Origin of the sequence: Flavobacterium facile (assembly GCF_036321945.1) — a bacterium.
Classification (GTDB): Bacteria; Bacteroidota; Bacteroidia; order Flavobacteriales; family Flavobacteriaceae; genus Flavobacterium; species Flavobacterium facile.
Map to the genome: position 1 here is coordinate 115,343 of NZ_JAZAYT010000031.1, position 57,671 is coordinate 173,013.

Below are 57,671 nucleotides of genomic sequence, written 5' to 3' on the forward strand. Positions count from 1 at the left end.
AAAATAAAAACACAATTAATATACTAATACTAGTTTACTTTCTAAACTTAGTACTTTATAGCATTTGTTCCTTTTTAAAGTTCACAAGTGCGGAATCAGTTTTTTGGTTTTCAAGAATACCCTTGCTTTTATTTCTATACTTATTTACTGGCAAAAAAAACATCATCTACATAATATCCTTATTACTATATCAATTAGCTTCCTACCTATTTGCTTCTGGAAATCAAGACTTATTTATTTACGGTAGTTTTTCTTCAATTGGCTACAAATTCTTCTTATTGTTAATCTTATTACCCTTGATTACAAAAGAAAATCGTTTAGCTATTGCCTTGGCCTGTTTACCGTTTTTTATATTGTATCTTTTTATTATTGAATTGGTTCTACATTCACTAGGTGATTCGCTAATTGTTTGGATTTTAAACGCCTTAATAACATCTATTATTGGCGGAATTGCCATTATTCACTACAACAATAATTATGACATAAAAGGATATTGGCTTCTGCTAAGTTCTATTCTTTTTATTATTCAAATTGGCGCTTTTTTCATCAACAAGTTTTACCTTAAAAGTGAAGCTATCTACCAAATGGTAATCTTCTTTTATGGTTTATCCCACTTTACATTTTATAAGTTTATGATTTTAAAAGAACACGAAAAACCTAATATTATAATCTAAACCAAAAGAGCCCGACATAACATCGGGCTCTTTCTCATTTTTTTGTTATATTAATTATACTTTTATTTTTTATTTGCTCTTGCAATTAAAGTGTTTTTTAATAACATCGCAATTGTCATTGGTCCAACTCCACCAGGAACTGGCGTAATAAAAGAAGCTTTTTTAGAGACATTTTCAAAATCTACATCACCTACAATTTTATACCCTTTTTCAGTTGTATCATCAGCAACACGCGTAATACCCACATCAATAATTACTGCATCGTCTTTAATCATTTCTGCTTTTAAGTAATTTGGAACACCTAATGCTGAAATAATTATATCCGCTTGAGAAGTTATCTGAGTAATGTTTTTAGTATGTGTATGCGTAACCGTTACTGTTGAATTTCCTGGAAAACCTTTTCTTCCCATTAAAATACTCATCGGACGACCCACAATATGACTTCTTCCAATTACAACCGTATGTTTTCCTTGAGTTTGAACGTTATATCTTTCTAACAATTCTAAAATTCCGAATGGTGTTGCAGGAATAAATGTACTCATATCTAAAGCCATTTTTCCGAAATTTTCAGGATGAAATCCGTCTACATCTTTAGAAGGATGAATAGCCATAATAACTTCTTGAGTATCAATTTGTGGAGGTAAAGGCAATTGTACTATAAATCCATCAATATTTGAATCCGCATTTAATTCTTTAATTTTTTCAAGTAATTCCGTTTCAGAAGTTGTACTTGGCATCTTGATTAAAGTAGATTCAAAACCTACTCTTTCACAAGCTTTCACTTTACTGCCAACATAGGTTAAACTCGCTCCATCATTACCTACAATAATTGCAGCTAAATGCGGCACTTTTTCCCCTTTGGCTTTCATTTTTGCTACTTCTGCAGCAATTTCATTTTTAATTTCTTCTGATACTTTTTTTCCGTCGAGTAGTTGCATGTATATTAATTTGTGTGTTGTTGTAGTTCTATAAAAAAAGACGCGATAAATCGCGTCTTTACATTATTTCATTCCAGGCATAGATGGCATTCCTTTGCCGCCCATCATTTGCATTAATTTTTTTCCGCCACCGCCTTGCATCATCTTCATCATTTTGCTCATTTGGTCAAACTGTTTCATCAATTGATTTACTTCTTCAATTTTTCTACCAGCACCTTTTGCGATACGAGCTTTTCTTTTTACATCTATAATAGCCGGTTTACTTCTTTCTTTTGGCGTCATTGATTGGATTATTGCTTCAACATGTTTGAAGGCATCATCTTCAATTTCTACATCTTTTAAAGCTTTTCCAGCACCAGGAATCATTCCGACTAGGTCTTTCATGCTTCCCATTTTTTTAATTTGCTGAATTTGCGCTAAGAAATCATCGAAACCAAATTCGTTTTTCGCAATTTTTTTCTGAATTTTTCTAGCTTCTTCTTCGTCATATTGTTCTTGTGCTCTTTCTACTAAAGACACCACATCACCCATTCCTAAAATTCTTTCTGCCATACGAGAAGGATAGAACACATCAATGGCGTCCATTTTTTCTCCAGTACCGATGAATTTAATAGGTTTATTTACAACAGATTTAATAGAAATTGCGGCTCCACCACGAGTATCACCATCTAATTTAGTTAAGATAACTCCGTCAAAGTTTAATCTATCATTGAAGGCTTTAGCCGTATTTACAGCATCTTGACCAGTCATAGCATCAACAACGAACAATGTTTCGTGAGGTTGAATGGCTTTGTGAACGTTTGCAATTTCGTTCATCATTTCTTCATCCACTGCTAAACGACCAGCCGTATCTATAATTACAACATTGAAACCGTTTGCTTTTGCGTGTTTGATAGCATTTTCTGCAATTGAAACTGCATTTTTATTTTCTGGTTCAGAATAAACTTCCACACCAATTTGATCTCCAACAACGTGCAACTGATTAATTGCCGCTGGACGATAAATATCACAAGCTACCAATAAAGGTTTTTTGTTTTTCTTAGTCTTTAGGAAATTAGCTAATTTACCAGAAAAGGTAGTTTTACCAGATCCTTGTAAACCTGACATTAAAATTACAGTAGGATTTCCTGACAAATTCACACCGGCAACATCACCACCCATTAATTCAGTCAATTCATCCTTAACTAATTTCACCAATAATTGTCCTGGTTGTAAAGTAGTTAATACATTTTCTCCAATGGCTTTTTCTTTTACACGAGTGGTAAAATCTTTAGCAATTTTAAAGTTAACATCGGCATCTAACAATGCACGACGCACTTCTTTTAAAGTATCGGCAACATTTACATCGGTAATTTTTCCGTGACCTTTTAGTATATGGAATGCTTTATCTAACTTATCGGTAAGATTATCAAACATAATAATTGAGCTTTTTAATGAAGTGCAAATTTAGTAATTTGATTTTTAAGATATCAAATTATTGAAATAAAAAAAACCGCTTATTTTCATAAACGGTTAATTTTTTTAATAAAAACTTATTATTTTTTTGAACAACAAGATTTTTTAGCTGAAGTTGAACAAGATTTTGCATCTTTTTTATCAGTACAAGCTTTTTCAGTTTTAGCTGATTTTTTCTTTTCTTTTTCTTTTTCTTTGAAGTCAACTACTGTTGCTGAAGAAACCATAAATGCCATTAAAGCAACGATTGATAATACTTTTTTCATGTTATTTATTTTTAAATTAATCTTTATTATTTAAATTGAAATTCAAATATATAAAATTTTATATATCAAAATGATAAAATTTTCTTAATTTTTTTCAAAGGTAATATAATCGGTTCCACCACCTCCACCACTCACGTGAATTAATTGAATTCTGGTTGCAGTATAGGAAATAATATTCCAATCATCTGTTAAATCTGCGAAATTTGCTGGAGCAGAAAAAGCAATATTAAAATCTAAATCGTTGCTTGGACTATCATCAAGGCTATTGTCTGAAGTTACTGACCAAGTTCCTGAGTAGGTATTTATTCCATTGGTAGCAGATAAAATATTTCCTGCACCAAAAGAAAAATTATATCCTGAAAAATTTGAAGTTTCATCAACACTTGAATCTTCATAAAAAGTAACTCTCCATGTTCCATTATTTACAATGTTAATTACAGGAGTTGGATCTACGCTATTGTTTACAGCTACATCATCTTCATCACTACATGACGAAAAAATAGCAACTATAAATAAAAACAGGATAGCTGAAATTAATTTTATTTTTTTCATAATTATTTGATTTTAAAATACACTATAAAGATAACGAAAAAATACCATAATTAGTATGATCCAATTATTTGTCAGTGAATCAATTAATAAAAAACTAAATACTTTTATTCGATATTTTTATTAGGTTTCTTTTCGAAAATATTAAATAACAATCCGCCCATCACAGCGCCATATAAAGTACTATTCAAAGGTTTTGAAGTAATATTGCAAGTTCCAGAAGCACATCCAACATAGTAATAATACAAATAGCCAAAAATGGCACCAACTAGAATTCCTAAAATAGTAAGTCGATACTTTTTAACCATTAGTCTTTTGTTTCACAATACTTACGATTTCATTTTTAGAAACTACACCCGATTGTCTCCATAACATTTTACCATTTTGAAACAACATCATTGTTGGCACACCTTTTACTTGAAAATGAGCCGCAATTTCTTGGTTCTTATCCACATCAATTTTAATGATACTAACGGCATCTCCTAAATCTTCTTTTGCATCAACTAAAATTGGAGCTAAAGCTTGACAGGGTCCGCACCAAGTGGCAAAAAAGTCAATTAAAACAGGTTTATTTCCGTTAATTAATTCTTGAAACTTACTCATTGTTATTTTTTTTAGTTGGTACATTACAACCGTTTGCTCCACATCCTAAATTAAAAATCGCTTGAAATAAAAAGAATAATCCAAAAGCAATAAAAATCCATTGATTTTGCACATATGCTGTATAAGCGCAAAATAAGGCAATTGCAATTCTGAAATATCGCATAAAATGCCAATTAGAAAACAATATTTTTTTCATAGTTTTAAATATTTCTGTAAAGATATAACAACTCTAAACAACTATATGTAACAAAGATTACAGTCTAAAATTGGAAATATATAAAAGGTTGTGGTCCTGCAGCTGCTGTAGCAAAAACCAACCAAAAAACTAATCCCAAAACAATAGCTCTAGTAATAAGAGGCATTGCTTTGAATACATTTTGAATAGCCACAGTAACTTTTTCTGGAATATAATGCCAAAAATAACCTAAAAACATTAAGATAAATACATTTTGATACCCTTGAATAATGGTTAACCACTGATTGAAATCGAAAGTTACTTTTCCAATATTTTGAATGATTTGCAAAGCAGTTGTGAAATCTTTTGCTCGGAAGAAAATCCAACAAAAAGCCACAAAATGAAACGTAACAACGATTGCAAAAAACTTTAAAAACGGAGTTAAAAAGAATATTTTACGTTTAGATGGCGGATAATATTCTAAAAATATTTTATGAACGGCCAAAGCCATTCCGTGTAAAGCTCCCCAAATTATGAATCGCAAACTTGCTCCGTGCCATAATCCACCTAATAACATTGTAGTCATTAAGTTGACATTCGTGTACATTGTTTTTTCCTTTTCTTTTGAGAATAAGAAAGTAAAACCAAATATTACAGTTGAAGCAATAGCAATGATCAAAGGAATATTACTAGTTTGAGAATAGGAAATTCCCCAAATGATTAATCCGAAGAAAAACAAACCTGGAAATAAAAATCCTGCAAAAGTTCCATAACGGTTTCCTCCTACTGAAATGTATAAGAAATCTTTTAGCCAAGTGGATAAGGAAATGTGCCAACGACGCCAGAAATCTGTAATTGAAGTCGATTTATATGGTGAACGAAAGTTAGTTGGTAATTTGAAACCTAGCAACAACGCCACACCAATTGCCATGTCAGAATATCCTGAAAAATCACAATAAATTTGTATGGTATATCCGTAAGAAGCCATTAAATTTTCGAAAGGCGTGTAACTATTTGGCAAATCGAAAACACGATCTACGAAGTTTAAAGAAATATAATCTGAAATAACCGTTTTCTTAATTAATCCTCCAATAATTAAAAGAAATGCGCGATTGATATCGTCTTGTGTTACATTTAATTTCTGATATATTTGTGGTAAGAAATCTTTCGCTCTAACGATTGGTCCGGCAACTAATTGTGGGAAAAACGACACAAAAAATAAATAATCTACAAAGCGTTTTGTAGGTTCAATTTCTTTTCGGTAGACTTCAATAATATAACTGATGGATTGAAAAGTATAAAATGAAATTCCGACAGGTAAAATCACGTCGAAAAAGGCTAATTTTCCACCCGTTAAATTGTTTGTAATATCAACTAAGAAATTACTGTATTTGAAATAGCCTAAAAACCCTAAGTTTAGAATAATACTAAAAGTCAGGCATAATTTTTTATTGATTATACTCGTAGTTCGATGAACTAAATTCCCTAAATTATAATCGACAACCGCTGAACCTAAAAGCAATAAAAAGTAAATTCCACTCGATTTATAATAGAAAAACAGCGAGAATAGAATTACGTAAACCATTCGCATTGTATCTGCTTTTCTTAGTAAAATATACCAAAAATAAAAGACTAAAAACAAACCTAAAAATAAGCCCGTATTAAAAAGCAACGGTTCTTTTTCGTTATAAACGAACCATTTTTCAACTACTTCAGGAGTAATTTTACCTATATTTTTATAAAACCATTCTTGTAACACGCTTCTTTATTTTTCAGATTTAAATAATTCGTAAGATTGTATAAAGGCATCGAAAAACAATTCTCCTTGTTTTTCATAACCTGCATTGGAATAATGGACTTTATCACGAGCCATTAAACCCATTCTCGAATTGATATTTATATTTTTATTTCCACCAAAAACATCTAATAAATTCCAAACGGCATACTTTTCAGTTGGTGCAATTTCTATGATTTTTTCAGCATATTTTTCGATGTAAATATTTTTATATTTTCTATGTAAAACTGATGGTGGCGAAGTCGTTACTAAAATAGAGGCTTCTGGACATTTTTGTTTAATTCCGTCAATCATCGTTTTTAAATTTCCGAAATATGTGGCAATATCTTGTTTATCGAAACTTTCATTAGTTCCTAAAGAAATGACATATAAATCGGCTTCTAAAGCTGGTAATTGTTCGAAAAATAATGGGAATTTATTATAATCGTTACTTTTCGCACCATTCACACCAATAGAAGAATAAGTCACACCTGGATTTTCGTTTTCTAAAATCAAACCGTTTAAAGCAAAATCAGAAACATTCTCATTTCCAATAATTGTAATTTTGTCGATTGGTGTAGTAGAAATATAATTGTTTGAAATTGGTGTGTTTTCTAATGCAATTGGTTCGTAAACATATTTTACCGTAGAAACCGTTTTGTAAGTGGTAACCGATTTTCCTCCAGGAATTTTTAAAACTTTTCCATCACGAATATTGTCCGATGTCAATCCGTTAGCTGCTTTTAATTGTTTTAACGAAATGTTGTATTTATCGGCAATTCCACCTAAAACTTCACCAGGTTTTATTTTGTGAGAACTCGTTGCTGGCGTTTTAACCGCGACTTTATCCTGAGTCGTATAACTCTTTTTAGCAAAAGCGACATTAAACATGTTTTCGTTTTTTGGAGAAATGACTTTCAATTTTGTAAAATCGAATTGTGCATCTTTTACCAACATATCAATATGAAAACTCTTTTGTTTGGGTTCGAAAGAAATTCCACTTACACCAACGGGTTTTGAAGCATCTGCATAGAGATTTCTTGCAGCCGAAAACCCACCAGAACCTGTAAAACGTATTGGTGAACTGTTATTTGTTCCAGCTAAACTGTATGGAAAAGTAAATCCGAAACCTGCATTTCCAAAAACTTGTTGCATTCTTCTACGAATTTTAGCCGTAAACAAATCGGCTTGGATGTGCGAATCGCCAATATGAACAATTCGAACTTTTCTATCTTGATTTTCTTCTAATAAATATAATTTTTCAAAAACATTAGCTAAGGCTTTTTCATTTAAAATCACATTTCCAAATGCTTCAAAATTTGCTGTATCAATCGCAACAGTTATACTATCTGTTTCTACTTTTAACGAATCGGTTTGCGAGAAACCAAGGGTTGTAAAAAGTAATATGTATAAAAACTTATTCATTTAAAGTATCGTTAATTACAGGAAGCGTATCGTTTACAACTGCTTTTGGCTTGGCTTTTTTCTTTGCCAAAGCTCTCAATTTCTTGTATTCTTGATATCCTGTATCTATTTGTTTATAAATCAGTTGCGCAATTTCTTTCGCACCTCTATGATTAAAATGTGTGTAATCTTTATTGGCTCTTGCTGGCACATTTTCTACCCATTTTACCATCGAACCATCGCCACCCATTAACGTATATAAATTGACTAAACCAGCTTCTGATTTTACAGCATATCGTTTTTGCGCCATCACTAAAGGCGAAACAGCCGAATCAGATTTCATTTGCATGTCGTATTTAGTAGCTTTATCTGCCGTTGTGATAATTAAAATAGCTGCACCAGGAAAACATTCTTTTACGTGATTGACCACTGAAGTCATTTTTCTTTCGTACCAAGAATAATTTAACGAACCATAATTTAAAACGTTTGTTCCGAATTGCAAAATGATTAAATCGTACCCTAATTTCTGTTGGAATGCGTTCATCAAATCTACATTCAAAGAACCTAGAGGCAAACCAGAATTTCCACGAGATGAAAAATTATCTACGTGAATTCCTTTTCCATTATCGAAATTAAAGCCATAAAAGGGAATAGAATCAGCATTAATGAAATTTACTTTTACATTTTTAACATCACCAGCAACTTGAGTTGTATTCAACATTGAATTGGTGTTTAACTTTTTGTAAACCGTATCTTTTCCGAAAATTTGACGTAAACTTCCTTTTTTATTTTTTGAACTTCCATAAAATAAAGTTGGCGTATTTAAGGATGTTGAAAAACGATTTCTTCCTGCTTTATATTTTACCCAAGTGGAATTGAGTGTGTCTTTTACAAAAAACACCGAACCATTTACACCAAACGAACGCAAGGGACTTTTGGTTTTTAAGTACGATTGTGCTTTCCAGTTTTGAGAAAATTCGTGAATAATTGAACCTCTTGAACCTGCAGATTCAGATGTAATATTTACAAAACCAACACCTTCTCCACCAAAAATACTTTGAAATTGTGTACGAACATCTTGTACAATCATATCACCATCTGTCATAGAATCTCCGAAGTATGCTATTCTGGCTTTTCCTTTTTTGTTGGCTTCTAATTGGTATAATTTTTCGAAAAACGGAATCAAATATTGATACCCTTTATATTGTTCGAATTTTTCACTAGAAAATTTAATTCCAAGTGGATTCGAAACAAAAGATATGGTTTTGTTTGTCAAAGTATCTTCTTCAGAAAGATTTCCGCTTTCAGCAACCGCTTCTAACATCAAACTATCTACCACAACATTTTTACTATTGGCAGTAGAATCTGGGAAAAGTTTTTTAGGTAAAAACGACTTAAATCCAATAAAAGATGCAATTGCAATTACTACAATTAGCCACGATTGAAAGAAATATGATTTGTTTTGATTCACTTTTATTATGTTCTTAACCGCAAAGTTCGCAAGGGTTTCGCAAAGTTCGCAAGGGTTTATTTTTTTATGAAATTCCTTAAATTTTGGCTTCGAGAACCTCAGCCAACTCAACATCTGAAGCCACGGTAACTGAGGCTCTCGAAGTTACATACGTTCAGGAACGCTAATTCCCAACAATCCGAAAGCGTTTTTAATTACGCTGCTTACTGAATTTGATAATTGTACTCTGAATACTTTTTTATCTAAATTGTCTTCTCCTAAAATTGATACGTTTTGATAGAAAGAATTAAATTCTTTTACTAAATCGTAGGTGTAATTCGCAACTAAAGCTGGACTATGATTTTCCGCCGCACTTTGAATTACTTCAGGAAATAATTGTACTTGTTTAATTAATTCTTTTTCTTTTTCGTGTAAATCAGCAAGTGTTACTTCATTACTATAATCGAAAGTTGCTTTTCTTAAAATCGATTGAATACGAGCGTAAGTATATTGAATAAATGGTCCTGTATTTCCATTAAAATCAACTGATTCTTCAGGATTGAACATCATTTGTTTTTTCGGATCCACTTTTAACATGTAATACTTCAACGCGCCTAAACCGATTGTATTGTATAAACTTGCTTTTTCTTCTTCAGAATAACCTTCTAATTTTCCTAAATCTTCCGAAATTTGTTGCGCTGTAGCTGTCATTTCTTCCATTAAATCATCTGCATCTACAACTGTTCCTTCACGAGATTTCATTTTTCCCGTTGGTAATTCGACCATTCCGTATGATAAATGGAATAAATGTTGTGACCAATCGTAGCCTAATTTTTTCAGAATTAAGAACAACACTTTAAAATGGTAATCTTGCTCATTTCCAACCGTATACACCATTCCACCAATATCAGAAAAATCTCTAACACGTTGAATAGCGGTTCCGATATCTTGCGTCATATACACCGAAGTTCCATCTGAACGCAATACAATTTTTTCGTCTAAACCATCCGCAGTTAAGTCAATCCAAACCGAACCATCTTCTTTTCTAAAGAAAACACCATTGTTTAAACCATCTTCTACTACATCTTTTCCTAATAAATACGTGTTACTTTCGTAATAATAACTATCAAAATCTACACCTAAATTTTTATATGTTACCGCAAAACCATCATACACCCATTGGTTCATGGTTTTCCAAAGCTCAATAACTTCTGGTTTTCCATTTTCCCAATCTAAAAGCATTTGTTGTGCTTCTAAAATAAGTGGTGCTTGTTTTTTGGCTTCTTCTTCTGTTTTTCCTTGCGCCATTAAAGCAGCAATTTCAACTTTGTAGGCTTTATCAAATTCTACATAAAAATTACCAACCAATTTATCTCCTTTTAAACCTGTTGAAGCTGGAGTTTGTCCGTTTCCGAATTTCTGCCAAGCCAACATCGATTTACAAATATGAATTCCTCTGTCGTTGATAATTTGTGTTTTATATACTTTTTTTCCAGATGCTTTGATGATTTCTGCAACTGAATAACCTAATAGATTATTTCTTACGTGTCCTAAATGCAACGGTTTATTTGTATTAGGTGAAGAATATTCCACCATAATCGCTTTTTCGCCTTCTTTTGGAGTTACGAAACCGAATTTTTCAGTATTTTTTATACTATTGAAATATTCTAGGTAATATTTATCTGAAATTACAAGATTCAAAAACCCAGCAACAACGTTGAATTTAGCTACCTCAGCAACATTTTCAACTAAATATTTACCAATTTTTGTTCCTATTTCTACAGGATTTCCTTTTATCTGTTTGACTAATGGAAAAACCACCATAGTAATATCACCTTCAAAATCTTTTTTAGTCGATTGAAATTCAACGCGTTCCATAGAAATTTGAAACAGTTGTTCAACGGCATTTTGAATGGGTGCGGAAAGTAGTTCTTGTAAAGACATAATCGTTTTTTTAATAGCGTGCAAAGATAGAATTTTTAACGAATTGAAAAGTCGATTTGTAACAAAAATGTACAAATTTTGTCTAACTGTAAAATTGCAAAAATTATTAGGAAACAATTAACAAAAAATAAACAATTGTTAAATAGTTTTGCACCGTTTTTAAAAATCATCAATCAACTTTAATAATCAAAAAAAAATCTAATGAAATTAATTAAAATTTTTAGCATTGTATTGCTATTTGTCGCCACAAATTTGATGGCACAAGAAACCAAACCAGGCGTTGTTTCTGGAAAAATCATTGACAAAACCACAAATGAGCCAGTTGGATTTTCAACGGTTAGTGTTTTGGATGGAACGAAACCAGTAGCTGGAGTTTCAACTAAAGAAGACGGAAGTTTTGAAATCAAAAATTTAGAATTAAAAAACTTAACCTTAAAAGTAAATTTCATTGGATATAAAGATGCATCAAGAGCAATCAATTTATCTGAAGAAAACAAAGAAATAAACTTCGGAAATATTACATTAGAAGTAGAATCCAACACCATTGAAACGGTTTCTATCGTGAAAGAACGTTCTACTATTGAGCAAAAAGCAGATAGAAAAGTAGTAACAATTGGAAAAGACTTAATTGCTTCTGGAACAACAGCTTCTGAAATTTTCAACAATATTCCAACCGTAAGTATTGATCCACAAACTAAAGAATTAAGCTTACGCGGAAACAGTAACGTTAGAGTTTTAATAGACGGAAAACCAACTAATATTGATGCTGGACAATTGTTACAACAAATTCCGTCTGCTTCAATTAAGCAAGTTGAATTAATTACTAATCCATCTGCAAAGTACAATCCAGAAGGAAATAGTGGAATTATCAATATTATTTTGAATAAAAACAGTCAAACTGGTTTTAATGGAAGCATTACTTCTGGTGTAACTTTTGGTGTAACGCCAAAAACGAATCAATCCTTAAACTTAAATTACAAAGTTGGCAAAGTAAATTTCTATACCAATTATGGTTTCAATCATGGAAAAAATAGAAATTTTGGTTTTGTAAACAGTGAAAGAGTAGGTTACGAAAACGATCAAGATTTCAGATTTTCAAATGTTAACACCTCACATTTGGTAAAACTTGGTGCGGATTACTACATTAACGACAACAACACTTTATCATTTTTTACGAATTTAAATTTCTTTGACGGAAAAGGAAAATCGAGAACAGTTTCTGATTATTTAACTTTACCGGACGCTCTTCAGGAAAACTGGAACAATAGTGGAAATACAACAAAAACATATGATTTAGCCTTCAAACATAATTTCAAGAAAAAAGGCGAAACTATTGATTTTCAAGCAAATCATTCTATAACAAATAATGAAGATGTATCAAATTTCGTAAACAACGGAAACTACAGTTTAAATGATATAAATGGAAAATCTACTTATTCTCAATTTAACATTGACTATGTGAATCCGCTATCTGAAAAAGCAAAATTAGAAATAGGGTACGAAAGTAGAATTCAAGCGGGACAAAATAAATTTTACGATATTCAAACTACTGAAAACACAACAAATAGTTTTGATTACAACAGAAATATCCATGCAGTTTACACGAATTACAGCAAAACTTTTGGAAAATTTAGCGCACAAGTTGGAGCAAGAGCCGAATTATATAACTTATATGCTCATCCAGTAAAAGTTTCAACTGATCCAGCTGAAAACTCAAATATTGTAATTAAAGATGAGATTTTTACGGTTTACCCATCAACTTATTTATCGTATAAAATGAATGATAATAATACGTTCAATGTAAATTACACCAGACGTGTGGACAGACCAAGTAACGGGCAAATTAATCCGATTAGAGAATGGAGAACTGTAAATATGGAATCTAGAGGAAATCCTGCTTTAGAACCGCAATTCACCAACTCATTTGAGTTAAATTATACAAGAACTATGAAAATAGGTTCTATAACTTCTGCTGTATTTTACAGATTAATTAATGCAGAAATTACTAGAGTTATTTACACAGACCCTAACGACACTAACTTTAACATTATGTCTTTTGATAATTTCAAAGACAACAATCAAATTGGAGCAGAAGTTAATGCGAATTTAAAATTAACAAAATGGTGGTCAACAAATACAAGTGCTGATGTTTATTTTAAAACAGTTAGAGGAACAGTTTCTAACTTAGATACTGGAGTTATGGAAAATGGCGAAGTAGATGTAGCGACTTTCAACGCCAGAATGAACAATACTTTTACGGCGACTAAAAACCTAAAATTCAATTTATTTGGAATGTATAGAGGAAGAGATTTAAGTCTTCAATTTGAAAGAAAAGCCATGTATAAAATGGATTTAGGAGCAAATTACTCTATTTTAAAAGGAAAAGGAACACTTTCAGCACGTTTAAATGATGTTTTCAATACGATGCATTTCGGATTTGAAGGAAGTATTCCATACAAAAGTGTAGGTGAATTCCATTGGGAAAGTAGAACGTTCTATTTAGGTTTAAACTACAACTTTGGTGGTGGAAAAAATAAAGAATTACAAAGAAAACAAAGAGACAAACAAGAAACACAAGGTGGTGGTGGAATGTTTTAATCATTTACGATGTGTGATTTTAGATTTACGAAGTATGATTTAAAATCATCTTTATTAAAAAAAAGCGTTCAGAAATTCTGAACGCTTTTGCTTTTTTTATGTAAAATCTAAATTATTCTATTGGCTTTCCAATACTATAACCATTAAATACTAATTTAGCTACAATTGCTTCTTTTAATTTATTTTCATCTGGTTTTCCGAACATAGAATGATTTTCGGGAGACGCTTGATTTTCTGGATGAATCTCAGCTAAATTAAACGATTTTTTATCAATTGTTATTATTTGTTCTTTTATTCTTTTACCTGTAACCGGGTTGTCATAAGCGTCATTTTTTTTAAACCAATTAGCAATAGGTTTAACAATTTCTTGATTTTTACCTCTACTGTCCGGAATTATTTCTGAACTATTTACAGCAAAAGAAGCAATTGGCGGAAAACCTTGTATAACAACTTGTTCTTTTTTCTCTATGTAACCAACAACTACATCTTTCCACACTTTATTACCTTGTTGGTCTATTACATTTTGCTTTTGTAGTATAGTAGAATTTTCAATTCTTATTTTTAATTTCTCCAAGTTCTTTTTTTCTGTTAAAAGTTCCGAAATTATTTTAATATCTTGGTCTTCAAAATCTTTTAATACAGAAGATTTAGCACCATTAATAAATTCGGTAACTAATTTTTCATCAATACCATTGGTAGTAATAAATTTAACATCACCATGTACAACACTAGAAATAATTCCTTTTTCAAAACTCAGATTATAAGATTGACTTTTATCTAAAATTTCATTCGTTTTATTAGTCTGCAAATCTGTTAACAAACACCAATATACTGATGATCCGTCAAGTAAATTTCTAGAATTTAATTGTACAGAAAATTTCGGCACCTTACTTAAGGTACTAAAAGTATAAATTAATTTCTTCTTTTCCATCATTGCTACTTCGATATTATCTAAACTAACAATTCCTTTTTTTATTTTAACTTCTTGAGCAAAGTTATAATTTGCAATTAATAACAAAATCACTTTTGTTAAGTTACTTTTCAATAATTTCATTTTTTTTTATGATTTAAAATAAGGCTCAAAGTAAATAATAAAAAACATCTCAACCTAATTTTAACAGTATTTTTACTAAAAAAAGCCTTCGGTTTGTTTTAAACTGAAGGCTTTTGCATTTACTTTTTATTACTTACTATTCGTTTTATTTACCATCTAATTATCACACTTCCCCAAGTAAAACCTGAACCAAAAGCAGCTAAAACCACTAAATCGCCACTTTTTATTTTACCGTTTTCCCAAGCTTCCGTTAAAGCAATTGGAATAGAGGCTGCCGTAGTGTTTCCATATTTCATTATGTTATTATACACTTGGTCATCTGACAATTTAAATTTTTGTTGAATAAACTGTGAAATTCTCAAATTCGCTTGATGTGGCACCAACATATTAATATCTGAAACTTGTAAATTATTTGCTTGTAAGCCTTCATTAATCACTTCACTAAAACGAACGACTGCATTTTTAAACACAAATTGTCCGTTCATATAAGGATAATAACTTTCATCATTTGGATCATTATCAGCAATAATATCAGTTACCCATCGTTTTCCCATTCCTGGTGCAACTAATGCTAATTCTTCTGCGTGTTGCCCTTCTGAATGTAAATGTGTAGATAAAATCCCTTTCGTTACATCTTCTTCTCTTGACAAAACTGCTGCTCCTGCTCCATCTCCGAAAATCACAGATACACCACGACCTCTATCTGTCATGTCTAATCCTGTTGAATGTACTTCGGAACCAATCACTAAAATGTTTTTATACATCCCAGTTTTAATATATTGATCCGCAATGGAAATCGCATATATAAATCCGGAACATTGATTTCTTACATCTAAAGCGCCAACTGTTCTTAAACCTAAATCGCGTTGTACTAAAACGCCAGGTCCTGGAAAATAATAATCTGGTGAAAGTGTAGCAAAAATCACAAAATCGATATCTTCTTTGGCAACATTGGCACGTTGAATAGCAATTTCTGCTGCTTTTACTCCCATTGAAGTTGTTGTGTCTTCTCCTCTAATTACATGACGACGTTCTTTAATTCCGGTTCTTTCCTGAATCCATTCGTCATTGGTGTCCATTATTTTTGATAAATCATCGTTGGTAACAACATTTTCTGGCACATAATAACCTAAGCCTGATATTTTTGAATGATACATAATTATAGTTTAAAGTGCAAATTTAAGAATTTTATAATTAAATCATATTTAAGCACATGATAATTACAAATATGTTAAAATATAGTAAAAAAATTTGGCTTCTTTACATTTAACCTTAATTTAGTGGCTCAAATACTAACTTCAAATTATAATGAAAAAACTGTTTACATTCTTGTTTTTAGGTATGGGTTTTTCGGCTGCTACAGCTCAAGAAAACGTCACATATCAAAAGCCTTCTAAAGAAATTTTAGAACTTGCAGATTACCAACGAGCGCCTTCTGTAAATATGGATTCCAAAAAAGAATACATGTTGTTGAGCTACAGAAACACCTATAAAACACTTGACGATTTAAACCAAGAAGAAATGCGTTTAGGTGGTTTACGAATAAATCCTACTACAAACATTTCGAGTACAGTTACTTATATCAATAATTTGAAATTAAGAAAAGTAAAAGACAAAAACGAAATTCAAGTTAAAGGTTTACCTGAAAATGCTAGATTTACCAATGTAAGTTGGTCGCCAAACGAAAAGAAAATTGCGTTTACAAATACAACAAATTCTGGAGTGGAATTATGGATTATTGATGTGTTTTCGGCAACAGCAACTAAAATTACTTCTGATAATTTGAATGCGAATTTAGGAAGTCCGTTCAATTGGATGACTGACAACGAAACGTTATTGGTGAAAGTATTACCAAAAAACAGAAAACCATTAATCGACGAAAAAAAGAATTTACCAAAAGGACCAACTGTTTCTACTGCTGATGGTTCAAAATCACAAAACAGAACTTTTCAAGATTTATTGAAAAACAAAACAGATGAAGCGAATTTCGAATCGTTAGTGACTTCAGAATTATATAAAATTTCAATCTCTGGAAAAGCGGAATTATTCAAAGCTGCTGATATTTATGCTGGGGAAAGTTTTTCTCCTGATGGAAAATATTTAATGTTAACTACTATTCAAAAACCCTTTTCATACATTGTTCCATTAAGCAGATTTCCTCAAAAATCCATTGTTTATGATGCTTCTGGAAAAGAAATTAAAACCGTAAACGAAGTGGCGTTAAATGAAATAATGCCAAAAGGTTTTTCTTCGGTAAGAAAAGGAAAAAGAAGTATGAGTTGGCGTTCAGACAAACCTGCGTCTTTATCTTATGTAGAAGCTTTAGACGAAGGTGATCAAGCAAAAGAAGTGCCTTATAGAGATGAAATTTTTGTTTGGGAAGCTCCTTTTACAAACGCAGCCACTTCTTTCTTTAAAACAAAACAACGTTATGGCGGAATTATGTGGGGAAATGACAATTACGCTATTGTTTACGACAGTTGGTACGACACTAGAAATGCGAAAACGTATTTAGTAAATCCATCTAATGTTTCTGCAGAAGCAAAAATTATTTCAGATAGAAATTCACAAGATATTTATTCAGATCCAGGAGATTTTGAAACGAAAAAAAATGAATTCAACAAATATGTTTTAGCTATTGAAAATGACAATGCCTATTTAATTGGAAATGGTTTTACTAAAAACGGACAATTTCCATTTATTGATGAATTCAATTTAAAAACACAAAAAACAAAGCGCTTATACACTTCTACATATACAGATAAAAAAGAAGATTTATTATCTGTTGAAGATTTCAAAAAAGGAGAAGTTTTAGTGATGATTCAATCGAAAAACGAATATCCAAACTATTTCATGAGAAACATCAAATCGAAAAATAGTTTAACACAAATTACGGCTTTCGCGAATCCGTTTACAAGTATTAAAAATGTATATAAAGAAGTGATTAAGTACAAAAGAAAAGATGGTGTAGAACTTTCTGGAACTTTATATTTACCTGCGAATTATGACAGAGCTGCGAAAAAAGAAAAATTACCTTTATTAATTTGGGCGTATCCAGCAGAATTTAAAGATAAAAACTCGGCAGGTCAAAATGATAAAAATCCAAATGAATTTACCTTTCCAAACTATGGTTCATTTGTATATTGGGTAACAAAAGGGTATGCGGTTTTAGACGACGCTTCTTTCCCAATTATTGGAGAAGACAAAACAGAACCAAACGATACTTTCATTCCACAATTAGTTTCTAATGCAGAAGCGGCGATTGATGCGGTGGATAAATTAGGTTTCATCAATAGAAAAAAAGTGGCCGTTGGCGGACACAGTTATGGTGCATTTATGACCGCGAATTTATTAACACATTCTAATTTATTTGCGTGTGGAATTGCTAGAAGTGGCGCGTACAACAGAACCTTAACACCATTTGGATTCCAAAGTGAGCAACGTAATTTTTGGGATGTTCCTGAAATTTATGCAGGAATGTCGCCATTTAATTCAGCAGATAAAATGAAAACACCATTATTATTAGTTCATGGTGATGCGGATAACAACCCTGGAACTTTCACATTACAATCTGAGCGTTATTTCCAAGCTTTGAAAGGCTTAGGAGCGCCAGTTAGATTGGTTTTATTGCCAAAAGAAGCACATGGTTATGTTGCAAAAGATAATATTTTGCACTTATTATGGGAACAAGATCAGTTCTTAGAAAAGTATTTGAAAAACTAAAAGTAACAGAAAAAATAGACTTGTGAAAAATTACAAGTCTATTTTTTTTAAACAAACATTTGTTCCTTTTAACATATCTATAGTATTTTCAAAAAAGAGAATTTGATTTTCTAACTTAGCTTCAATTAAAAAATACTTCCCTTTAAAATAAGAAGTTACAACCTCAACTTGCAAATTTGATTGTTCTACAATTTGTAATTGATGTGGATAAACTAACTGAACTTTTCCATCTATTTCAATTTCATTTACCTCACCAAACAAAGCAGCTGTATATTTATGTTTCGGATGAAAGTATAAATCTTTGGGTGTTGCTTTTTCTAAAATTGTTTTGTCTTTTAAAACAATTACTTCATCTGAAAAAGACAACACATCATTTATATCATGACTGGCAACAATTGTTGTAATTTGTTTTTCTTTTAGATACGTAAATATTTTTCGTCTTAAATCGTTTTTTCTAAAATTATCTATATGTGAAAAAGGCTCATCTAAAAGTAACACTTCTGGTTCTTGAGCTAAAACTCTTGCTAAAGCTACACGTTGCATTTGTCCGCCACTTAAAAATTTTGCTTTTACGTGTTTAAATTCGGTCATTTCAACTAAATCTAACAATTCATCAATACGATTTTGTTTTTCTATAGGATAAAAATTAGATAAAAACTTACCGACATTTTCTCCTACAGTTATAAACGGCATCAAATCAAAATCTTGGGCCAAATATTTCATGAAAGACATACCTGGAACCAAATGAAATTTAGGTCCTAATATTTGAATATCGTTCCAAAAAAACGTTCCATTATCGCAATCTAAAAGACCATAAATAATTTTTAATAGCGTACTTTTCCCGCATCCACTTTCGCCAATTAAGGATAATTGCGCACCCTTTTCTAGCTCAAAGTCAATGTTTTCAAGAACTAACGAATTTAAGTAAGTAAAATTATTTAAGTTTATTTTAAGCATTGTTTGTTTGATTTTTTTTTTATCTTGCAGCACCCAAAATTATTAAAAAAATAGGTTATGATTAAAAAAATATTTACCCTCCTACTAGTTTCTTGCTCATTTGTATCTAGTGCACAATTTGGAATTGAAGCTAACTATGGTTCAAATGGTTCTTACGACCCAAGTTATAACGGTTTTACGCACTTTGGCGGTGGAATAAGCTATGATTTTGACGAAACATTAGGTGCCAAATTAGATTTTGGAATGGATGAGTTTTCTATTCAAAACGATGTTAGAGGAATGAAAACTGGAGTTTCTAATTTAAGAGTTACCGCTCAAGGAGTTGTAAACTTAACAAATCTAGCAGATTCTAGAGCTTTTTACAATAAATTTAATATTTTAGCTCATGGTGGTGCTGGTATTTCTATTTTGAATTCTGATATCCCTGAATATAAAAATACAGATCATTCATTAAATATAGTTATTGGTATTACTCCAAGATACGAAATAGGTGAAAAATTATATTTAACTGCAGATTTTTCTGCAATCGCAAATGTATCACAACACTATTTCTTTAATGGTGAATTATCATATGGTGATGCTGCTAATTCATTTACTGGTTTAATGTATAATGCTACTATTGGTATCGCTTATAAATTTGGACAATAAAAGATTTAATGATTATACAAATAAAAAAAGAGGAACAAATGTTCCTCTTTTTTTATGCTTGAAATTTTAATATTAATTTCCAGATTCATTTTTAGCATCTTCAATCATTTTGTCATTTGCTAAAATCGCAAACTCAACTCTTCTATTACCTGCTCTTCCAGCTTCAGTTTCATTATTGTCAATTGGATCAGCTTCTCCCATTCCTAATATTGCAAAACGAGAATTAACTATACCTTTACTTGCTAAATATGATTTCACAGCATTGGCACGTTGTTCAGATAAATTTAAATTATATTCATCTGCACCTTTGCTATCTGTATATCCATAAATCTTAATATTTGTATCTGGATAATTTTTAAATACCGGAACCAATTTGTCTAAATTAGCTTTTGCTGCTGTAGTTAATGTAGATTTATTAAAATCAAAACGCACTGCATTTTCACCTAAAACTAATTTAATTCCTTCTCCTACTCTTTCTACTTGTGCACCTGGTAATTGCTCTTGGATTTCACGAGCTTGTTTATCCATTTTTCTTCCAATTAATCCTCCTGCAACTCCACCAACAACTCCACCAATAACAGCACCTAAAGCACCATTACCACCTTTACCTAAATTATTTCCTAGTACTGCTCCTAATACAGCACCACCTGCTGTACCTATAACAGCACCTCTTTGTGTTTTATTTGAGTTTTGTACTGCCTTACAACTCGTAAGCGCAGAAGAACTTAAGATCAATACACTTAGTCCAATTGCTAATTTCTTTTTCATAATTATATTATTTATTTATTTTATCAAATTGATATACAATTTCAGCACTATTACTTCCAACTGAAGCTCTATCAATTAATTGAAAAGAAGTTTCAGATTGATTGGCCACTCTTAAAACATAACCTCCAGCAGTATGCTTCGCTTTTACACCTTCTGTTAAAAATTTCATCACAAAATTTCCATCTTTGTTTATAAACCAAGTGATTCTGCTACCATAAGTAACACAATTTGCTTTGTTTAATACCATTTCTCCTGTGTTGTTGTTAGAAACAAAACTCCACTGACTTCCTTCAAAACATTTTGCATCCGCAATGTTAAAAGAAGTTACTTTAAAGACATCAGAACCTACATAGCTTACAGATGAAACTTTCCAATCACCCTTAATTAGCCTTTCCGACTTATTGTCAAGTTTAGTATTAGTTACCGTTTGCTTTGGTTTGCAAGCCAATGCAAAAACTGACAATACAATGATAAATACAATTTTTTTCATATTTAGTTATTTTAAATTTTAACAAATTTATGTATAATTTAAATAATATAGATTATAAAATTACAAAATAAACTTACAGAATTAACGGTGTCAATTTGTCATATTTTATACTTTGGTACTTGTTTTGACTGTATACTTATTAAATAATTTAAATACAAATACTATGACATCAGGAAAAATTAATGTTTCGGTTGAAAACATATTTCCCTTAATCAAGAAGTTTTTATATAGTGATCATGAAATTTTCTTGAGAGAATTAATTTCAAACGGAACCGATGCAACTTTAAAGCTAAAACACTTAACAAGTATCGGAGAAGCCCAAACAGAATATGGCAATCCTATTATTGAAATTAAGATTGACAAAGAAGGTAAAAAACTTCACATTATCGACCAAGGTATTGGTATGACTTCAGACGAAGTGGAAAAATACATCAATCAATTGGCCTTTTCTGGAGCAGAAGAATTTTTAAATAAATACGAAGAATCTGCAAAAGATTCTGGAATTATTGGTCATTTTGGTTTAGGATTTTACTCTGCTTTTATGGTAGCTTCGAAAGTTGAAATTTTCACCAAATCTTTCAAAGACGAACCAGCTGCACATTGGACTTGTGATGGTAGCCCAGAATTTACTTTAGAACCTCATACCAAAACAGACAGAGGAACTGAAATTGTATTACACATTGCAGAAGATTCATTAGAATTTTTAGAAGAATTTAAAATTCGTGAATTACTTACTAAGTATAACAAATTCATGCCTATTCCGATTAAATTTGGTACGAAAAAAGAAGCTTTACCAAAACCTGAAGATGCTGGTGACGATTACAAAACAGAATATCTTGAAGTTGATAATTTTATCAATAATCCGAATCCAGCTTGGACCAAACAACCAACGGAATTAAAAGATGAAGATTATAAAAGTTTTTACAGAGAATTATATCCTTCACAATTTGAAGAGCCTTTATTCAACATTCATTTAAATGTAGATTATCCTTTTAATTTAACTGGGATTTTATATTTCCCTAAATTAGGTTCGGATTTACAAATTCAGAAAGACAAAATTCAATTGTACCAAAATCAGGTTTTCGTTACTGATAATGTAGAAGGAATTGTTCCTGAATTCTTATTGATGTTAAAAGGCGTGGTGGATTCTCCAGATATTCCTTTAAATGTTTCTCGTTCTGGTTTACAAGCGGATAGTAATGTAAAGAAAATTTCAAATTACATTACTCGTAAAGTGGCTGACAAATTAAAAGCATTATTCAATGAAAACCGTGAAGATTTCGAAGCAAAATGGAACGATATTAAAATTGTTTTAGAATACGGAATGCTTTCTGAACCTAAGTTTTATGAAAAAGCAGGCGATTTCGTTTTGTATCCAACAACTGAAAACAAACATTATACGCTAGCCGAATTAAAAGAAGCTACGAAAGATACACAAACAGATAAAGACGGAAAACTTGTTGTTTTATACGCGTCTAACAAAGATGCACAACACAGTTATATTGATATAGCTAAAGAAAAAGGTTACCAAGTTTTATTATTAGATTCGCCAATTGTTTCTCACTTAATTCAGAAATTAGAAGCGGATAATGAAAATCTAACTTTTGCTCGTGTAGATGCTGATCACATTGACAAATTAATCAATAAAGAAGAAATTCAAATTTCTAAATTATCGGATAGTGAAAAAGAAGCTTTAAAAACGTCTTTAGAAGCTGTAATTCCAAAAGCGTATTCTGTACAATTAGAATCTTTAGATAGCGATGCGACTCCATTTATCATTACGCAACCAGAATTTATGCGTCGTATGAAAGAAATGAGTCAAAGTGGCGGTGGCGGAATGTTCGGAATGGGAAACATGCCAGAAATGTATAACTTAGTGGTAAATGCCAATTCAGAATTAGCAAATTCCATTTTACAAGCCAAAGATGATGCCCAAAAAGAACTGGTAAAAAACGCTTTAGATTTAGCCAAATTATCACAAGGTTTATTAAAAGGTGAAGAATTAACGGCTTTTGTAAAAAGAAGTTTTGAAACACTGAAATAATCTTTAATACATTCAAACTAATCCTGCAAGAATTTAAACTCTTGCAGGATTTTTTTATATTTGAAAGAAAAAGAACTAAATGTCAACCAAACCACTTCTCTATTTTAAAAACCATACCGAATGGCGCGATTGGCTTCATGAAAATCATGAAACTCATAACGCTGTGGAATTAGTTTTCTACAGAGTGTCTAGTGAATTTGAAAGTATGCGTTGGGAAGAAGCTGTAAAAGTAGCCATTTGCTATGGTTGGATTGATTCTACTGTTCGAAAATTAGATGACGAACGCAGAAAACAAACCTTTACACCTAGAAAAGACAAAAGCGTTTGGAGTAAAGTCAATAAAGATTATATCGAAGACTTAATCGCTAACAATTTAATGCACGAAAAAGGCTTAAAAAAAATTGAAATTGCCAAACAAAATGGTTCTTGGGAAAGTTTAGATTCTGTTGAAAATTTAGAAATTCCAGAAGATTTGCAAATGGAATTCAACAAAAATGAAATCGCATTTGAAAACTATTCTAACTTCAGTAAAAGTTATCGAAAAAGTTATTTATATTGGCTAAATCAAGCCAAAAGAACAGCAACAAGAGAAAACAGAATTATTGAAATCATTTCTCTTTGCGAGAAAAATATAAAATCGAGATAAATGCATCTTCAACCCATATTAACAAACGAAATTGTTCAAATTGTTCCTTTAAAAGAATCTGATTTTGATGATTTATTTACCATCGCTTCAGACAAATTACTTTGGGAACAACATCCTGAAAAAGAAAGATACAAAAAAGAGGTTTTTCAAGCATTTTTTAAAACGGCTATAGCCTCAAAAAGTGCTTTCAAATTTGTAGATGTTAAAACAGGAAACACTATTGGAACATCTCGTTATTATGAATTTAAAGAAACTGAAAGTTCAGTCGCAATTGGCTATACTTTTATCTCCAGAAAATATTGGGCAACACCTTATAATCGTGCTTTAAAAAATTTGATGATTAATTATGCTTTTCAATTTGTTGAGAAAATTATTTTCCATGTTGGAGACACCAATTTTCGTTCGCAAAAAGCGGTTGAAAAACTCGGCGCTTTACATACAGAAACCTTCTTAAATGAAGAAAACGGAAGAACACACATAACTTATACAATAACTAAAGAGAATTGGAAATCTTAAAAAAAATCTGGTTTCATTTATTAAAAATCATTTTCCGATTAAACCTTTTCTGATTTTACTTGTCTTATCACTAAACCCTTTAAAACCAACACTATGAAAAACTTAAAAATGTATGTTTTCGCATTAGTTCTTGTCTCTTTTATTTCTTGTACGAAAGAAGATGATAAATCAACTGAAAATGTTGACAGTGAAATGGTTGGTGCAAATATGACAGCAGATTTCACAAGTGAATTAGATTTTAACTCAGGAATTGATATCGCAAGTAACAATTCAAGTTATTCTAGCAAAACTACAAATGAAGCTAGCGTTGTTCCTGCTTGTGCCACAGTAACCATAAACAATACAACACCTGGTGTTTTTCCTAAAATTTTTACGGTAGATTTCGGAATTGGTTGTACACAAAATGGCATTACTCGTTCAGGGATATTAACCATTACACTTTCTGGTTATGTGATGAATAATGGCTCAACAATGACCATTGAAAGAAGTAATTATTATGTGAATTTAAGAAAAATTGAAGGAACAGTTGTTTATACGAATGAAACTACAAATGTTGCTATTCCTCAATGGACAGGAACTTTGACGAATGGAAAAATTACTTTACCAAACGGAGCCGTATTTACACATTCTGGGACAAGAACTGTCAAACAAACTGCTGGTGTTTCTACTCTATTATTAGGTGACAATATTTACGAAGTCATTTCAGGTACACATATTGTAAACAGACCAAACGGTTCTACTTTAACGTCTACGATTGTGGAACCTTTAATCAAAAAATATGCTTGTAATTACATTTCTCAAGGTAAATTGAATTTACAAGGAACTGTTTTAGATGGTGTTTTAGATTATGGAAACAATAACTGTGATAATTTAGCGACTTATTTTCATAATCCAAACGGTGAAACTTATAATGTGAATTTATAAAAATTAGTTATTTATATTTAAAAAAGCCATTTGTTATTGCAACAAATGGCTTTCTTTTAATTCCCTATTACAGTTCCGCCTTCTTCTTTTTTCTCATCTTTTAGCATGTTTTGATCTACTTTTGCTGCTTTATTTTTTGTTGGCAATTTGTAGTTAATGGTGAATCCAAATCTACGTGTGTCATTTTTACTGTAAGACAACAAAGGTTCATTAATTGGTCGGAAATAACTTCTGTTCATATTAAAAATATCATCTCCAAATATCGAAACTGTCAATTGATCTTTTAAGAATTTCTTGCTAAAAGTCACATCTACAAAGTTATTAAAAGGCTTATCTGCCACAAAATAGAAATAATTTCCACCTGAAGTAATCAGTCCAAACTCCGTTACAAACTTTATCTTATTAGGCAATAAAATTTGCGACATTAAGTTGAAATTCCAAAAACCTTTCGTGTCTAAATTCGGAATTTGATGCAATTGATAACCGGTATAAAAATAAATAAAATTAAGTGTGTCTGGATTCACATCAAATTTCATAGTTTCTTTCAATCCCTTTGAAAAAAGCATATATGGTAATGGAAAAGCAAAAGTAAAATTATGAATTTTAACTTCCGAAACATTAAAACTACTGTTTTCTACCAAGTTACCATTCAAACTCACTTGCTGAACGACTTGATTTTTTGAACTACTTAAACTATAACCAAGATATGCGTAATCAAAGGCGCTTAGTTTGACTTCAAAATTATTAAATATGGTTGGTTGTAAATTTGGATTACCAACAGTGCTGATATTTTGATTTTGATATGTGGTATTGTTTGGATTTAAAGCCGAAGTTGACGGCAAGGTAATTTTCTTATTATAATTCATATTAAAGAAAATCTGTGGCGTTATATTATACTGAACCGTTGCGTTCGGAAACCATCTAAATTGTTCGAATGGTATTAAATCTGCAGTTGGTGTTTTACCTCCAATTTCATAATTTTCCGCTCGTGAACCTAAAATAAAATCGAACTTATTGTACTTAGCTTGTAATTCTAAATAAGTGGCAGCAGTTACTCTTTCGTATTCTAAATTTGTAGTATTAAAGTTTCTAGCTTCAAAAAGTAATTTCTCGTACAAAGCACCAAAACTCACTTTTCCTTCATCTAAGATTTTTAATCCTTGGGAATAATCGAACTTTCCGTTATAATAATTTTGATTGGAATAGTTGTCTAAAACGGTATTTCCTAAAACATTCGAGAATAAATTAAAATCGTTTTTATTGTTGTTATAATTGAATACAAAATCCAATTTTTGACTTTTATCATCAAATCTTTTTTGATAAGTTATGGTTGCATCTTGTCTGGTATTGTGTGATTTTCCTTTGTCTAAAGTGGTGAATCCTAATCCAAAACCTTCCGTTTCACTATTGTTATTTGCATAATTGACATCGTAATTTAATAATAATCTGTCTTTTTTATTAATATCAAAAGTTAAACCTGATTTTAAATACTGACTTCTATTAATTCTATCACTTTCCGTTTTGGATAAAATATCCTTATTATTGGTGTTTAAAAACGCTGTCCAAAGCGCATTTTCTCTATAATTTTGTCCGAAATTTAATTGCCAACCAAAGTATTTGTTTTTCGCATTTAACAACACACTGTTGTAAGTTCTATATCTTGTTTTATCGTAAGTATTAAATGCAGAACTGCTGGTATAAGTGGCACTTAGATATTTTTTTGCATTTTTATTGGTGATAATATTCAGAATCGCACCACCAGAAGTCGCTGGAAATTCGGCTCCAGGCTGCGTGATTACTTCAATTCGCTCTACAGAATTGGCAGGCATTCCTTCTAAAAAAGAATTCAATTCGTTACTTGAAATATTTAAGGGACGACCATCTAAATAGACTTCTAACTGTTTTCCTTGATACATCATTCCGGCAACATCAGACGCAATTAAACCTGGCAATTGCTTGATGGTTTCCATCAAAGTTCCTGAATTTAAATGAGGTTGATCGGCGATATTAAAAATAGTTCGGTCAGGTTTTTGTTCAATCGCTTTTTTTTGTTTGACGATTTTTACTTCTTCAATCTGATTTTCAATTGGAGCTTCTTCTTTTTTTACTTTTGTGGTATCTTGTGCTTGTACAATAGAGGCCAAACACAATGAGAATAAGAAACCTTGAACTAATTTTTTCATAAATTTTAAATAAAAACCGACATACGATTCACATTGTTAGTACTAAGTTTCTTAAAAAAGTTACAAGAAAGTATCAGTTAAAATAAGTATCTTTAAACATTGTAATTCTACACGACTAAATTCTCTTCAAATGAATCTATCTATTGAAACTCCTGCCCTATTATTCTCTGCTACTTCTTTAATTTTATTAGCCTACACCAATCGGTTTTTAACCATTGCACAAATTGTGAGAAGTTTAAAGAAAAACTACGACCAAGATCACAACAAGTCTATCTTAATAGAAATAAAAAACTTAAACCAACGAATTACACTTATACGTTTAATGCAACTTTTTGGCGTAATGTGTTTATTCCTTTCTGTTTTTGCCATGTTTTTACTTTTCTTAAACTATGAAACATTTGGGATTTATGTTTTTGGAGTGAGTTTATTATCGTTACTTATTTCATTAGGTATTTCATTTTGGGAAATTAGCATTTCGGTAAATGCCTTACGTTTTCATTTAAAAGACTTAATGGAAGAAAATTGAATCTTGATTAAACCTTCACCTGTTTTTCGTGTCTAATTTATATAAATTCTGAAACTTATGCGAAATTCAAATCTTTGGTCGTTACGATTAGGCTTTTCTGGAAAAGAAGCGCTTCAATTAGAAAAAAGCGGAATTGAAGTATTTATAAAAAATTCTATCAAAGCTTCTTTTGAAAAAAATACGCCTTCCTTTTTGCAAGATGATCCAAAATCATTAGCTGAATTAAAAGAAATTAGACAACAAATAAAAGGTGCCACTTCTGAAGAACAGAAACAACTTGTAAAGAAACAATTTCTTTCTAGTTTAGAAATGAAAGCTTGGTGGTTAGATAAAATGATAGATTCCGAATTTCCATTAAGAGAAAAAATGACTTGTTTTTGGCACAATCATTTTGTTTCTACGGTTCAGAAAGTAAAAGTGAATTATTGGGTATATCAACACAATCAAATCCTTAGAGAAAATGCTTTCGGAAATTATAAAGAATTAATCAAGAAAATTCTGAAAACCAATGCCATGGTTCGCTATTTAGACAATGTTGATAATCGTAAAGACAAAATCAATGAAAATTTAAGTCGGGAATTATTGGAACTTTTCACTTTAGGAATTGGAAATTACACAGAAAACGATATTAAAAATGGCGCCAAAGCTTTAGCCGGTTTAGGATTAGGAGAAACTGAAGCACAATACAGAAGATTTTTTGAAGACAACGATACGATTACTTATTTGGGGAAAACTGGTAAATTTAAAGTGGACGATTTAGTCGATATTATTTTCGAACAGAAAGCCATTCCGTATTTAATTACCAAAAAAATACTAAAATGGTTCATTTACGACAATCCGAAAGAAGAACTAGTAATTTATTATGGCGATTATTTCCGAAAAGTGAATTTTGAAATAGAACCTTTATTACTGAAAATTTTCACAGAAGAATATCCAAAAGAAACTGCTGGAAGTAAAATTAAAGATCCATTAGTGTATATTTTACAATTGATTAATGAATTGAAAATAACCGAAATCAATACAGAAGTTTTAGCGTTATTTTTGACGCAACAAGGCATGGATTTATTCAATCAGCCCAATGTAAAAGGTTGGGATGGCGGCAATAACTGGCTAACTTCACAATTATTTTTACAACGACATAATGCCTCCGATTTTTTATGTAACGGAAGAATGCTAAACCGAAAAGTACTAAGAGGAAATGACATTGCCACTTCAGAAATGATTAAAACTATAAAAGTGGGAATCGATTTTAAAAAAGGAAGCAACAAACAAATTATTTCCGAATTAACAGAACGATTGGTATTCCAAAATAATGAAGAACTACAAAAAGATATGGAACAAGTCTTAAAATACGATTTTGATGCGTCGAATGAAAATGCAGAAAAAGCCGTTTTACGTTTGTTCAATTACATTACAAAAACTCCAGAATACCAACTAATTTAACGACTATGAACAGAAGAAATTTTTTATCGTTAACAGGAACTTTCACTGGCGGTTTGTTGGTGTTACCTGAATTTTTACACGCGTATGGAACTAGTAATTCAATACTTACTGGTGAACAATGTGTGGTTTTTATTCAATTAAATGGAGGAAATGATGGTTTAAATACGTTCATTCCATTTGATAATGATTTGTATTATGCATTACGACCGAAAGTAGCGATATCTAAAGATAGTGTTATTGGGAAATACAAAGGAATGGCGTTTCATCCAGCCTTGAAAGACTTTGCTACTATGCAACAAAACGGCCATTTATCTGTCATTCAAAATGTAGGTTATCCTGAACCGAATCGTTCGCATTTTAGAAGTCAGGAAATTTGGCAAACGGCTTCAGATTCCAACAAATATATGAATGAAGGTTGGCTAGGAAGGTATTTAGATTTACAATGCAAAGAACACAATCCAATTGCAGGAATTAATTTAGACAGTATCGATAATTTGGCTTTAAAAGGAATAGAACCGAACTTCATTACCGTAAAAGATCCAAATAAATTCAAATCAAATGCAGAAACAGAAACCGTAAAACTTTCTAATAATCCGCAGTTAGATTTTGTTCGAAAAATTGCTAATTCCGTATCTGAAGGTGCGACAGAAATTCAAAAAGCTTTGGTAAATTCTAAATCAGAAATTACTTATCCAAAAACAGGTTTAGGGAAAAATTTAGAATGGATTGCTAGATTAGTAAAAGGAAATTTAAACTCAAAAGTATATTATACTTCTTTGAATGGATTTGACACACACGACAACCAGTTAGCTATTCATAAAAATAAATTAACGGAATTAAATGATGCGGTTTTTAGTTTTTATTCTGATTTGAAACAAGCCAACGTATTACAAAATGTAACAATAGTTGTGTTTTCAGAATTTGGTAGACGCGTTAAAGACAACGGAAACGGAACAGATCACGGAACAGCAGCTCCTATGTTTATAATTGGTGGAAATAACAAAGGCCAGGTTTTAGGTAAAAATCCAAATTTATCAGATTTAGATAATGGCGATTTAAAACATGAAATAGATTTCAGAAGTGTTTATGCTTCAATTTTAGAATCTAAACTTAATTTTAATCCAACACAAATCGGTATAAAAAACAAAAAAATGGCCGGATTATTTTAATCTAAATTAATTCTCTATTTAAGGCATTATAAAGTTTATCAATTTCAAAAGGTTTCCAAAGAACCCCATTAAAATAGGTAATATTATCTTGTTCAGCTTCCGTTAAAGTATCTGCAGTTAAGGCTAATATTGGTGTTTTAGCATTCAGATTTTCAGTTGTTTTTATTATTTTAGTTGCTTCATATCCATTCATTTCGGGCATATGAATGTCCATTAAAATAATATCATATTTTTTTAACTTAACAGCATCAACTGCAAGTTTTCCGTTTTCTACATGATCTACTAAAACGCCCCATTTTTGCAATAATTTTTTCATTAACATGGCATTTATAGCTGTATCTTCAACTAACAACACTTCTTTGTTAATTAGTTTAGTAAAATCTTGCTCTGAGCTTGGTATTATTAACTCCGTTCTTTCTAATTTTAATTTGAAGTAAAAAGTAGATCCCATACCAATTTTACTCTTCACCTTAATTTCACTATTTAATAATTCTAATATTTTTTTTACAATAGCTAAACCTAATCCCGTACCACCTTGCTTTCTAGTTAAAACTGGTTTAATTTGTGAAAAACTAACAAATATTTCTTTCAAATTTCCCCGTTTAATACCTTCTCCTGTATCAATAATTTCAAATAAAAGGTAATCAAATTTTTCATCTGATTTAATTTTCGATATATTTAATTTCACACTACCTCTATCTGTAAATTTAATAGCATTACTAATTAAATTATTCAGTACTTGTGTATATTTTGTTTCGTCTAAAAGATAATTAGTTTTTAACTCAACATCAATATTCAGTAACAAGGAGATTCCTTTATCTACAGCAACTTTATTATAAATATTTACAATATTGGCAGTTGTTTTTGGAATAGAAACAGGCGTAAATAATAATTTTTCTTTATCAGAATCTAATTTTGAAAAATTTAAAACATCATTAACTATATTAATTAAATTATTTGAAGCAAATTTTAAATTTTCAATTAAGGATTGGCCTTCTTCGGAAACTTGTTCGTTTAATAAAGGAATAATAGTTGTTATGGCATTTAATGGCGTTCTAATTTCATGGCTCATTACAGATAAAAAATCCTGACGAGAACGCATGGCATTTAATTCGTCTTCATTTTTTTTATTTAAAATTTCTTGACGTTCTTTCTCCAACTGGGCATCTTGCTCTAATTTTTTCATTTTTAAAAGCAAGTCATAATTTTCAATAACATTTATAGTTTGAGAATTTAACACGCCTGCCTTTTCTTCATCAAAAAGTTCTAAATATTCTAAAGCTAAAGCGGAATTATTCAGTTTTTTATTAACAAGATAAAACAATTTATACAACTTAATATTTATCATTGTAATGTTCTGAAACTTTGCAATTCTCAATCCTTTATTTGCATAAAAAAGTGCTTTGTCAAAATCATTATAATTATAATAAAGTTGTCCTAATTTATTACAAACCATTGAAATCCCCATGACATCTCCCATTTTTTCATGAATATCTAATGCTAGGGTTAAGTAATAAAAAGCTTTATCAAAATCGTCCAATTTTAAATACACCTTACCCTTTCCATAATATGCAAAAGCGGAACCTCTTATATCATTTGATTCAATTTTAAGTGCTATTGATTTTTCAATTAAATCCATAGCAAACTTAAATCTTTTAGCTTTTAATAATAATCCTGATAAATTATTATAAACATTTGATTCTAAGTTCTTATCATTAATTAATTTTGCGTTTTTTATGGCTCTTTTGTAAAAGCTATAGGCATTAACATCATCTCCAATATACTCATAGATGGTTCCAATAGATTTTTCTGCTCTAGATTGATTAAAAAAATCATCGTATTTTTTATAAATTTTTAAGGCATCTACAAAATAAATTAATCCTAAATGGTAGTTATTTGTTTTATAATGTACCCCTGCAATGGTATATTTTACATTTGCAATTCCCATTTCATCACCTAAAGACTCGAAATAAATTAACGCTTCATTTGAATAGGATGTGGATTTTTCAATTTTACCAGTTATCATGCTGTATAAAGAAAGCTGGCTTAAACATTTAGCTACTAAAGCTATAAGGTTTTCTTGTCTACTTATTTGTAAGGCTTGTTCCCCAAGTTCAATACTTTTAGATAAATTATTAATTCTAACTTCATGAGCTAAAGCTAACAATTCATTTATTTTAGATTCTATTTTAGATTTTGACATGATATCAAATAAGTATTAAGGAACAAACAAAAATAACTAATTTATTTTATTATGAACATATTGAGTATGTAAAAAACATTTAATATCATATCTTTGTCGGCTTTTTAAAAAATGAGAAAGATGAGAAATGATATATTAAAAGGAGTTTTTTTAGTTGCCTTAGGTGCAACGAGCTACGGAATGTTAGCTACTTTTGTAAAATTGGCTTATAAAGATGGGTTTACAACAGCTGAAGTAACATCATCACAGTTTATATATGGAATAATTGGTGTGTTAATCATTAATTTATTCCAGAAATTCAACAACAAAGAAAAAGCAATTCAAGCCAGTACGAAAAACATTACTCAATTAATGATTGCTGGTACTTCATTAGGAATGACAAGTGTATTTTACTATTTATGTGTACGATATGTTGATGTTTCTATTGCAATTGTTTTATTAATGCAAACGGTTTGGATGGGTGTTTTATTAGAATGGTTTTTAGATAAAAAATTACCTTCTACACAAAAAATAGTTTCAGTAATTATTGTGCTTTTTGGTACTTTCTTAGCCACTAAATTATACGAATTCAATATCAAATTAGATTGGAGAGGAATTTTCTGGGGAATTTTAGCCGCAGCTTCTTTCACTACAACTATGTTTACAGCTAACAAAGTCGCATTAGGAATTTCCTCTGCACAAAGAAGTTTATATATGCTTTTAGGTGGTGCTGTTATTGTGTTTGCATTTTCAGCATTTACTCAAGTTGGAAATTTAAATTTTGAAATTTTCAAAAATTACGGCTTATTTTTAGCGCTTTTCGGAACTATAATTCCACCAATGTTACTAAATGCTGGATTCCCAAAAACAGGATTAGGATTAGGAAGCATTGTTGCTTCATTAGAATTACCTGTTTCAGTAATGATGGCTTATTTAATTTTAAAAGAGGAAGTTGTAATCTGGCAATGGTTTGGTATTTTGTTAATTATATTGGCCATTGTAATCATGAACATTAACTTTTCTAAAAAGAAAATCTAATTTTTCTTGTTAATAAGTTTACTATTAAAGAATTAATTCTGGTTATTTTTTAAGTATTTTAGTACTACTAACCATTTTACATTTTTGTAAAATTAAACTTATTAACTATGAGAAAATTATTAGCAGAATTTTTCGGAACGTATTGGCTTGTTTTTGGAGGTTGCGGTAGCGCCTTATTTGCAGCCGGAATTCCCGATTTAGGCATTGGTTTCGCAGGTGTTTCATTGGCATTTGGATTGACAGTTTTAACCATGGCTTATGCTGTTGGTCATATTTCTGGTGGCCATTTTAATCCAGCTGTGACTTTAGGATTATGGGCTGGCGGAAGATTTGAAGCCAAAGACATTTTACCATATATCCTTTCACAATGTGTAGGTGCTATTGCAGCTGCAGGAACTTTATTCTTTATTTTATCTGGAAAAGATGGTTTTGCAATTGATAACACTAAGGCTGGTGCGTTTGCTTCGAATGGTTTTGATGCTTTTTCACCTCAAGGTTATTCCATGACGGCTGCTTTTACAGCTGAATTTGTACTTACTCTATTTTTCTTATTGATCATTTTAGGCGCGACAGACAAATTGGCTAATGGAAAATTCGCTGGAATTGCCATTGGATTAGGCTTAACCTTAATTCATTTAATTAGTATTCCGATTACTAATACTTCTGTAAACCCAGCGCGTTCTTTATCTCAAGCAGTATTTACTGGCGGAGAACCACTTTCACAAGTATGGTTATTTTGGGCAGCACCTATTTTAGGAGCGATTGTTGCAGGTTTTATTTATAAAAATTTACTTCAAGATAAATCATAATCTAACAAATAATAAATAAATTAGCGGTGAAACTTTCATCGCTTTTTTTATGTTTAATTTATTTCACGAAGAACCCATACATTTGAATTTACCCGATGCCGAGTTTATTTATTATCCGAATTTTTTCTCCAAAGAAAAAGCTGATTTATTTTTCGAAATTTTACTAAACGAAACACCTTGGCAACATGATGAAATTACCATTTTCGGTAAGAAAATTTTGCAACCACGACTAACTTCTTTGTATGGAAACGAGGGAAAATCTTATGGTTATTCTAACATTGTGATGCATCCACATCCGTTTAACAGTACTTTGACCTTCATTAAAGAGAAAATTGAAAACACTATAAATGAAAATTTCACAACTGTGTTACTTAATTTATATCGGAACGAAAAAGATAGTAATGGTTGGCACGCAGATAATGAAAAAGAATTAGGTCGAGATCCTATAATTGCTTCATTAAGTTTAGGTGAAGAACGCGTTTTTCAAATCAAACATAACACAAATAAAGAGGCTAAACAATCTATAACTTTACAACATGGAAGTTTATTAGTCATGAAAAAAGGAGCTCAAATTCATTATAAACATCAAATTCCGAAAGCATCAAAATCTAAAAACTCTAGGATTAATCTGACTTTTCGAAAAATTATTTAAAAAAACACACATTTTTTTGCTACAAAATATATTTTTTTATTAATATTGGTCCATCAATTGATATTAAAAAATTATAACCCATAAATTATGCTTTTCACTAATGAGAAAAAGTAAAAAGATTGAACTAAGTTACGAAGAAACAGAACGCGTAATCAGCATGGCTCAAGAGGAAAAAAAACCTTTTGAAGTAATCAAAGAAGAATTTGGCCTAACGGAAAGTGAAGTTACCGAAATTATGCGCAAAAAACTTTCCAAAGACAATTTTGAACTTTGGAAAAAGAAAGCTGCTGCAGGAAAACCAAAGCCAAAAACGTTTAAACCAAATAGCCTAGAAGATGACATTGACGACTTAGATAGTAAATACTATTTTAAAAATAAATTAGATTAAAAAAGTCCCGAAAATATTTTCGGGACTTTTTTTGTAACAATTTCAAATAACGACACACTAATTAGTTCAATAATCAATCGAAATATAAAAGTCAAAATGAAAAAAGTATTAATCACACTAAGTTGCGCAATTTTCTTAATGAGTTGTAAAACTTCAAACGTTACTTCTGCAACAAATACAACAAAAAACAATGTTGCCGTAAGTATCGATTTGGTAAATGTAATCGACGATAAAGTAAAAGTTACAATTACAAATCCAACTATAACCACTGAAACTACCACTTTCAACATTCCTAAAATTGTTCCAGGAACCTATTCTGAAGACAACTACGGTAGATTTGTAGAAAATGTAAAAGCATTTGATGCCAAAGGAAATCCATTGAAAATTGCAAAAATGGATGAAAATTCATATACGATTTATGACGCAACAAAATTAGCCAAAGTAACGTATAATGTAAATGACACATACGATACAGAAGGTGGAGCAGGTTTTGGCGAAAGCGAAGATATTTTCTCACCAGCTGGTACTAATATCAAAGCAGGAGAAAACTTCATGTTAAACACTCATGGTTTCGTAGGTTATTTTGAAGGGAAATCTGAAATTCCATATACCGTTGAAGTAAAACACCCAGCAACTTTATGGGGAGCAACTTCTTTAGTAGATACCAATCCAAGTAATGAAATTGACGTTTACAATGCTACAAGATATGCAGAATTGGTGGATCATCCAATGATGTATTCTAAACCAGATTATACGCAGTTTAATGTAGAAGGAATGGACATTGTAATTAGTGTTTATTCGCCAACAGGCAAATTTAAAGCGGCTGATTTAACGGAGGAAACAGAAAAATTTATGCGTGCGCAAAAAAAATTCCTAGGAAAATTTAATGCCAACAAAAAATATACAGTTTTATTGTATTTATCAGACATGAAAGCTAAAGACGCTAAAGGTTTTGGCGCATTAGAACACATGACTTCTACCACTATGGTAATGCCAGAAATGATGCCTTTAGAAGCGTTAAAAGAACAATTAAAAGATGTTATTTCTCACGAATTTTTCCATATTGTAACACCTTTAAGTGTGCACTCAAGAGAAATTCATTATTTCGATTTCAACAAACCTCAAATGTCTGAACATTTATGGATGTATGAAGGAATTACAGAATATTTCGCTAACTTATTCCAAGTGAATCAAGGATTAATTTCTGAAGAAGATTTCTACAAAAGAATGGCCGGAAAAATTGAAGAAGCAAACAACATGAATGACAAAATGAGTTTTACAAAAATGAGTAAAAACGTTTTGCAACAACCTTATAAAGACCAATACTTAAATGTGTATCAAAAAGGCGCTTTAATTGCGATGTGTATTGATATTCAAATGAGAGAATTAAGTAACGGACAAAGAGGGATTTTAAGTTTAATGCAAGATTTATCTAACGAATTTGGTAGTAACAAACCGTTTAATGATGAAGATTTATTCGCAACTATCACAAGAATTACCTATCCACAAATTGGAGAATTCTTAACTAAATATGTGGCTGGTGAAACGCCAATTCCTTATGATGAGTATTTCGCAAAAATGGGAGTTACTAAAGCAAAAACAGCAACTTCTGGAAATCCATTTTTAAAAGACGGAAGAATTCCATTAATTACGGTTGACCAAAGCACAAAACAAATTAAAGCTTTAGAAGATGTTAGTAATAACATTTTCATGACAAGTTTAGGAATTAAAGGTAACGATGTTTTAAAAGCATTTAACAACAAAGAATACAACTTAGACAATATTTACGATTTAATTACGTCAAGTGAAACTTGGAAAGATGGTGACGCCATTACTGTAACCGTAAATAGAGACGGGAAAGACCTAGTTTTAAAAGGTAAAATCAACTTACCAAAAGAAGAAAAATCAGGATTCGTAGCTACTGACAAATCAAAAGAAACAGTTAAAAACGCTTGGTTAAAAAGCTAATTAATTTTCAACTCTTTTAAATATAAAATCCTCAAATTACTATTAATTTGAGGATTTTTTTATTTTCTTTGCAATTCATTAATAGGAAACATAAATAAATGAAAAAGTTTATTGCATTAGCAACTATAGTTTTACTTTTTGCTTGTAGCAAATCGGATAACAAAACTGGAAATGTGGAATTATCAGGAAATGTGGAAGGTTTAAAACAAGGTAAATTATACATTCAACAACTTAAAGATACTAATTTAGTAATTATTGATAGTATCATTATTTCTGGTGATTCTGATTTTGAAACCAAATTTCAAATTGAAGAACCACAAATGCTATATTTATCTTTAGATCGTGGAACAACTGAATCTATTGACAATAGCATTTACTTTTTCGCTGAACCAGGTAAAATGAAAATTGAAACTACTTTACAAGGATTTTATGCGAATGCCAAAATTTCTGGTTCTGAAAATCAAAAAGTATATGAAAAATACTTAAAAATAAAATCAAATTTAAATGATGAGAATTTAGATTTATTGGAAAAAGAAATCAAAAATAACGCTACAAAAAACCCTTCAATTACGGAAGAAATTAATAACAAACGTGATAAATTAACGATTCGTAAATATTTATATACAGCTAATTTTGCTTTAGTAAATCCGAAATCTGAAGCTTCTCCTTATATCGCTTTAACCGAAATTCCTGATGCGAATTTAAAATTATTGGACACGATTAATAAAACATTAGATCCTAAAGTAGCCAAATCAAAATATGGTAAACGTTTGAACGAATGGATTAAAGAACGAAAAACAAACGAAGAAAATTAATAGTTAAACTGCTTTTTAAGCAGTTTTTTTTTATAGTTATGAAACTAATTATCGATTCCACTTTCGACAAAATTAATTATTCAACCGAATCTTTTGAAACGGGTGAATATGATACTTGTATTTTTGATTCTTGTAACTTTAGTAGAACTACGCTTTCAAAAAGTGTATTTATAAATTGTGAATTCATCAATTGCAACTTCGAATCACCAATTATTAGTACTACTTCATTCAAAGAAGTGCTTTTTCAAGAATGCACACTTTTAGGAATGCAATTTGAATATTGTAATGATTTTCTATTTGAAGTTTTTTTTGAATCTTGTGTGTTACAAGTCTGCTCGTTTTTCAAAATGAATTTAAAAAATTCGAAATTCAGTAATTCCAAAATTATAGATGTTGATTTTTCAAGTTGCAACTTAACTTCCGTAAAATTTGATTCTTGTGATTTATCGAAATCTATTTTCGAAAATACTAACTTAGAAAAAACTGATTTTACGACTGCTATTCATTTTTCTATCCATCCAGAAAACAACAAATTAGTTAAAACGAAATTCTCCAATGATAATTTAAGTGGACTTTTGAATAAATATGATTTAGATATTATATAGAAACATGATTATTTAGTTTTTTTTGCCACGAATTTTCGAATTAGTAACTTTTTATAAAAAATTAAAATTCGAATAATTATCGACTTTGTCGATGCATAATAATTTAACAAAAAATTTTAAATTCGAGAATTCGTGGCCTAAAAGAGTAAATTACTTAATCTCCAGTCTAGAAATTAAAGGAAAATGATCACTATTATAAAAATCATTTAGGGTTTCAAAACTTTTAACTTGAATGGTTTTATCTGCAAAAATATAATCAATTCGGGCTGGATAATATTTAAAATTATACGTTTTCCCAAATCCAGAACCGCTAGTCTCAAAAGTGTCTTGCATCGATCCTTTAATTGTTCTGTACACAAAAGAAAATGCACTGTTATTCATATCGCCACAAATAATTTTTTTGTACTTACATTCGCTGTAATGAGCCTTTAACAACAAGGCTTGCTCTTGTTGTTTGGTAAACGCATCGCTAATTTTTCTAAAAATATATTTGGTTTTCGATTCATTCATTTTCTGAATTTCCTCATCTTCAATATCGGTACTAATTTTTATCGACTGCAAGTGCATACTATAAATTCGAAGTGTATCTTTATCTTTTATAATATCAGCATAAACCGCATTATTAGTAGAATTTGGAAAATTAATCACACCTTTATCTATGATTTTATATTTGGAGAAAATCGCATTTCCTACAATTATATTTTTTCCTTCTTTGAAAATTTGTTGGTATTTGTAATTTGAAAATTTTGTTTTTTCTAAATCGGAATATTCTTGAACACACAAAATATCTGGATTTTTATCTTCCACAAATTGCGAAATTTGAGCGGGAATATTGGCTTTTTGATACCATTTGAATTTATTAAACAAACGCACATTATAACTCATAATGGTAAAATCTTTATCCGATTTTGGCAATTCTGTTTGTTTTAAATTATAAAATTTATTGATAAATGTAATTCCTAATAACAACACCAAACCTGAAACAAAAATATATTTCTTAAGTTGAATTAACCAATATACAAAAAACAACAAGTTTAAGACTAAAAAGAAAGGTAAAAACAATGTCAAAACACTTAAAAAAGGAAACCATTTCGGTGCTAAAAACGGCAATAGATATGCCATCAATGTAGTAATTGCAAGAACTACATTAAAAAATAACATCGTTTTAGAAATGAAAGATAATCCTTTAAACACGCTTATTTATTTTCTTTAAAAAGAAATTCTTTTTCTTCTTTTGTTAAACTATCATAACCAGATTTACTGATTTTTTCTAGTATTTCATCAATTTGTCTTTGCGTGAAATTCACATCAGAAACACGAACCGATTGGTATTTTTTTTCTGGTTTATTTTTATAAACTTTTTTAAATGTAGTGTTTTTTTTCTTCTTAAAAATAAAAATCGCACTTATATCAATTCCTCTTTTCATCAAAATTGCAAAAACAAAACCTACTAAACTACCAGATAAATGAGCTACATGACCTCCAGTATTATCGGATAACAAATACAATAAATCTACAAAAATGTAAAAAACTGCAATGTGCCAAATTTTTACAAAACCAATAAATGGAAGTTTTATAGTCATATTTGGAGCATAAGCTGCAACCGCAATAAAAATCGCCATTACAGAACCACTTGCACCAACAATTAAACTAACATGATTAAATAAATAACCATATAATAAGTAGACAAAACCTGCAAAAACACTACCAAAAAAGTAAACCGTTAAGAATTGTCTGGTATTAAAATAGGTGTAAAACAACGAACTTATAAAGTATAAAAAAATCAAGTTAAAAAGCAAGTGAAACGGACTTGAATGTAAAAAACTATACGTTAATAAAGTCCACGGAAACCAAATAGCTTCCTTATAATCCGAGGACAAGGCCAACCAAGTCGGATAATCAAAAATCCCAAATCGAAACTTAAAAAAGAAAACAATACTTAAAAGAAATACTAAAATATTAATAAAAATTAATTTCTGAGGCACATCTCCAAGTTTGTATTGTTGTTTGATTTCGTTTATGATATTCATGTTTATTTTTTACTTGATTCTATTCACTTTTTACTTGGCTCTTTTTACTTTTTACTTGGCTCTTCTAAAACTTAATTCCACCTAGTATGTGTAAACTTATTTTTTCGCCAAAGCATCATTAAAATAAAACCTGTTAAAGCTCCACCAACATGAGCGAAATGAGCAATTCCTCCTCCACCAGAAAAAATAGAGAAACCCGTAACGCCAGAAAATAAATCTAATCCAACGATAATTGGCACAAAATACTTCGCTTTAATTGGTACAGGAATAAACATCATCATTAATTCTGCCATTGGGAACATAACTGCAAATGCTACTAACAAACCATAAATAGCTCCGGAAGCACCAACAGCAGGTATGTAAGCTTTAGATACCGTATCTAAAAATGCTTGGCCATCAAAACTTGGATCTTTAATTTTACTAAATATTTCTGAATTAGCGTCAACCATTGGTTTTAAGTAAATTTTATCACCATCAATAATATCCGTTTTCAATAATTGCGAAATATCAGCACTTGAAATAACACCATTTGTTATTGTGTCAATTCCGTGATGAATTTCATAATAAGTCACTCCCATATGTAACATAGCTGCACCTAATCCGCAAGCTACGTAAAAGAATAAAAACTTTTTACCGCCCCAATAATGTTCTAAAGCTGAACCAAAAGAGACCAAGGCAAACATATTGAATAAAATATGCATGAAATTTGGCATTTTAGCGTGCATAAACATATGTGTAAAAGGCTGCCAAAATCTAAATTTTTCACTTTCGAAATAGTACAAGGATAACATATCATAATTTTGAGGCATCACTTGACTCAAAATAAAAACAAGCACATTTATTATTAATAGTTGCTTTACAACCGGTGTCATATTGTTGAACATACTTAAAATCTTTTATCTAAATCTTCTGAGGTTAATGTTATAAATATTGATTTGTTAAATGGCGAAACATTTGGGTCTTTACACGCAAATAAGCCATTAACAATATTCTCTAATTCTATGGTGTTTAAATATTTACCCGATTTTACAGCCACACTTTTCGCCATAAATTTAGAAATACTATCACTTAATGAGAAGCTATCTTCTGGTAGATTTTCTTGTAAGTTATAAATTAAATCGTGCAAAATCGAATTGACTTCTGTATCTGAAATTTGAGCTGGTAAACCTGAAATAATTACCTCATCCAATCCCATTTTCTCGAAAGCAAAACCTATTCCTTCTAAATTGGGCTGGATTTCTTTCAAATACATCATTTCGTCTCTAGAAAATTGAAGTTCTAAAGGAAATAACAATTGCTGACTCGACGCTTGATGCACCGTAATATTAGTCAAAAATTGTTCGTATAAAATTCTTTGATGCGCTCTGTTTTGATGAATGACCAACAAGCCAGATTTCATACTTTTAATAATATACTTTCTATTGAATTGGTACATTAAAGTCTGACTTTCTACTTGTGTTTCATCAAAAAGCTTACTTGCAACTACTTCATTTTCGAAATTAGTTGTTGAAACATCTAAAGTATCTTGTCTTAAATCGGTATATAAACTTTCCCAATGCGGTTGCGCTGGTGTACTTTTCGAATAGGAAACGGAAGAACCAGAATATTTCTTGGTTTCGGTTTCCGTTGCGAATGGATTAAATGTACTATCGACTTGAATAAGTGGTGTTGATGACGTTTTATCTTTATAATCGTAAGGTACATCTAAAGTCGCATCACGATCAAAATCGAGAACTGGAGCTACATTGAACATTCCTAAACTATGTTTCACAGTCGAACGTAAAATCGCATACAACGCTTGTTCATCATCAAACTTCACTTCAGTTTTGGTTGGATGAATGTTAATATCAATCGTATGCGGTGGTACTTCTAAATATAAAAAATAACTAGGCTGATTGTTGTCTCTTAGCAAACCATCGTATGCATTCATAATCGCATGATGCAAAAACGGACTTCTTATAAATCTGTTATTCACCAAAAAGAATTGTTCCGATCTGTTTTTCTTTGCAAATTCAGGTTTCCCTACAAATCCGCTAATTTTTAAGATTTCGGTTTCTTCTGCAACGGGAACTAATTTTTCATTCGTTTTTCCTCCAAAAATATTTACAATTCGTTGACGGTAATTAGAACTTGGTAAGTTAAACACTTCACTTCCATTGCTAATCATTGTAAAACTAATATTCGGATGTGCTAAAGCTACACGTTCAAATTCGTCAATAATGTGTTTTAATTCGACATTATCTGATTTTAAAAAATTGCGTCGTGCGGGAATATTGAAAAATAAATTTTTAACCAAAAACGAAGTGCCTTTAGGTAAAACCGCCACTTCTTGAGTGACTAATTTACTGCCTTCAATGATGATATGAATCCCTAATTCTTCTTGATCTTGTTTGGTTTTCAATTCTACATGAGCAACCGCAGCAATTGATGCTAACGCTTCCCCACGAAACCCTTTTGTATGCAAGGCAAATAAATCTTCTGCATGACGAATTTTGGAAGTAGCATGACGTTCAAAACACAAACGCGCATCGGTAACATTCATTCCTAAGCCATTATCAATGACTTGAATCAATGTTTTTCCAGCGTCTTTTACGATTAATTTTATTTCGGTGGCTTTGGCATCTACAGCGTTTTCAACCAATTCTTTTACTACAGAAGCTGGTCGTTGTACGACTTCTCCCGCCGCAATTTGATTGGCTACATGATCAGGTAATAATTGAATAATTCCAGACATTAATCTGTTTTGTTTTTTTATAGTTATGCCACAAATTTAAGAAATTTAAATCTGGTTTTTGTGGTACGAAAATTAGAAATTAGGAAAAGTTAGTAACAAAATTACTTTCTCAACACAATTTCTTTTCTTTCAAAAGTCAGAACATTTTCGTTTTGTAATTCGTTGATGAGAACATTTAAAGTTGGTCGAGATAAACCAATTAATGCCGCAATATCTTTTTGCGTATACGGATGTTTAATCACTTTATCGCCAGTAATTGCATTTACAAAACCATACTCCTCTCCTAGTTCTTTTATGAATTCTAACAATCTCGTTTTCGCATCTTTAAACAGCATAATTTGCAAACGACGTTCTAGCTTTCTAAATCGGTAACCTATAAATTTATAAATTTTCAAGCTGAATTCGTTATTTCTTCGAAGCATTTCATACATCACATCTAACTTTATAACACAAATTGAAGTGTCATTCTCTAAAGCTTGTGCGAATTCATTTCGTTTTTCTTCTCCTAAAATGGCTTTTTCTCCAAAAATTTGTCCTTTCACTAAAATAGCGGTAATAATTTCCTCGCCGTCTTCCGTAGTATAGCCAACTTTTACTTTTCCATGATTAATCATAAAAACTTTGTTAGCGGCATCTTCCTCGAAATAAACAAAGTCACTTTTTTTCAAGAAACTGAAATTATGTTCTTTAGCAAATTCTTTAAAACTATGTGGACACAGAATTTGAAAAACATCGATATTATCGAAAAACCAAATAGAGTTATTCATAAAATTGCTTTTTATCAAATATAAAAAAAACTCTCCAGTGATGAAGAGTTTTATATTTTTATTAAGAAAGTTATTTAGAACCTCTTATTTAATTCTATCATTTTAATAGCGGCAATTGCGGCTTCAATTCCTTTATTTCCGTGCTTTCCTCCGCTTCTATCGATGGATTGTTGCATCGTATTATCCGTTAACACACAAAAGATAGTTGGAATATCGTACAATAAATTCAAATCTTTCATACCTTGAGTTACGCCTTCGCAAACAAACTCAAAATGCATGGTTTCACCTTTAATCACACAACCAATAACAATTACAGCGTCTAATTCAAATTTTTCGTGCATTTGACGAGCACCAAAAATTAATTCAAAACTTCCTGGTACATTCCAACGATCAATATTTTCTGGTAAAGCACCACAATCAGTCAAGGCTGAAAACACACCATTATACAAACCTTCCGTAACATTCTCGTTCCATTCTGAAACAACAATCCCAAACCGAAAATCTTTCGCGTTTGGGATTGTGTTTTTATCGTATTGAGATAAATTTTTATTTTCAGTTGCCATTATTTTTCCAATGATGCAATTAAAATATCTACTGTACTTCCTTCTTGAGAAGTTTCGTATTTTTCTTTGATTGTTTTTAAGTAACCTAAAGCTTCGTCATTTTTATTTAAAAGAATTGCTGTGTTAGCTGCTTTTAATAAAAATCTTGGCGTTACAAAATCATTATCATCAACGTTAGCAGCTTCAACATATAACTTTAAAGCTTCTTCGTTTTTGTTTAATTCTGCATTTGCATCACCTTTTGCTCCAATTGCTAAAGCAGATAAAACTTTATCACTTGTAGAAAAATTATCTAAATGCTCAATTGATTTATCAAACTGTTTTGTATTTAAATAAGCCATACCAGCATAATATTCTGCTAAGTTAGCGGCTTTAGTTCCTGAATACTCAGAAATAATTCCTTCGAAACCTAATTTACCTTCACCACCTTTTAAAGATAATTTAAATAATGAATCTTGTTTTTCTGTAGCATCAACAGCTTGTTGAAAATACATTTGTGCTTGATTCATATCTCTAAATGCTTCTTCTTGTTTTGGTGTAGCAATAAATTTATTGTACATAATATACCCTAAAGTACCAATTGCAACAGCCAAAATTACACCTAAAATTGCTTTTTGGTTTCTAATTACCCATTCTTCTGTTTTGTTAGCCGTATCATCTAATGCATTAAAAACGCCAGCAGTTGTGCTTTCACTTTCATTTACATTAACTTCTTCTACAGTTGTATCAAATGCAGGATCTTTTTCTACTTCAGGTTTTGGTGATTTATAACCTCTTTTATTATATGTTGCCATTTAACTAAAATTTTATTAGAGGTGCAAAAATATACTTTTTATTTAAATTTAAAAGTTCTTTTATTTATATTTTTAAAATTTGAGCTTACATTTGTACTCGCAAGTGGAATTTTTACCACTTTTTACTAAAAAAACGTGATTTTAAAAAAACTATCTTTACTCAATTATAAAAATATTGCTGAGAATTCTTTTGAATTTGAAAGTAAGATTAATGCTATTGTGGGAAAAAACGGTATCGGAAAAACAACCATTTTAGATGCCATTTACCATTTAGCGGTTGGGAAAAGTTATTTTAATCCGCTTTCCACACAAAATATCAAACACGGTGAAGAATTTTTTGTCATTGATGGTGTTTTTGAAAAAGAAAACCGCACGGAACAAATTATTTGTAGTTATAAAAAAGCGCAAAAAAAAGTTTTAAAACGAAACGGTAAAATTTACGAAAAATTTTCAGAACATATTGGCTTAATTCCAATTGTGATTATTTCTCCAAGTGATTCCGATTTAATTATTGAAGGTAGCGAAACCAGACGGAAATTTATAGATAACGTCATTTCAACTTTTGATGTTACTTATTTGAATACGCTGATTAATTATCAAAAAACGCTTCAACAGCGAAATGCTTTATTGAAATATTTTGCTTTAAACCAGGTTTTTGACGCGGATAATTTGAGTATTTACAACGAACAATTATCAGAATTTGGACAAATTATTTTCAAAAAAAGAAAAGAGTTTTTAGAGAAATTCGTTCCCGTTTTTCAAGAATTATATGAAGTTATTTCTGAAAATGCGGAGAAAGTTTCTATAGCCTACGAAAGCCAATTGCATCACGATTCTTTAGATCATTTATTAGACCAAAACCTTCAAAAAGACAGAATTACCCAGTACACGACTGTCGGAATTCATAAAGATGATATTTTGTTTAATATTTCCGATTTCCCTGTTAAGAAATTCGGCTCGCAAGGCCAACAAAAATCGTTTTTAATTGCTTTGAAATTAGCACAATTCGATTTCATTAAAAAACACACGAAAACTTTACCTATTTTGCTTTTTGATGATATTTTTGATAAATTAGATGCCTTTAGAGTGCAACAAATTGTCAATATGGTAAATGATGATATATTTGGACAAATTTTTATTTCCGACACACATCCAGAACGAACAGAAAACATCATAAAACAAACACATAAAAGTTATAAAATATTTAATATATAGAAAAATGAAAAACTTAAAAACCATTATCGCAACAGCAATTATTACGTTATCAATAAGTTGCACGAATAGTCAAAATTACAAAAGTGTTAATGCTTCAGAATTTAAAGCCACTATCACCAAAACAGATGACGCACAAATTTTAGACGTAAGAACGCCAGGCGAATATGCTAACGGAAAAATTGCTGATGCTAAAAACATGGATTGGAACGGAGATTCTTTTGATACGCAAGTCGCAAATTTAGACAAATCTAAACCTGTTTTTGTCTATTGTTTAAGTGGCGGAAGAAGTAAAAAAGCGGCAAATCATTTAGCAGAATTAGGATTTAAAAACATTATCGAATTAGATGGTGGTTATATGGCTTGGGAAAAAGCGAATCCGAAAACTAATGCAGTTTGGTCTGGAATGACGCAAGAAGACTATAATAAACTAATGGTTTCAGACAAAACGGTTGTGATTGATTTTTACGCAGAATGGTGTGGACCTTGCAAAAAAATGGCGCCTTATTTAGATAAAATGAGTAAAGAAATGGCAGATAAAGTAATCATTCACAGAATTGATGCCGACAAAAATAAATCGTTATTTAATGCACTTGGTTACCAAGGTTTACCAGTTGTAATTGTAGTTAAAAACGGAAAACAAACGTTCTTTAAAAACGAATTCGTTAGCGAAGAAGATTTAAGAAAAGCTTTATAAGAACCAAGTTAAAAGTATAAAGAGCCAAGTAAAAGATATAAAGAATCAAGTATTTATTTGATTAAAAACAAGACACATGAATATCACGAAACAACAAGCGTTAAAAAAATATAACACCTTTGGTATTGAAGCTTTTGCAACTGAATTTTGCGAAGTCAATTCGATTCCTGATTTAGCCGAAGTTTTACAAGAAAACCAACAGAAAAAACTTTTCATTTTAGGCGGTGGAAGTAACATGCTTTTGACTCAAAATATTGACGCTTTAGTGTTACATATCAACAACAAAGGCATTGAAGTTGTTGAAGAAAACGACGATTTTGTTTGGGTAAAAGGAAATGCTGGTGAAGTTTGGCACGAATTTGTTCTGTTTTGTATTCAACATAATTATGGTGGAATTGAAAATTTATCTTTAATTCCTGGTAATGTTGGCGCGACTCCAATTCAGAATATTGGCGCATATGGCGTGGAAATTAAAGATACCTTTGTTTCGTGTGAAGCGATGAAAATTGACACACAAGAAATTACCACTTTCGACAAAACTGCTTGTAAATTTGGCTATAGAGAAAGTGTTTTTAAAGCGGAATTAAAAAACCAATATGTTGTTTTATCTGTTGTTTTCAAACTAACAAAAAATAATCATAAACTAAATACTTCTTACGGTGCGATTGATACCGAACTAGAAAATATGGGTATTGAAAACCCTACGATTCAAGAGGTGAGCAAAGCAGTAATTGCGATTCGTGAAAGCAAATTACCGAATCCAAAAGAGTTAGGAAATAGCGGAAGTTTCTTTAAAAACCCAATTGTTCCGATTGAAATTTACGAAAAAGCCAAAGCAAATTTTCCTGAAATTCCACATTATCCCGTTTCAGAAACGCATGTAAAAGTGCCTGCAGGTTGGTTAATTGAACAAGCTGGATTTAAAGGCAAACGCTTCGGAGATGCTGGAATCCACACCAAACAAGCGTTAGTTCTAGTAAATTACGGAAACGCGACAGGAAACGAAATTTGGACCGTAGCGCAAAACATCCAAAAAACTATTTTTGAAAAATACGGAATTAGTATTGAAGCGGAAGTAAACGTGATTTAATTTACGATTTGGGATTTACGATTTACGAAATAAAACTTAAAACAGAAATAAAATGTACATACCTGATATTTATGTAAACGAAAATCGAAGTGAAATTTTACGTTTTATTGAAGAAAACAGTTTTGCTATTCTTGTTAACCAATACAATAGTAAAATAAACGCCACACATATTCCATTGTTTATTGAAGAAAACAATGATAATCAACTTGTTTTATCTGGACATATTTCTAAATTAAATCCACAAAGTGAAAATTTCGCAGAAAACGGAGCTGTTTTAGCTATTTTTTCAGGTGCACATTCATATATTTCTTCTTCTTGGTATGATTACGAAGAAGTCCCAACTTGGAATTACCTATCGGTTCATGCGGAAGGAAAAATTGAAATACTAAATGAAGAACAAAAGCTTTTACATTTAGAAAATTTGGTGAATAAATACGAGAAAAAAAGTGAAAACCCAATTTCTACAAAATCACTTTCTGAAAAAACAATGCGACAAGCCAACGGAATATTGGCATTTAATATCATTGTAACTAAGATAGAAGCTGTCAAAAAATTATCTCAAAACAAAAGTGAAAACAATAAAAAAAGCATCATTTCTCATTTAGAAAAATCAGGAGATGAAGGAGCGAAATGTATTGCAAACGAAATGAAAAATAATGTATAATTTACGATTTACGAAGTATGATTTAGGATTTCACAAAACCTTTAAAACTGAAACTTTAAACTTTAAACTTTAAACAAAAAAACCTACCTTTGCTCAACTTTTAAAAGGAACATGGAAACAATTTTACTTATACTTTTTATTACATTTTTAGTTTTTTTCGCCATTCAATTCGTGTACCAAGCGTTTGTTTTTAGTCGTTTTTCGTTTGTACAACCAAATAAAGACACACCAAAAAGCATTCCAGTTTCGGTAATTGTTTGTGCTAAAAATGAATTTGAAAATTTACAAAAACATCTTCCTATTTTAGTTTCTCAAAACTATCCAAATTACGAATTGGTTCTAATTGACGATGCTTCTAATGATGATACTTTAGAATTATTAGAAGAATATGAAAAACAATATTCGTTTATTAAATTAGTAAAAGTTAAAAACAACGAAGCGTTTTGGGGAAACAAAAAATTCGCCTTAACTCTAGGAATTAAAGCAGCAAAAAACGAATATTTATTATTCACGGATGCCGATTGTTGTCCAACTTCTGAAAACTGGATTTCGGAAATGACCTCGCATTTTTCATTTAAAAAAACGATCGTTTTAGGTTATGGCGCTTATGATAAAATTAAAGGTTCGTTCTTAAATAAGATTATTAGATACGAAACGGTTTTAACGGCAATTCAATATTTTTCTTGGGCTAAAACAGGAAAACCGTATATGGGCGTTGGTCGAAATTTAGCGTATAAAAAATCAGAGTTTTTCAATGTAAACGGATTTATTAATCATATTCGAGTGCGTTCTGGTGATGATGATTTATTTATCAACGAAGCCGCAAATGCTTCGAATACAACAATTTGTTATAACCCAGAAGGTTTTACGTATTCTAAACCAAAAACCACTTACAAAGAATGGTTTAATCAAAAAAGAAGACACGTTTCAACAGCCAAATTATACAAAGGTTTCGACAAATTTCAATTGGCATTATATTTTATTTCACAGGTGCTTTGTATTACTTTGGCAATAATTTTGCTATCTTTCCAATACAACTGGATTATTGTGACAAGCGTTTTAGGTTTCCGATATATATTTAACTGGATTGTTTTCGGTTATGGAGCTGCGAAATTAAACGAAAAAGACGTGATTGCTTGGTATCCAATTTTTGAACTTATTTTAATAATTACACAAATCAGAGTGGCGTTTACCAATCTGATTTTCAAACCTGTACATTGGAAATAAAACAAGAAAAAATACTTAAAAACATACAAAAAGCAAAATTGGGAGATCAAGTTGCTTTTACTTTTCTTCTCGATTTTTATTGGAATGAAGTGTACGGCTATATGCTAAAACGTACGGAAAATGAAACCGACACAGACGATATTGTAATTGAAACTTTCGCGAAAGCTTTTGACAAAATTAGCATGTATAATCCAGAATTTGGTTTCAACACTTGGTTAATTACGATTGCAAAAAACGTACATATTGATATGCTTCGCAAGAAAAAATCGACTTTATTTTTAGAAATTACTGATGAAGAAGATAGTTTAGCTAATCAAGTTTTAGATGATACACCAACCGTAGAAGATAAATTAATTACAGAACAAAATTTATCGCAATTATTACAACAAATCAAACAGTTAAAACCTGCTTATCAAGAAGTCATTCAACTGCGTTATTTCCAAGAAATGACCTATCAAGATATGGCAGAACAATTGAATGAACCGCTAAATAATATCAAAATCAAACTTCTTCGTGCTAAAAAATTATTAGCTGAAATTATTAGTGAGAAATAGATTTTTTGTAACTTTGGATACAATATCATTAGAAATTTAGTTATGAAATCAATCACAACATCAGAAATTAATCAAAAAATAAACGCACTACCAATGAACTTATTGGAAGAGGTGAATAATTTTATTGATTTTCTTACCAACAAATCTAAAGATTGGGCTGATGATTTAAGCGTGACCGAAAAAAAACTTATCGAAAAAGGTATAAATGATATTGCTGAAGGTAAAACTTACACTCATAAAGAAGCTAAAGAAATCATTAAAAATCATATAAAAAACAAGACGATTTAATGGAAATTATTTGGTCTGAAACAGCTCTACAAACATATTTAAAAGTAATTGATTATTAGTTTGAAAAATGGACAATTAAAGAAATTAATGTTTTTGAAACAAAAGTTGATAATTTACTAAACAAGATTCAAAAATTCAATCAATTTTGCCCAGAATCCAAAATCTTAGGATATAAAAAATGTGCTATTGATGCCAATAATTCTGTAATTTACACTTTATCCAACAATAATATTTTACTTATTACTTTTTTAGACAACAGAGGTTCAAATATTTTTTAATTTAAATTAATTTTCATTAGGTTTGGCAAAACTTAAAAACCAAATGGAAAACTTTACTTTTTCTGAAAAACTAAAACACCTTTTTTCAATTCCTGTAATCATTGCTGCTTTAGGCTATTTTGTAGATATTTACGATTTACTACTGTTCGGAATTGTTCGTGTACCGAGTTTAAATTCTTTAGGATTAAATGCTGATGAAGTGGGCACTACAATTATCAATTGGCAAATGTCGGGTTTATTGATTGGCGGAATTCTTTGGGGGATTTTAGGTGATAAAAAAGGACGACTTTCCGTATTATTCGGTTCCATTTTAGTGTATTCTTTAGCGAATATTGCTTGCGGATTTTTACCACAATTTCCTCAAGAAAATATTGTAACTATTTATGCTGCTTTGCGTTTTATTGCTGGAGTTGGTTTAGCTGGCGAATTAGGTGCCGGAATTACTTTAGTTTCCGAATCTTTACCAAAAAGTTTACGCGCTATTGGAACTTCAATTGTAGCAGGTTTTGGTTTATTAGGAGCTGTTGTCGCACAATTAACCGTTCAAATGACATCGGAATGGACGACTTCTTATTTTATTGGTGGCGCTTTAGGTTTAGCGTTACTTTTCTTAAGAATTAGCGTTTCCGAATCTGGAATTTATAAAGATATTGAACACGATGCATCCGTAAAAAAAGGAAATTTCTTCATGCTTTTTAATTCTAAGGAACGTTTTATTAAATATCTAAAATGTATTTTAATTGGCTTACCTACTTGGTATTGCATTGGGATTTTAGCCTTAATGGCCAATCAATTTGCTACAGCAATGGGAATTGAAAACCTAGTTCCTGGAAAGGCGATTATGTGGGCTTATATCGGAATTTCTGCAGGAGATTTTGCAAGTGGAATTATTTCACATTATTTAAAATCAAGAAAAAAAGCTATTTTTTATATGTTACTTTTCACCATAATTGGAGTAGCTTTATTACTTTCAGGTTTTGCTAAAACAGAAAATTCCTATTATTTTTTCTGTGCTTGGTTTGGACTAGGCACTGGATATTGGGCAATGTTTGTTACCGTTGGCGCAGAACAATTTGGAACAAATATTAGAAGCACAGCCGCAACTACGATTCCGAACATGGTCCGAGGCTTATTACCCATAATGTTAATTGGTTTTGATTTTTTCAAACCAACTTCCGGCGTAATTAATAGCGCTATTATTGTTGGAATACTTGTATTTATTTTAGCCATTTACGCCACTTTAACCATTACAGAAACGCATGATATCGACATGAATTATACAGAATAATTAAATAAATTTATTCATTCATTGAATTTTTGGCACGATTATTTCATAAGGTTTAAATTATACGTAAGTATCAACCTTAAAAACTATATATTATGTCAAATTTCAATGTACAAAATGACGAATGGCTAGAAATTGCCTTCGAAAACAGAAACAAAACTTATGGTGCTTACCAATTAAGAAAAGAAAGTGATGCAACTACCATCAAAGCGATGCTTATTACTTTCGGGACTATTGCTTTTGGAATTGGATTGTTTTCATTTACAACTCCAGAATCAAAACCTAATATTGCTCCACAACCAAATAAGTTACCAGATATCGTTAGAATTGTAGAATTAACGCCAATTGTCCCTGAACCAAAACCAATCATAAAAAAAGGAACAGATAATCCAAAGTTAAATCTAACTCCAGATAAAGTCCCACCAATTGTAGTGGACAGAACTGAAGTTGAACCTGTTGTAGAACCTAAAAATCCAGACACCTCTACTCCTTTTAATCCAAACGGAACAGAAAATGGAAATCCAGGACCAATAGGCAATCCAAATGGAATAGAAACACCAATAACAACTCCGACAACTGGAACTGAAACTCCTTCATCAAACACAATCTATAAAGGTACTTTTGGCGTAGAAGCAAGTTTTCCTGGAGGAATTAACAAGTTCAGAACTTTTATTGCGGAAAACTATAAAATTCCCAACTCTTTTAACAAAGATGTTTTATCTATAGAATTGGTTTTTGTTATTGAAAAAGATGGTTCTATGACCGACATTAGAATGATTGGTAAAGGAGACAAAACTTTAGAAAAAGAAGCTATTAGAGTATTAAAAGCCATGAATAAAAAATGGACGCCAGGAAAAGTGAACGGTGAAATTGTAAGAAGTGAAAAAAGACTTCCAATACAAATTAGCCTTGTAGATATAGAAGATTAATAGTACAACTGCATCTTAATTTTAAAACCACAAAATACATTTTATTTTGTGGTTTTTTTATGAAATCACACCAAATAAATATTGCGTCAGCATAAACAAATAAGGAAAAGTGATTACTATATTACCATAGATAAATATAATCGAAACATATGATTTGTTTTATTACGTTTTGTATATTTGCAATCAGATTTTAGATTAAAATTATGGCTACAGAAAGCGTATTTCCACCTACTCCAAAACCGAAATGGTTGCGTGTAAAATTACCCGTTGGACAAAAATATACCGAACTTAGAGGCTTGGTAGACAAATACAAGTTAAATACCATTTGTGCTTCTGGTAGTTGCCCTAACATGGGTGAATGTTGGGGAGAAGGAACCGCAACGTTTATGATTTTAGGAAATATTTGTACGCGTTCTTGCGGATTTTGTGGCGTAAAAACAGGTCGTCCTGAAAATGTAGACTGGGAAGAACCAGAAAAAGTAGCGCGTTCTATAAAAATTATGAACATCAAACATGCCGTAATTACAAGTGTGGATAGAGATGATTTAAAAGATATGGGAACCATTATTTGGGCAGAAACTGTAAAAGCTATCCGAAGAATGAATCCAAAAACTACTTTAGAAACGTTAATTCCAGATTTTCAAGGAAGCGAAAAACATTTAGATAAAATTATTGAAGTAGCTCCAGAAGTTGTTTCTCATAATATTGAAACGGTACGAAGATTAACACGCGAAGTTCGAATTCAAGCAAAATACGATAAAAGTTTAGCCGTTTTAAAATACCTAAAAGAACAAGGATTGAACCGAACAAAATCGGGAATCATGTTAGGTTTAGGAGAAACGGAAGAAGAAGTAATTCAGACGTTACACGATTTAAGAGATGCGAAAGTAGATGTAGTTACGATTGGTCAATATTTACAACCTAGTAAAAAACATTTACCTGTTAAAGAATTCATCACACCTGAACAATTTGAAAAATACGAAAAAATTGGTAAAGAATTAGGTTTCGTTCACGTAGAAAGTGGTCCGTTAGTACGTTCTTCTTACCATGCTGAAAAACATATTCATTAATTTTTGGCATAAGACATAATTAAATCCAACATAAATAACAAAGTAAAAAATTGAAAATACGTGTCGCTATTAATGGTTTTGGAAGAATTGGAAGAAACTTATTCCGATTATTACTCAACCATCCCAACATAGAAGTTGTTGCTATCAATGATATTGCGGATATAAAAACCATGAGTCATTTAGTAAAATATGACAGTATTCATGGTGTTTTACAGCGTTCTGTTTCTTCTGAAAACGAAACATTAATTATTGACGATTTAAAATTTCAATTTTTCCACGAAAGTGACATCTCAAAATTACCTTGGAAAAGTTTAAATATCGACTTTGTAATTGAAGCTACAGGAAAATTCAAAACTACTGAAACAGCACAATTGCATCTAATAGCAGGAGCAAAAAAAGTGATTTTATCTGCACCGCCAGAAGATGACAAAATAAAAACAGTGGTTTTAGGTGTCAACGAACATATTTTAGACGGTTCAGAAACTATTATTTCAAATGCAAGTTGTACGACTAATAATGCCGCACCAATGCTGAAAATAATTCAAGAATTATGCGGTATTGAACAAGCTTACATCACAACCGTTCACTCCTACACTACCGATCAAAGTTTACATGATCAACCACATAAAGATTTAAGACGTGCTCGAGGTGCTTCACAATCAATTATCCCAACAACAACTGGTGCCGCAAAAGCCATTACGAAAATTTTCCCTGAATTAGAAGGTAAAATTGGTGGTTGTGGAATTCGTGTTCCGGTTCCAGATGGATCGTTAACAGATATTACTTTTAATGTAAACCGAAAAGTTTCTATTGACGAAATCAATTTAGCTTTTAAAAATGCTTCTGAAAAGGAACTGAAAAACATTTTAGCTTACACGGAAGACCCAATTGTTTCTGTTGACATTATTGGCAATACAAACTCTTGTGTTTTCGATTCGCAATTAACTTCAGTAATAGATAAAATGGTAAAAATCGTAGGCTGGTATGATAATGAAATCGGCTATTCCTCTCGTATTGTGGATTTAATACTTTTTTTATCAAAAAATAATCATTAATTTTAGCCTTTATAATTTCAAGTTTTGAATTCAAATAATGAAAAAACTCTTATTCTTACTTACCTTTTTCTCCCTTTTCACCTTTTCTCAAAGTAAGAAAAACAAGCTTGATAGCATTAATTATTTTTTAGAATTAGCCAATTATTCCTTCGAAGAAAAATACAATTCTAAAGACGCCATAAAATATGTGCAAAAAGCTATTGATTATTCAAAAGCAACAAAAAATTACGAAAAACTTTATGACTGCTATTACTTTTTAGGTAGTTTACATCTTGAAAACAACAATTTCAATGATGCCATAATTAATTTAATAAAGTGCTCCAACTACTACGAAGTTAATAAAATTTCTTCTTCTAAAGTGGCTAAAATAAATTATGCTTTAGGGACTTTGTATCTAGAAAAAAGAAACTTTACGATTGCTAAAATGTATTTCGATAAAGCGTACACAATTTATAACCAAATAAACTCAAGTGAAGCTTTTCCTTTACTAGAACTTCAAAAAGGATTAACGTTAAAAGCTAGTAATAAATTAGAGGAAGCCATAACCGTTTTTAAAAAAATTGCAACTACTAATAAAGATGCTGAAACAAGTAAAGTAGAAGCCATTTATCAGTTAAGCAAGATTTATTATATCCAAGAAGACTATCAAAAATCGCTAGAATATTCTAAAAATGCATTGGAAATAGTAGAAAACAATTCTGTTGGGATTTCTAAAAAGAAAATTTTAAACAATCTTATTTTAATTAGTGAAAAATTAGAAGACTACAAATTATCCAATTTTTATTTAAAAGAATACCTAACCTTAAATGAAATTAAAAATAATTCTAGCCAAGTTAATACCGAATTACTTATTAATAAAAAAGAACACGACAATCAATTAGAAATTGTTGAAAAGCTTGAAAAAGAAAAAAGTGACCAATTGAAATCGATCCGTTTTTCGAGATTAATTAGCATTATGAGTATTGTTTTAATCGCTATTTTGTCTTTATTAAGTTTTTCTTTATATAAAAACAATAAAATTAGAACATTTACTTACAAGCTTTTACAAGCGAAAAA

General features: G+C 30.7%; 55 protein-coding genes (1 of these 55 cut by a window edge). 30 read left to right on the top strand and 25 right to left on the bottom strand.

Features of this window, described 5'->3' with window-relative positions; genetic code table 11:
- The first annotated feature begins 122 nt into the window (after positions 1-122).
- Complete coding sequence (locus tag UEQ13_RS07090) at positions 123-674, top strand: hypothetical protein (protein ID WP_329805639.1); 552 nt, start codon at positions 123-125, stop codon at positions 672-674.
- Positions 675-736: 62 nt separating this feature from the next.
- On the opposite strand, the gene UEQ13_RS07095 is transcribed toward UEQ13_RS07090, so the two are convergent.
- The 11 genes from UEQ13_RS07095 to argS form a co-directional block, all read right to left on the bottom strand.
- Positions 737-1,612, bottom strand: coding sequence for a bifunctional 5,10-methylenetetrahydrofolate dehydrogenase/5,10-methenyltetrahydrofolate cyclohydrolase (locus UEQ13_RS07095; RefSeq protein WP_329805640.1), 876 nt, complete (start codon positions 1,610-1,612; stop codon positions 737-739).
- Positions 1,613-1,675: 63 nt separating this feature from the next.
- The gene (gene ffh / locus UEQ13_RS07100) at positions 1,676-3,028 is read right to left on the bottom strand and encodes a signal recognition particle protein (RefSeq protein WP_329805641.1); all 1,353 of its coding nucleotides are present in this window, start codon (positions 3,026-3,028) and stop codon (positions 1,676-1,678) included.
- A gap of 119 nt (positions 3,029-3,147) precedes the next feature.
- On the bottom strand, positions 3,148-3,333 hold the full coding sequence (locus UEQ13_RS07105) for a hypothetical protein (RefSeq protein WP_329805642.1): 186 nt from the start codon (positions 3,331-3,333) through the stop codon (positions 3,148-3,150).
- An 84-nt stretch (positions 3,334-3,417) separates the two neighbouring features.
- Positions 3,418-3,885 (bottom strand): META domain-containing protein, encoded by a 468-nt coding sequence (locus UEQ13_RS07110; RefSeq protein ID WP_329805643.1) that lies wholly within the window; start codon positions 3,883-3,885, stop codon positions 3,418-3,420.
- A gap of 104 nt (positions 3,886-3,989) precedes the next feature.
- Complete coding sequence (locus tag UEQ13_RS07115; RefSeq protein WP_329805644.1) at positions 3,990-4,190, bottom strand: DUF6132 family protein; 201 nt, start codon at positions 4,188-4,190, stop codon at positions 3,990-3,992.
- The gene (gene trxA, locus UEQ13_RS07120; RefSeq protein WP_329805645.1) at positions 4,183-4,485 is read right to left on the bottom strand and encodes a thioredoxin; all 303 of its coding nucleotides are present in this window, start codon (positions 4,483-4,485) and stop codon (positions 4,183-4,185) included. The genes UEQ13_RS07115 and trxA overlap by 8 nt, the downstream gene beginning before the upstream one ends.
- Positions 4,478-4,681: a hypothetical protein gene (locus tag UEQ13_RS07125; protein ID WP_329805646.1), complete on the bottom strand. Its 204-nt coding sequence runs from the start codon at positions 4,679-4,681 to the stop codon at positions 4,478-4,480. The genes trxA and UEQ13_RS07125 overlap by 8 nt, the downstream gene beginning before the upstream one ends.
- Before the next feature lie 64 nt (positions 4,682-4,745).
- Complete coding sequence (locus UEQ13_RS07130) at positions 4,746-6,419, bottom strand: MBOAT family O-acyltransferase (RefSeq protein ID WP_329805647.1); 1,674 nt, start codon at positions 6,417-6,419, stop codon at positions 4,746-4,748.
- A 6-nt stretch (positions 6,420-6,425) separates the two neighbouring features.
- Positions 6,426-7,859, bottom strand: coding sequence for a GDSL-type esterase/lipase family protein (locus UEQ13_RS07135; RefSeq protein WP_329805648.1), 1,434 nt, complete (start codon positions 7,857-7,859; stop codon positions 6,426-6,428).
- Positions 7,852-9,309, bottom strand: coding sequence for an SGNH/GDSL hydrolase family protein (locus UEQ13_RS07140; RefSeq protein ID WP_329805649.1), 1,458 nt, complete (start codon positions 9,307-9,309; stop codon positions 7,852-7,854). Before UEQ13_RS07140 ends, UEQ13_RS07135 begins: the two co-directional genes overlap by 8 nt.
- A gap of 144 nt (positions 9,310-9,453) precedes the next feature.
- A complete protein-coding gene (gene argS, locus UEQ13_RS07145) occupies positions 9,454-11,232 on the bottom strand; it encodes an arginine--tRNA ligase (RefSeq protein ID WP_329805650.1) in 1,779 nt (592 codons plus the stop codon).
- Between the two features lie 201 nt (positions 11,233-11,433).
- Between argS and UEQ13_RS07150 the strand changes: the two genes are divergently transcribed.
- Positions 11,434-13,830, top strand: a complete 2,397-nt coding sequence (locus UEQ13_RS07150) for an outer membrane beta-barrel family protein (RefSeq protein ID WP_329805652.1) — start codon at positions 11,434-11,436, stop codon at positions 13,828-13,830.
- Positions 13,831-13,942: 112 nt separating this feature from the next.
- Here the strand turns inward: UEQ13_RS07150 and UEQ13_RS07155 are convergent, their stop codons facing one another.
- Positions 13,943-14,884, bottom strand: a complete 942-nt coding sequence (locus UEQ13_RS07155; protein ID WP_329805653.1) for a hypothetical protein — start codon at positions 14,882-14,884, stop codon at positions 13,943-13,945.
- 149 nt (positions 14,885-15,033) lie between these two features.
- On the bottom strand, positions 15,034-16,041 hold the full coding sequence (locus tag UEQ13_RS07160; RefSeq protein WP_329805655.1) for a 3-oxoacyl-ACP synthase III family protein: 1,008 nt from the start codon (positions 16,039-16,041) through the stop codon (positions 15,034-15,036).
- Between the two features lie 151 nt (positions 16,042-16,192).
- Between UEQ13_RS07160 and UEQ13_RS07165 the strand changes: the two genes are divergently transcribed.
- Positions 16,193-18,607, top strand: a complete 2,415-nt coding sequence (locus UEQ13_RS07165; RefSeq protein ID WP_329805657.1) for a S9 family peptidase — start codon at positions 16,193-16,195, stop codon at positions 18,605-18,607.
- 30 nt (positions 18,608-18,637) lie between these two features.
- On the opposite strand, the gene UEQ13_RS07170 is transcribed toward UEQ13_RS07165, so the two are convergent.
- The gene (locus UEQ13_RS07170; protein WP_329805659.1) at positions 18,638-19,564 is read right to left on the bottom strand and encodes an ABC transporter ATP-binding protein; all 927 of its coding nucleotides are present in this window, start codon (positions 19,562-19,564) and stop codon (positions 18,638-18,640) included.
- A gap of 57 nt (positions 19,565-19,621) precedes the next feature.
- Here UEQ13_RS07170 and UEQ13_RS07175 point away from each other — a divergent pair, with 57 nt between their 5' ends.
- A complete protein-coding gene (locus UEQ13_RS07175; RefSeq protein WP_329805660.1) occupies positions 19,622-20,212 on the top strand; it encodes an outer membrane beta-barrel protein in 591 nt (196 codons plus the stop codon).
- 72 nt (positions 20,213-20,284) lie between these two features.
- On the opposite strand, the gene UEQ13_RS07180 is transcribed toward UEQ13_RS07175, so the two are convergent.
- Complete coding sequence (locus tag UEQ13_RS07180) at positions 20,285-20,980, bottom strand: OmpA family protein (protein WP_329805661.1); 696 nt, start codon at positions 20,978-20,980, stop codon at positions 20,285-20,287.
- Between the two features lie 7 nt (positions 20,981-20,987).
- Entirely contained in the window at positions 20,988-21,470 is a 483-nt protein-coding gene (locus tag UEQ13_RS07185) for a lipocalin family protein (RefSeq protein WP_329805663.1), read from the bottom strand.
- Between the two features lie 163 nt (positions 21,471-21,633).
- Here UEQ13_RS07185 and htpG point away from each other — a divergent pair, with 163 nt between their 5' ends.
- From htpG to UEQ13_RS07205, 4 genes are all read left to right on the top strand, one after another.
- Positions 21,634-23,514: a molecular chaperone HtpG gene (gene htpG / locus UEQ13_RS07190; protein ID WP_329805664.1), complete on the top strand. Its 1,881-nt coding sequence runs from the start codon at positions 21,634-21,636 to the stop codon at positions 23,512-23,514.
- A gap of 79 nt (positions 23,515-23,593) precedes the next feature.
- Positions 23,594-24,160 carry a YdeI/OmpD-associated family protein gene (locus UEQ13_RS07195; protein WP_329805666.1) on the top strand — a complete coding sequence of 189 codons (567 nt, stop codon included), beginning with the start codon at positions 23,594-23,596 and terminating at the stop codon, positions 24,158-24,160.
- The gene (locus tag UEQ13_RS07200) at positions 24,161-24,676 is read left to right on the top strand and encodes a GNAT family N-acetyltransferase (RefSeq protein WP_329805668.1); all 516 of its coding nucleotides are present in this window, start codon (positions 24,161-24,163) and stop codon (positions 24,674-24,676) included. It begins immediately after the preceding gene.
- A gap of 93 nt (positions 24,677-24,769) precedes the next feature.
- Positions 24,770-25,600: a hypothetical protein gene (locus UEQ13_RS07205; protein ID WP_329805669.1), complete on the top strand. Its 831-nt coding sequence runs from the start codon at positions 24,770-24,772 to the stop codon at positions 25,598-25,600.
- Positions 25,601-25,656: 56 nt separating this feature from the next.
- Here the strand turns inward: UEQ13_RS07205 and UEQ13_RS07210 are convergent, their stop codons facing one another.
- Positions 25,657-27,783, bottom strand: coding sequence for a TonB-dependent receptor domain-containing protein (locus UEQ13_RS07210; protein ID WP_329805671.1), 2,127 nt, complete (start codon positions 27,781-27,783; stop codon positions 25,657-25,659).
- Between the two features lie 130 nt (positions 27,784-27,913).
- Here UEQ13_RS07210 and UEQ13_RS07215 point away from each other — a divergent pair, with 130 nt between their 5' ends.
- The 3 genes from UEQ13_RS07215 to UEQ13_RS07225 are packed head-to-tail and all read left to right on the top strand — an operon-like array spanning position 27,914 to position 30,921.
- A complete protein-coding gene (locus UEQ13_RS07215; protein WP_329805672.1) occupies positions 27,914-28,309 on the top strand; it encodes a DUF2721 domain-containing protein in 396 nt (131 codons plus the stop codon).
- Between the two features lie 57 nt (positions 28,310-28,366).
- Positions 28,367-29,752 (top strand): DUF1800 domain-containing protein, encoded by a 1,386-nt coding sequence (locus UEQ13_RS07220; protein WP_329805673.1) that lies wholly within the window; start codon positions 28,367-28,369, stop codon positions 29,750-29,752.
- Positions 29,753-29,757: 5 nt separating this feature from the next.
- Entirely contained in the window at positions 29,758-30,921 is a 1,164-nt protein-coding gene (locus UEQ13_RS07225; protein WP_329805674.1) for a DUF1501 domain-containing protein, read from the top strand.
- A 1-nt stretch (position 30,922) separates the two neighbouring features.
- Here the strand turns inward: UEQ13_RS07225 and UEQ13_RS07230 are convergent, their stop codons facing one another.
- Positions 30,923-33,124 (bottom strand): tetratricopeptide repeat-containing hybrid sensor histidine kinase/response regulator, encoded by a 2,202-nt coding sequence (locus UEQ13_RS07230; protein WP_329805676.1) that lies wholly within the window; start codon positions 33,122-33,124, stop codon positions 30,923-30,925.
- A 120-nt stretch (positions 33,125-33,244) separates the two neighbouring features.
- On the opposite strand from UEQ13_RS07230, the gene UEQ13_RS07235 reads away from it, so the two are divergent.
- The 7 genes from UEQ13_RS07235 (at position 33,245) to UEQ13_RS07265 (ending at position 39,378) form a co-directional block, all read left to right on the top strand.
- Positions 33,245-34,141, top strand: a complete 897-nt coding sequence (locus tag UEQ13_RS07235; protein WP_329805677.1) for a DMT family transporter — start codon at positions 33,245-33,247, stop codon at positions 34,139-34,141.
- Between the two features lie 107 nt (positions 34,142-34,248).
- Positions 34,249-34,950 carry an aquaporin Z gene (gene aqpZ / locus UEQ13_RS07240; protein ID WP_329805678.1) on the top strand — a complete coding sequence of 234 codons (702 nt, stop codon included), beginning with the start codon at positions 34,249-34,251 and terminating at the stop codon, positions 34,948-34,950.
- Positions 34,951-34,999: 49 nt separating this feature from the next.
- The gene (locus tag UEQ13_RS07245; RefSeq protein ID WP_329805679.1) at positions 35,000-35,602 is read left to right on the top strand and encodes an alpha-ketoglutarate-dependent dioxygenase AlkB family protein; all 603 of its coding nucleotides are present in this window, start codon (positions 35,000-35,002) and stop codon (positions 35,600-35,602) included.
- A gap of 100 nt (positions 35,603-35,702) precedes the next feature.
- A complete protein-coding gene (locus UEQ13_RS07250) occupies positions 35,703-35,990 on the top strand; it encodes a DUF2805 domain-containing protein (protein ID WP_329805680.1) in 288 nt (95 codons plus the stop codon).
- A gap of 96 nt (positions 35,991-36,086) precedes the next feature.
- A complete protein-coding gene (locus UEQ13_RS07255; protein ID WP_329805681.1) occupies positions 36,087-37,958 on the top strand; it encodes a M61 family metallopeptidase in 1,872 nt (623 codons plus the stop codon).
- A 98-nt stretch (positions 37,959-38,056) separates the two neighbouring features.
- Entirely contained in the window at positions 38,057-38,773 is a 717-nt protein-coding gene (locus UEQ13_RS07260; protein WP_329805682.1) for a DUF4369 domain-containing protein, read from the top strand.
- Positions 38,774-38,811: 38 nt separating this feature from the next.
- Positions 38,812-39,378: a pentapeptide repeat-containing protein gene (locus UEQ13_RS07265; RefSeq protein WP_329805683.1), complete on the top strand. Its 567-nt coding sequence runs from the start codon at positions 38,812-38,814 to the stop codon at positions 39,376-39,378.
- 150 nt (positions 39,379-39,528) lie between these two features.
- Here the strand turns inward: UEQ13_RS07265 and UEQ13_RS07270 are convergent, their stop codons facing one another.
- The 7 genes from UEQ13_RS07270 to UEQ13_RS07300 all read right to left on the bottom strand — a co-directional run bounded on the left by UEQ13_RS07270 (position 39,529) and on the right by UEQ13_RS07300 (position 46,266).
- Complete coding sequence (locus tag UEQ13_RS07270) at positions 39,529-40,539, bottom strand: endonuclease/exonuclease/phosphatase family protein (RefSeq protein ID WP_329805795.1); 1,011 nt, start codon at positions 40,537-40,539, stop codon at positions 39,529-39,531.
- A gap of 35 nt (positions 40,540-40,574) precedes the next feature.
- Positions 40,575-41,408, bottom strand: a complete 834-nt coding sequence (locus UEQ13_RS07275; protein ID WP_329805684.1) for a rhomboid family intramembrane serine protease — start codon at positions 41,406-41,408, stop codon at positions 40,575-40,577.
- Between the two features lie 71 nt (positions 41,409-41,479).
- The gene (locus tag UEQ13_RS07280; protein WP_329805685.1) at positions 41,480-42,292 is read right to left on the bottom strand and encodes a rhomboid family intramembrane serine protease; all 813 of its coding nucleotides are present in this window, start codon (positions 42,290-42,292) and stop codon (positions 41,480-41,482) included.
- 2 nt (positions 42,293-42,294) lie between these two features.
- Positions 42,295-44,142 carry a DNA mismatch repair endonuclease MutL gene (gene mutL, locus UEQ13_RS07285; RefSeq protein ID WP_329805686.1) on the bottom strand — a complete coding sequence of 616 codons (1,848 nt, stop codon included), beginning with the start codon at positions 44,140-44,142 and terminating at the stop codon, positions 42,295-42,297.
- Between the two features lie 101 nt (positions 44,143-44,243).
- On the bottom strand, positions 44,244-44,909 hold the full coding sequence (locus tag UEQ13_RS07290; RefSeq protein WP_329805688.1) for a Crp/Fnr family transcriptional regulator: 666 nt from the start codon (positions 44,907-44,909) through the stop codon (positions 44,244-44,246).
- Positions 44,910-44,983: 74 nt separating this feature from the next.
- Positions 44,984-45,472 carry a 6,7-dimethyl-8-ribityllumazine synthase gene (gene ribH / locus UEQ13_RS07295; RefSeq protein WP_166127356.1) on the bottom strand — a complete coding sequence of 163 codons (489 nt, stop codon included), beginning with the start codon at positions 45,470-45,472 and terminating at the stop codon, positions 44,984-44,986.
- Entirely contained in the window at positions 45,472-46,266 is a 795-nt protein-coding gene (locus tag UEQ13_RS07300; protein WP_329805689.1) for a tetratricopeptide repeat protein, read from the bottom strand. Before UEQ13_RS07300 ends, ribH begins: the two co-directional genes overlap by 1 nt.
- Before the next feature lie 135 nt (positions 46,267-46,401).
- On the opposite strand from UEQ13_RS07300, the gene recF reads away from it, so the two are divergent.
- The 12 genes from recF to UEQ13_RS07360 form a co-directional block, all read left to right on the top strand.
- Positions 46,402-47,481 carry a DNA replication/repair protein RecF gene (gene recF, locus UEQ13_RS07305; RefSeq protein ID WP_329805691.1) on the top strand — a complete coding sequence of 360 codons (1,080 nt, stop codon included), beginning with the start codon at positions 46,402-46,404 and terminating at the stop codon, positions 47,479-47,481.
- Between the two features lie 4 nt (positions 47,482-47,485).
- On the top strand, positions 47,486-48,175 hold the full coding sequence (locus UEQ13_RS07310) for a thioredoxin domain-containing protein (RefSeq protein WP_329805692.1): 690 nt from the start codon (positions 47,486-47,488) through the stop codon (positions 48,173-48,175).
- A gap of 76 nt (positions 48,176-48,251) precedes the next feature.
- Positions 48,252-49,265 carry a UDP-N-acetylmuramate dehydrogenase gene (gene murB, locus UEQ13_RS07315; RefSeq protein ID WP_329805693.1) on the top strand — a complete coding sequence of 338 codons (1,014 nt, stop codon included), beginning with the start codon at positions 48,252-48,254 and terminating at the stop codon, positions 49,263-49,265.
- A gap of 52 nt (positions 49,266-49,317) precedes the next feature.
- Positions 49,318-49,929: an FMN-binding negative transcriptional regulator gene (locus tag UEQ13_RS07320; protein WP_329805694.1), complete on the top strand. Its 612-nt coding sequence runs from the start codon at positions 49,318-49,320 to the stop codon at positions 49,927-49,929.
- Between the two features lie 120 nt (positions 49,930-50,049).
- Positions 50,050-51,156, top strand: a complete 1,107-nt coding sequence (locus UEQ13_RS07325) for a glycosyltransferase (protein WP_407934652.1) — start codon at positions 50,050-50,052, stop codon at positions 51,154-51,156.
- Positions 51,147-51,710, top strand: a complete 564-nt coding sequence (locus UEQ13_RS07330; protein WP_329805697.1) for an RNA polymerase sigma factor — start codon at positions 51,147-51,149, stop codon at positions 51,708-51,710. Before UEQ13_RS07325 ends, UEQ13_RS07330 begins: the two co-directional genes overlap by 10 nt.
- A 42-nt stretch (positions 51,711-51,752) precedes the next feature.
- Positions 51,753-51,998 carry a DUF2281 domain-containing protein gene (locus tag UEQ13_RS07335; protein WP_329805699.1) on the top strand — a complete coding sequence of 82 codons (246 nt, stop codon included), beginning with the start codon at positions 51,753-51,755 and terminating at the stop codon, positions 51,996-51,998.
- 321 nt (positions 51,999-52,319) lie between these two features.
- A complete protein-coding gene (locus tag UEQ13_RS07340; protein ID WP_329805701.1) occupies positions 52,320-53,564 on the top strand; it encodes an MFS transporter in 1,245 nt (414 codons plus the stop codon).
- A gap of 92 nt (positions 53,565-53,656) precedes the next feature.
- Positions 53,657-54,490: an energy transducer TonB gene (locus tag UEQ13_RS07345; RefSeq protein ID WP_329805702.1), complete on the top strand. Its 834-nt coding sequence runs from the start codon at positions 53,657-53,659 to the stop codon at positions 54,488-54,490.
- Between the two features lie 203 nt (positions 54,491-54,693).
- Complete coding sequence (gene lipA, locus UEQ13_RS07350) at positions 54,694-55,560, top strand: lipoyl synthase (protein ID WP_329805704.1); 867 nt, start codon at positions 54,694-54,696, stop codon at positions 55,558-55,560.
- Between the two features lie 50 nt (positions 55,561-55,610).
- Entirely contained in the window at positions 55,611-56,615 is a 1,005-nt protein-coding gene (gene gap, locus UEQ13_RS07355) for a type I glyceraldehyde-3-phosphate dehydrogenase (protein ID WP_329805705.1), read from the top strand.
- A gap of 37 nt (positions 56,616-56,652) precedes the next feature.
- A protein-coding gene (locus UEQ13_RS07360; RefSeq protein ID WP_329805706.1) for a tetratricopeptide repeat-containing hybrid sensor histidine kinase/response regulator crosses the window boundary here: on the top strand, positions 56,653-57,671 show its 5' end (the start). 1,156 nt of this gene lie beyond the right edge of the window; the window shows 1,019 of its 2,175 coding nt (coding positions 1-1,019); the start codon lies at positions 56,653-56,655; the stop codon falls past the right edge of the window.

What these genes read in the sequence shown, in the direction of transcription:
- UEQ13_RS07180 (WP_329805661.1), bottom strand. Translation starts at nt 20,980, where the DNA reads ATGAAAAAGAAATTAGCAATTGGACTAAGTGTATTGATCTTAAGTTCT.
- lipA (WP_329805704.1), top strand. Translation starts at nt 54,694, where the DNA reads ATGGCTACAGAAAGCGTATTTCCACCTACTCCAAAACCGAAATGGTTG.
- ribH (WP_166127356.1), bottom strand. Translation starts at nt 45,472, where the DNA reads ATGGCAACTGAAAATAAAAATTTATCTCAATACGATAAAAACACAATC.
- UEQ13_RS07310 (WP_329805692.1), top strand. Translation starts at nt 47,486, where the DNA reads ATGAAAAACTTAAAAACCATTATCGCAACAGCAATTATTACGTTATCA.
- UEQ13_RS07265 (WP_329805683.1), top strand. Translation starts at nt 38,812, where the DNA reads ATGAAACTAATTATCGATTCCACTTTCGACAAAATTAATTATTCAACC.
- UEQ13_RS07095 (WP_329805640.1), bottom strand. Translation starts at nt 1,612, where the DNA reads ATGCAACTACTCGACGGAAAAAAAGTATCAGAAGAAATTAAAAATGAA.
- UEQ13_RS07225 (WP_329805674.1), top strand. Translation starts at nt 29,758, where the DNA reads ATGAACAGAAGAAATTTTTTATCGTTAACAGGAACTTTCACTGGCGGT.
- UEQ13_RS07115 (WP_329805644.1), bottom strand. Translation starts at nt 4,190, where the DNA reads ATGGTTAAAAAGTATCGACTTACTATTTTAGGAATTCTAGTTGGTGCC.
- UEQ13_RS07340 (WP_329805701.1), top strand. Translation starts at nt 52,320, where the DNA reads ATGGAAAACTTTACTTTTTCTGAAAAACTAAAACACCTTTTTTCAATT.
- UEQ13_RS07290 (WP_329805688.1), bottom strand. Translation starts at nt 44,909, where the DNA reads ATGAATAACTCTATTTGGTTTTTCGATAATATCGATGTTTTTCAAATT.
- UEQ13_RS07270 (WP_329805795.1), bottom strand. Translation starts at nt 40,539, where the DNA reads ATGTTATTTTTTAATGTAGTTCTTGCAATTACTACATTGATGGCATAT.
- UEQ13_RS07235 (WP_329805677.1), top strand. Translation starts at nt 33,245, where the DNA reads ATGAGAAATGATATATTAAAAGGAGTTTTTTTAGTTGCCTTAGGTGCA.
- UEQ13_RS07135 (WP_329805648.1), bottom strand. Translation starts at nt 7,859, where the DNA reads ATGAATAAGTTTTTATACATATTACTTTTTACAACCCTTGGTTTCTCG.
- ffh (WP_329805641.1), bottom strand. Translation starts at nt 3,028, where the DNA reads ATGTTTGATAATCTTACCGATAAGTTAGATAAAGCATTCCATATACTA.
- UEQ13_RS07125 (WP_329805646.1), bottom strand. Translation starts at nt 4,681, where the DNA reads ATGAAAAAAATATTGTTTTCTAATTGGCATTTTATGCGATATTTCAGA.
- UEQ13_RS07345 (WP_329805702.1), top strand. Translation starts at nt 53,657, where the DNA reads ATGTCAAATTTCAATGTACAAAATGACGAATGGCTAGAAATTGCCTTC.
- UEQ13_RS07220 (WP_329805673.1), top strand. Translation starts at nt 28,367, where the DNA reads ATGCGAAATTCAAATCTTTGGTCGTTACGATTAGGCTTTTCTGGAAAA.
- UEQ13_RS07300 (WP_329805689.1), bottom strand. Translation starts at nt 46,266, where the DNA reads ATGGCAACATATAATAAAAGAGGTTATAAATCACCAAAACCTGAAGTA.
- UEQ13_RS07150 (WP_329805652.1), top strand. Translation starts at nt 11,434, where the DNA reads ATGAAATTAATTAAAATTTTTAGCATTGTATTGCTATTTGTCGCCACA.
- UEQ13_RS07110 (WP_329805643.1), bottom strand. Translation starts at nt 3,885, where the DNA reads ATGAAAAAAATAAAATTAATTTCAGCTATCCTGTTTTTATTTATAGTT.
- UEQ13_RS07205 (WP_329805669.1), top strand. Translation starts at nt 24,770, where the DNA reads ATGAAAAACTTAAAAATGTATGTTTTCGCATTAGTTCTTGTCTCTTTT.
- trxA (WP_329805645.1), bottom strand. Translation starts at nt 4,485, where the DNA reads ATGAGTAAGTTTCAAGAATTAATTAACGGAAATAAACCTGTTTTAATT.
- UEQ13_RS07335 (WP_329805699.1), top strand. Translation starts at nt 51,753, where the DNA reads ATGAAATCAATCACAACATCAGAAATTAATCAAAAAATAAACGCACTA.
- murB (WP_329805693.1), top strand. Translation starts at nt 48,252, where the DNA reads ATGAATATCACGAAACAACAAGCGTTAAAAAAATATAACACCTTTGGT.
- htpG (WP_329805664.1), top strand. Translation starts at nt 21,634, where the DNA reads ATGACATCAGGAAAAATTAATGTTTCGGTTGAAAACATATTTCCCTTA.
- UEQ13_RS07255 (WP_329805681.1), top strand. Translation starts at nt 36,087, where the DNA reads ATGAAAAAAGTATTAATCACACTAAGTTGCGCAATTTTCTTAATGAGT.
- UEQ13_RS07155 (WP_329805653.1), bottom strand. Translation starts at nt 14,884, where the DNA reads ATGAAATTATTGAAAAGTAACTTAACAAAAGTGATTTTGTTATTAATT.
- UEQ13_RS07250 (WP_329805680.1), top strand. Translation starts at nt 35,703, where the DNA reads ATGAGAAAAAGTAAAAAGATTGAACTAAGTTACGAAGAAACAGAACGC.
- UEQ13_RS07105 (WP_329805642.1), bottom strand. Translation starts at nt 3,333, where the DNA reads ATGAAAAAAGTATTATCAATCGTTGCTTTAATGGCATTTATGGTTTCT.
- UEQ13_RS07275 (WP_329805684.1), bottom strand. Translation starts at nt 41,408, where the DNA reads ATGAATATCATAAACGAAATCAAACAACAATACAAACTTGGAGATGTG.
- UEQ13_RS07200 (WP_329805668.1), top strand. Translation starts at nt 24,161, where the DNA reads ATGCATCTTCAACCCATATTAACAAACGAAATTGTTCAAATTGTTCCT.
- argS (WP_329805650.1), bottom strand. Translation starts at nt 11,232, where the DNA reads ATGTCTTTACAAGAACTACTTTCCGCACCCATTCAAAATGCCGTTGAA.
- mutL (WP_329805686.1), bottom strand. Translation starts at nt 44,142, where the DNA reads ATGTCTGGAATTATTCAATTATTACCTGATCATGTAGCCAATCAAATT.
- UEQ13_RS07160 (WP_329805655.1), bottom strand. Translation starts at nt 16,041, where the DNA reads ATGTATCATTCAAAAATATCAGGCTTAGGTTATTATGTGCCAGAAAAT.
- UEQ13_RS07320 (WP_329805694.1), top strand. Translation starts at nt 49,318, where the DNA reads ATGTACATACCTGATATTTATGTAAACGAAAATCGAAGTGAAATTTTA.
- UEQ13_RS07175 (WP_329805660.1), top strand. Translation starts at nt 19,622, where the DNA reads ATGATTAAAAAAATATTTACCCTCCTACTAGTTTCTTGCTCATTTGTA.
- UEQ13_RS07185 (WP_329805663.1), bottom strand. Translation starts at nt 21,470, where the DNA reads ATGAAAAAAATTGTATTTATCATTGTATTGTCAGTTTTTGCATTGGCT.
- UEQ13_RS07260 (WP_329805682.1), top strand. Translation starts at nt 38,057, where the DNA reads ATGAAAAAGTTTATTGCATTAGCAACTATAGTTTTACTTTTTGCTTGT.
- UEQ13_RS07165 (WP_329805657.1), top strand. Translation starts at nt 16,193, where the DNA reads ATGAAAAAACTGTTTACATTCTTGTTTTTAGGTATGGGTTTTTCGGCT.
- UEQ13_RS07210 (WP_329805671.1), bottom strand. Translation starts at nt 27,783, where the DNA reads ATGAAAAAATTAGTTCAAGGTTTCTTATTCTCATTGTGTTTGGCCTCT.
- UEQ13_RS07195 (WP_329805666.1), top strand. Translation starts at nt 23,594, where the DNA reads ATGTCAACCAAACCACTTCTCTATTTTAAAAACCATACCGAATGGCGC.
- UEQ13_RS07215 (WP_329805672.1), top strand. Translation starts at nt 27,914, where the DNA reads ATGAATCTATCTATTGAAACTCCTGCCCTATTATTCTCTGCTACTTCT.
- UEQ13_RS07170 (WP_329805659.1), bottom strand. Translation starts at nt 19,564, where the DNA reads ATGCTTAAAATAAACTTAAATAATTTTACTTACTTAAATTCGTTAGTT.
- UEQ13_RS07280 (WP_329805685.1), bottom strand. Translation starts at nt 42,292, where the DNA reads ATGTTCAACAATATGACACCGGTTGTAAAGCAACTATTAATAATAAAT.
- UEQ13_RS07230 (WP_329805676.1), bottom strand. Translation starts at nt 33,124, where the DNA reads ATGTCAAAATCTAAAATAGAATCTAAAATAAATGAATTGTTAGCTTTA.
- aqpZ (WP_329805678.1), top strand. Translation starts at nt 34,249, where the DNA reads ATGAGAAAATTATTAGCAGAATTTTTCGGAACGTATTGGCTTGTTTTT.
- UEQ13_RS07245 (WP_329805679.1), top strand. Translation starts at nt 35,000, where the DNA reads ATGTTTAATTTATTTCACGAAGAACCCATACATTTGAATTTACCCGAT.